Source organism: Longimicrobium sp. (genome assembly GCF_036399935.1).
GTDB lineage: Bacteria > Gemmatimonadota > Gemmatimonadetes > Longimicrobiales > Longimicrobiaceae > Longimicrobium.
On record NZ_DASWMD010000083.1, the window covers coordinates 115187 to 172857 of the forward strand.

At 71.1% G+C, this 57671-nt stretch carries 43 protein-coding genes (1 of these 43 cut by a window edge); 25 read left to right on the plus strand and 18 right to left on the minus strand.

The window, feature by feature from the left end; genetic code table 11:
• On the plus strand, nt 1–184 hold the 3' portion of the coding sequence (locus VGB24_RS24960; protein WP_331075653.1) for a PAS domain-containing sensor histidine kinase. Its footprint begins 2408 nt before the window's first position; 184 of the gene's 2592 nt are visible here — the last part of the coding sequence; its start codon lies beyond the left edge, outside the window; it ends in the stop codon at nt 182–184.
• Nucleotides 185–371: 187 nt separating this feature from the next.
• On the opposite strand, the gene VGB24_RS24965 is transcribed toward VGB24_RS24960, so the two are convergent.
• Both VGB24_RS24965 and VGB24_RS24970 read right to left on the minus strand, forming a co-directional pair.
• Nucleotides 372–782: a DUF5615 family PIN-like protein gene (locus VGB24_RS24965; RefSeq protein WP_331075654.1), complete on the minus strand. Its 411-nt coding sequence runs from the start codon at nt 780–782 to the stop codon at nt 372–374.
• Nucleotides 761–1465, minus strand: a complete 705-nt coding sequence (locus VGB24_RS24970) for a hypothetical protein (RefSeq protein ID WP_331075655.1) — start codon at nt 1463–1465, stop codon at nt 761–763. Before VGB24_RS24970 ends, VGB24_RS24965 begins: the two co-directional genes overlap by 22 nt.
• A 272-nt stretch (nt 1466–1737) precedes the next feature.
• Here VGB24_RS24970 and VGB24_RS24975 point away from each other — a divergent pair, with 272 nt between their 5' ends.
• Both VGB24_RS24975 and VGB24_RS24980 read left to right on the plus strand, forming a co-directional pair.
• Entirely contained in the window at nt 1738–3081 is a 1344-nt protein-coding gene (locus tag VGB24_RS24975) for an HD domain-containing protein (RefSeq protein ID WP_331075656.1), read from the plus strand.
• Nucleotides 3078–4208, plus strand: coding sequence for a sensor histidine kinase (locus tag VGB24_RS24980; protein WP_331075657.1), 1131 nt, complete (start codon nt 3078–3080; stop codon nt 4206–4208). The genes VGB24_RS24975 and VGB24_RS24980 overlap by 4 nt, the downstream gene beginning before the upstream one ends.
• A 323-nt stretch (nt 4209–4531) precedes the next feature.
• On the opposite strand, the gene VGB24_RS24985 is transcribed toward VGB24_RS24980, so the two are convergent.
• The 3 genes from VGB24_RS24985 to VGB24_RS24995 are packed head-to-tail and all read right to left on the minus strand — an operon-like array spanning nt 4532 to nt 7716.
• The gene (locus VGB24_RS24985; protein WP_331075658.1) at nt 4532–4915 is read right to left on the minus strand and encodes a response regulator; all 384 of its coding nucleotides are present in this window, start codon (nt 4913–4915) and stop codon (nt 4532–4534) included.
• Nucleotides 4912–5889, minus strand: a complete 978-nt coding sequence (locus VGB24_RS24990; protein ID WP_331075659.1) for a HAMP domain-containing sensor histidine kinase — start codon at nt 5887–5889, stop codon at nt 4912–4914. The genes VGB24_RS24985 and VGB24_RS24990 overlap by 4 nt, the downstream gene beginning before the upstream one ends.
• Before the next feature lie 39 nt (nt 5890–5928).
• Entirely contained in the window at nt 5929–7716 is a 1788-nt protein-coding gene (locus VGB24_RS24995) for an ABC transporter ATP-binding protein (RefSeq protein ID WP_331075660.1), read from the minus strand.
• A gap of 119 nt (nt 7717–7835) precedes the next feature.
• Here VGB24_RS24995 and VGB24_RS25000 point away from each other — a divergent pair, with 119 nt between their 5' ends.
• From VGB24_RS25000 to VGB24_RS25025, 6 genes are all read left to right on the plus strand, one after another.
• On the plus strand, nt 7836–8729 hold the full coding sequence (locus VGB24_RS25000) for a hypothetical protein (protein ID WP_331075661.1): 894 nt from the start codon (nt 7836–7838) through the stop codon (nt 8727–8729).
• Between the two features lie 174 nt (nt 8730–8903).
• A complete protein-coding gene (locus VGB24_RS25005; RefSeq protein WP_331075662.1) occupies nt 8904–9677 on the plus strand; it encodes a Rad52/Rad22 family DNA repair protein in 774 nt (257 codons plus the stop codon).
• Between the two features lie 646 nt (nt 9678–10323).
• Nucleotides 10324–11505, plus strand: coding sequence for a hypothetical protein (locus VGB24_RS25010; protein WP_331075663.1), 1182 nt, complete (start codon nt 10324–10326; stop codon nt 11503–11505).
• Nucleotides 11506–11559: 54 nt separating this feature from the next.
• Nucleotides 11560–11820 carry a hypothetical protein gene (locus VGB24_RS25015; protein ID WP_331075664.1) on the plus strand — a complete coding sequence of 87 codons (261 nt, stop codon included), beginning with the start codon at nt 11560–11562 and terminating at the stop codon, nt 11818–11820.
• Nucleotides 11821–11976: 156 nt separating this feature from the next.
• Nucleotides 11977–13380, plus strand: coding sequence for a dihydrolipoyl dehydrogenase (lpdA, locus tag VGB24_RS25020; RefSeq protein WP_331075665.1), 1404 nt, complete (start codon nt 11977–11979; stop codon nt 13378–13380).
• 191 nt (nt 13381–13571) lie between these two features.
• A complete protein-coding gene (locus VGB24_RS25025; RefSeq protein ID WP_331075666.1) occupies nt 13572–14816 on the plus strand; it encodes a hypothetical protein in 1245 nt (414 codons plus the stop codon).
• A 72-nt stretch (nt 14817–14888) separates the two neighbouring features.
• On the opposite strand, the gene mscL is transcribed toward VGB24_RS25025, so the two are convergent.
• From mscL to VGB24_RS25040, 3 genes are all read right to left on the minus strand, one after another.
• Nucleotides 14889–15326, minus strand: coding sequence for a large conductance mechanosensitive channel protein MscL (gene mscL / locus VGB24_RS25030; protein WP_331075667.1), 438 nt, complete (start codon nt 15324–15326; stop codon nt 14889–14891).
• A gap of 154 nt (nt 15327–15480) precedes the next feature.
• Nucleotides 15481–15993, minus strand: a complete 513-nt coding sequence (locus VGB24_RS25035) for a DinB family protein (protein WP_331075668.1) — start codon at nt 15991–15993, stop codon at nt 15481–15483.
• Nucleotides 15994–16098: 105 nt separating this feature from the next.
• Nucleotides 16099–16827, minus strand: a complete 729-nt coding sequence (locus tag VGB24_RS25040; RefSeq protein WP_331075669.1) for an arylesterase — start codon at nt 16825–16827, stop codon at nt 16099–16101.
• Here VGB24_RS25040 and VGB24_RS25045 point away from each other — a divergent pair.
• From VGB24_RS25045 to VGB24_RS25065, 5 genes are all read left to right on the plus strand, one after another.
• Complete coding sequence (locus tag VGB24_RS25045) at nt 16820–17497, plus strand: ABC transporter ATP-binding protein (protein ID WP_331075670.1); 678 nt, start codon at nt 16820–16822, stop codon at nt 17495–17497. The two genes, VGB24_RS25040 and VGB24_RS25045, sit on opposite strands and share 8 nt — an antisense overlap.
• A complete protein-coding gene (locus VGB24_RS25050) occupies nt 17494–20130 on the plus strand; it encodes an ABC transporter permease (protein ID WP_331075671.1) in 2637 nt (878 codons plus the stop codon). The genes VGB24_RS25045 and VGB24_RS25050 overlap by 4 nt, the downstream gene beginning before the upstream one ends.
• Before the next feature lie 42 nt (nt 20131–20172).
• Nucleotides 20173–20949 carry an SDR family NAD(P)-dependent oxidoreductase gene (locus VGB24_RS25055; protein WP_331075672.1) on the plus strand — a complete coding sequence of 259 codons (777 nt, stop codon included), beginning with the start codon at nt 20173–20175 and terminating at the stop codon, nt 20947–20949.
• Between the two features lie 310 nt (nt 20950–21259).
• Nucleotides 21260–21580: a type II toxin-antitoxin system RelE/ParE family toxin gene (locus VGB24_RS25060; protein ID WP_331075673.1), complete on the plus strand. Its 321-nt coding sequence runs from the start codon at nt 21260–21262 to the stop codon at nt 21578–21580.
• On the plus strand, nt 21577–21924 hold the full coding sequence (locus VGB24_RS25065; protein WP_331075674.1) for a helix-turn-helix transcriptional regulator: 348 nt from the start codon (nt 21577–21579) through the stop codon (nt 21922–21924). The genes VGB24_RS25060 and VGB24_RS25065 overlap by 4 nt, the downstream gene beginning before the upstream one ends.
• 15 nt (nt 21925–21939) lie before the next feature.
• On the opposite strand, the gene VGB24_RS25070 is transcribed toward VGB24_RS25065, so the two are convergent.
• Nucleotides 21940–22857 carry a hypothetical protein gene (locus VGB24_RS25070; RefSeq protein ID WP_331075675.1) on the minus strand — a complete coding sequence of 306 codons (918 nt, stop codon included), beginning with the start codon at nt 22855–22857 and terminating at the stop codon, nt 21940–21942.
• A gap of 373 nt (nt 22858–23230) precedes the next feature.
• Here VGB24_RS25070 and VGB24_RS25075 point away from each other — a divergent pair, with 373 nt between their 5' ends.
• Nucleotides 23231–26116 (plus strand): 2-oxoglutarate dehydrogenase E1 component, encoded by a 2886-nt coding sequence (locus tag VGB24_RS25075; protein ID WP_331075676.1) that lies wholly within the window; start codon nt 23231–23233, stop codon nt 26114–26116.
• Between the two features lie 41 nt (nt 26117–26157).
• On the plus strand, nt 26158–27459 hold the full coding sequence (gene odhB / locus VGB24_RS25080; protein WP_331075677.1) for a 2-oxoglutarate dehydrogenase complex dihydrolipoyllysine-residue succinyltransferase: 1302 nt from the start codon (nt 26158–26160) through the stop codon (nt 27457–27459).
• 130 nt (nt 27460–27589) lie between these two features.
• Here the strand turns inward: odhB and VGB24_RS25085 are convergent, their stop codons facing one another.
• Entirely contained in the window at nt 27590–28687 is a 1098-nt protein-coding gene (locus VGB24_RS25085; protein WP_331075678.1) for an aromatic ring-hydroxylating dioxygenase subunit alpha, read from the minus strand.
• A gap of 446 nt (nt 28688–29133) precedes the next feature.
• Between VGB24_RS25085 and VGB24_RS25090 the strand changes: the two genes are divergently transcribed.
• The 7 genes from VGB24_RS25090 (at nt 29134) to VGB24_RS25120 (ending at nt 39156) form a co-directional block, all read left to right on the plus strand.
• Nucleotides 29134–30510: an APC family permease gene (locus tag VGB24_RS25090; RefSeq protein WP_331075679.1), complete on the plus strand. Its 1377-nt coding sequence runs from the start codon at nt 29134–29136 to the stop codon at nt 30508–30510.
• On the plus strand, nt 30507–31001 hold the full coding sequence (locus VGB24_RS25095; RefSeq protein ID WP_331075680.1) for a PH domain-containing protein: 495 nt from the start codon (nt 30507–30509) through the stop codon (nt 30999–31001). The genes VGB24_RS25090 and VGB24_RS25095 overlap by 4 nt, the downstream gene beginning before the upstream one ends.
• Nucleotides 30991–32625, plus strand: coding sequence for a PH domain-containing protein (locus VGB24_RS25100; RefSeq protein ID WP_331075681.1), 1635 nt, complete (start codon nt 30991–30993; stop codon nt 32623–32625). The genes VGB24_RS25095 and VGB24_RS25100 overlap by 11 nt, the downstream gene beginning before the upstream one ends.
• Nucleotides 32626–32961: 336 nt before the next feature.
• Nucleotides 32962–34221, plus strand: coding sequence for a winged helix-turn-helix domain-containing protein (locus tag VGB24_RS25105; RefSeq protein WP_331075682.1), 1260 nt, complete (start codon nt 32962–32964; stop codon nt 34219–34221).
• Nucleotides 34222–34345: 124 nt separating this feature from the next.
• A complete protein-coding gene (locus tag VGB24_RS25110) occupies nt 34346–35875 on the plus strand; it encodes a serine/threonine-protein kinase (protein WP_331075683.1) in 1530 nt (509 codons plus the stop codon).
• 39 nt (nt 35876–35914) lie between these two features.
• Complete coding sequence (locus tag VGB24_RS25115) at nt 35915–36304, plus strand: DUF4259 domain-containing protein (RefSeq protein WP_331075684.1); 390 nt, start codon at nt 35915–35917, stop codon at nt 36302–36304.
• Between the two features lie 755 nt (nt 36305–37059).
• Nucleotides 37060–39156: a M20/M25/M40 family metallo-hydrolase gene (locus tag VGB24_RS25120; RefSeq protein ID WP_331075685.1), complete on the plus strand. Its 2097-nt coding sequence runs from the start codon at nt 37060–37062 to the stop codon at nt 39154–39156.
• A 110-nt stretch (nt 39157–39266) separates the two neighbouring features.
• Here VGB24_RS25120 and VGB24_RS25125 read toward each other — a convergent pair whose 3' ends face one another.
• Nucleotides 39267–39986, minus strand: a complete 720-nt coding sequence (locus tag VGB24_RS25125; RefSeq protein WP_331075686.1) for a glycerophosphodiester phosphodiesterase — start codon at nt 39984–39986, stop codon at nt 39267–39269.
• A gap of 304 nt (nt 39987–40290) precedes the next feature.
• On the opposite strand from VGB24_RS25125, the gene VGB24_RS25130 reads away from it, so the two are divergent.
• Entirely contained in the window at nt 40291–40512 is a 222-nt protein-coding gene (locus tag VGB24_RS25130; protein WP_331075687.1) for a hypothetical protein, read from the plus strand.
• 52 nt (nt 40513–40564) lie between these two features.
• Here the strand turns inward: VGB24_RS25130 and VGB24_RS25135 are convergent, their stop codons facing one another.
• Nucleotides 40565–41884, minus strand: a complete 1320-nt coding sequence (locus VGB24_RS25135; protein ID WP_331075688.1) for a hypothetical protein — start codon at nt 41882–41884, stop codon at nt 40565–40567.
• 487 nt (nt 41885–42371) lie between these two features.
• Between VGB24_RS25135 and VGB24_RS25140 the strand changes: the two genes are divergently transcribed.
• On the plus strand, nt 42372–43691 hold the full coding sequence (locus VGB24_RS25140; RefSeq protein ID WP_331075689.1) for an APC family permease: 1320 nt from the start codon (nt 42372–42374) through the stop codon (nt 43689–43691).
• 684 nt (nt 43692–44375) lie between these two features.
• Here VGB24_RS25140 and VGB24_RS25145 read toward each other — a convergent pair.
• The 6 genes from VGB24_RS25145 to VGB24_RS25170 form a co-directional block, all read right to left on the minus strand.
• Nucleotides 44376–49373, minus strand: coding sequence for a translocation/assembly module TamB (locus VGB24_RS25145; protein WP_331075690.1), 4998 nt, complete (start codon nt 49371–49373; stop codon nt 44376–44378).
• Nucleotides 49370–51592: a BamA/OMP85 family outer membrane protein gene (locus tag VGB24_RS25150; RefSeq protein ID WP_331075691.1), complete on the minus strand. Its 2223-nt coding sequence runs from the start codon at nt 51590–51592 to the stop codon at nt 49370–49372. The genes VGB24_RS25145 and VGB24_RS25150 overlap by 4 nt, the downstream gene beginning before the upstream one ends.
• A 200-nt stretch (nt 51593–51792) precedes the next feature.
• Nucleotides 51793–54480: a PBP1A family penicillin-binding protein gene (locus VGB24_RS25155; protein WP_331075692.1), complete on the minus strand. Its 2688-nt coding sequence runs from the start codon at nt 54478–54480 to the stop codon at nt 51793–51795.
• 244 nt (nt 54481–54724) lie between these two features.
• A complete protein-coding gene (locus VGB24_RS25160) occupies nt 54725–55306 on the minus strand; it encodes an RES family NAD+ phosphorylase (RefSeq protein WP_331075693.1) in 582 nt (193 codons plus the stop codon).
• Between the two features lie 41 nt (nt 55307–55347).
• Entirely contained in the window at nt 55348–55815 is a 468-nt protein-coding gene (locus VGB24_RS25165) for an antitoxin Xre/MbcA/ParS toxin-binding domain-containing protein (RefSeq protein WP_331075694.1), read from the minus strand.
• Between the two features lie 548 nt (nt 55816–56363).
• Entirely contained in the window at nt 56364–57515 is a 1152-nt protein-coding gene (locus tag VGB24_RS25170; RefSeq protein ID WP_331075695.1) for a saccharopine dehydrogenase family protein, read from the minus strand.
• Between the last annotated feature and the right edge of the window lie 156 nt (nt 57516–57671).

Consider the following 57671-nt stretch of genomic DNA (forward strand, 5'->3'; position numbering starts at 1 on the left):
GGGGTGGACGCCCGACGCGGTGCGCCGCCAGTTCGAAATCGTGCGTGACGAGGTGGACACGCTGATCCGGCGCGACATCGCGCAGCGCACCGATGCCGACATCGGCGCGGCGCTGGGGATCGTGAAACGCCTGCTGGACGAGGCGGAGCGCGTGACCCTCACCCGCTTCGGCGGGAGCGGATGAATCCGCCGCCAGCGCCGGATGCCAAGCCTGCCGAAGCCCGCCTGTCATCCCGACGGAGCGGCCCCTCCGAACCTGCCCGCGCGCCGCGCCCGGCAGCGACGGAGGGATCCGCCACACAGCAGCCGAAGGGCACCGACAGCCGAGGCGTGCACCTCTCCAATGAGCGGGTGAACCGCCGCAAGCGGCGTCACCGGATGTGGCGGTTCTCCAGGCGCACGACGCCCCGTTCGCGGATCAGGAAGACGAACGGCCGGTCGCGCCCACGGGTGATCCGCTTGATCTCCGGCCAATTGTGGATCAGCGCCCGCGCGATGGAGCAGAAATCGTCGAGGCTGTCCTTCAGAAAGAAGGCGCCCGTCCCGAACTGCTCGATCAGCGCACGCTCCGGGGCGCGGCGCAGGCTGCGGCGGTCGCGGCTGACCAGGAACCACCCGTTCTCGCCCACGTACCTCAGCACCTCGGGATCCAGCACCCCGTCCCGCCCGAACTCGTCGTACACGTGGGTGGTCCGCTCCCCCATGTGCGTGCGCATGGCGGTGGCAAGCCGCTGCGGCATGTTCTCGTCGAAGAGAAACGTCAGGCCGCCCGGCTCTGCCATTCGCGGAACCGGAGAGCCGCCTGCACGTGTTCGGGTTCGATGTCGTACGTCCACGCGACGCGATTCACGGCGCCCGCGCCAAAGGCCGGAAGCTCGGCATCGTAGGCCGCGGCCAGCGAGCGCGCCCGGATTCCCACCTGCTCCACCACGGGCGCGCCGAAGGCCTTCATGGGGTCGACCACGATGCCGCCCGCCTTTCCCATCGGCCACCATCGCCGCGCGACGTCGTTCACGTCGAACTCGATCTGCTCCAGGTACGGCTTCACCAGCTGCGGCATGGCGTGCTGCCCGTGGCCCACCAGCTGGACCAGCGATTCCGAGCCGTCCTCCTCGCGCAGCGACCCGTACAGGCTGCCCGGGTCCACGTACAGGTGACGCAGCGCGAACGGGTGGTCGGTCGAGAACATCCGCGCCGCCACCCGGGCCGCCTCCTTGATCTGGCTCCAGGAGACGCCCGCCCGCTCGAAGGCGCGGATGTACAGCAGCTCGATGAGCTCCACGAAGGTGATCGCCCTCTGGCCGTCGATCCGCGGCAGCTCGGTCCTGATCAGCGGCGGATGTGCCCTGTGCTGGTCGTTGCGGGTGCGCGAGTACCCCCATGCCCAGCGGCTCACCGTGTCGGGGCGCTCGTTGAGCAGGGACGCCGCCTCGGTGGGCGTGTAGATTCCGGTTCCGATCTGCATGGGCGCCTCCCGCGTTCAGGACGACCCGCCTTTCCTATAACTGGACAGGCGGTCAGGGCCACAAGCCTAAGTGTATTCTCCACTCTGCGCAAGGGTTTTCCTCCGCAAAGCTCGGATTCTGTTCACGCCACAAGTGGACGTTTGCGTACCACCTGTGGCGGGTCGGGTATCCCCGCTCGCTTCAGTCCGCGAGCGCGACGTGGCCGGGTGTGCGCGCCGGGGCCGCGGCGCCTTGACACCCCGCCCCGCCCGCCGGTACACTCCCGCCCCTCATGCATTCCCGCACCGATCCCTCGCGCGAGTTCGAGGTCGTTCGCGACCCGCTCTGGAACACCATCCGGCTGGACGCCACGGCCGTCCGGATCATCGACACGCCCCAGTTCCAGCGGCTGCGCCACATCCGGCAGCTGGGCCTGGCGTACCTGGTGTATCCCGGCGCCGTGCACACGCGGTTCGACCACGCGCTGGGCGTGTACCACCTGGCCCGGACGGCGCTGACCTTTCTGGGCGACCGGGGCGAGCTGGGCCAGGTGGACCCGGTGGACTGCCGCCTGGCGCCGTACGCGGCGCTGCTTCACGACGTGGGGCACTACCCGTTCTCCCACGCGCTGGAGGAGCTGGGCGAAGAGCTGGTGAGCAGCGACCACGAGGAGCTGGCGGAGCGCTTCCTGTGCGCCGAGCCCATCCGCGGCACGCTCGAGGCGCTGGCCCCCGATGCGCCGGCCCGCATCGCCGCGATGATCCGCGGCCGGTCGGCGTCGCCGCTGCAGGGGCTGGTGTCGGGCAGCCTGGACCTGGACAAGATCGAATACCTTCGGCGCGACGCGCGCTTCTGCGGCGTGCCGTACGGTGAGGTGGACGTCGACCGGCTGCTGCACGCCATCGCCATCCTCCCCGATCCCCACACCGGGCGCGCCGAGGTGGGCATCCACGAAAAAGGGCTGTCCGCGCTGGAGTCGCTGCTCTTCTCCAAGTACCAGATGTTCCGCAACGTCTACTGGCACCACGCCGTGCGCTCGGCCACGGCGCTGTACAAGCGGCTGGTGCACGATGCGCTGCGGGGCGGCGTGATCGGGGCCGAGGAGCTGGTGGGCCAGTCCGACGAGCGGCTGATGACCATATTGGAGCTGCGCGCGGCGGAGATGGACGACCCCGCGGCGCGGCGGGTGGCGGACCGGTGGATCCCCGCCGTGCGCCGCCGCCGGCTTCCCAAGCGCGCGCTGGAGGTGCCGGCGGAGGCGCTGCGGGGGATGCCGGGGGACGCGTGGGTGGCGTCCGACGGGGAGCTGCGGGGCGCGCTGGAGGCCCGCCTGGCGGGCGAGCTGGGGCTGGACGAGGGATGCGTGCTGGTGGACTATCCCGAAAAGCCGCGGATGCTGGGGCTGGACCTGTTGCTGCTTCGCCGCTCCGGCGCGGTGCAGCGCCTGACGGAAAGCGGCCGCGCGGGGCTCATAGGCCTGCCGCAGGTGTCGCACGACCTTTACCTGAGCGCCCGGGCCTTTCGCGTGTTCACCATGGAGCGCAGGGAGATTGCCCCCGACCGCCTGATGCCGCTGCTGTCGATGGATGCCGAAGCCGCGCGTGCCCGGCTGGCCCACCCGGAGCCGCTGCTGTGACGGAGGGACAGGCCCACGCGCTGGCGCGCGGTGGCGGCGAGCACCTGCTGATCGCCGAGGACGATGCGTCCGCCGCGCGCGTGCTGCGGATGATCCTGGAGCAGGCGGGATACCGGGTGAGCGTGGCGGCCGACGGCGATACGGCCATCCGCTTTTTGGACGAGCAGGGCGCCCCCGACATGCTGCTGCTGGACTGGATGCTGCCGGGGGTGTCGGGGCTGGAGATCTGCCACTACGCCCGGCAGCGGTGGGATGCGCTGCGCCTGCCCGTGCTGATGGTGACGGCCAAGACGGACCCAGAAAGCGTGTACGCGGCCTTCGACGCGGGCGCCAGCGACTACGTGACCAAGCCCTTCCGCGGGGCGGAGCTGCGCGCCCGCATCCAGTCGCACCTGCGCACGCGGCGGCTGTGGGAAGAGCGGCAGCACATGGAGGAGCACCTGGCCGAGCGCGACAAGCTGTTCACGCTCGGGCTGCTGTCGGGAAGCGTGGCGCACGACCTGAACAACCCGCTGGCGGTGATCAGCGCACACGCGCAGCTCCTTCAGCGCCGCGCGACGGACCCGCAGATGGCCGACCAGCTACGCGAGATCGTGGACGCGGTGGATCGCTGCACCCACATCGTGGGCGACATGCTGAACTTCGCGCGGCGGCACCCGGCGGAGCGCTACCCGGTGGACGTGGGCTCGGTGGTGACGGCGACGCTGGGCATGCGCGAAAAGAAGCTGCGGACGACGGGCGTCGAGCTGCAGGTGGACGTTCCGGGTGATTTGCCAGCGGTCAGCGGCGACCGGCACCAGCTTCAGCAGGTGTTCCTGAACGTGGTGGTGAACGCCGAGCAGGCGCTGGCGGAGAGCGGGCGCACGCTGCGCGTCACCGCCCGCGCCGATCATCAGGCGGACCCCGCGGTGGTGCTGGAGTTCTGGAACGACGGGCCGCCGATCCCGGCCGATCAGCTTCCGCGCATCTTCGATCCCCTGTTCACCACCAAGCCGGGGGACGAGGGTACCGGGCTGGGCCTCTTCATCTGCCGCCGCATCGTTCGCGAGCACGGCGGGCGCCTGGACGTCAGCAGCGGCGCCGAAGGCACGGCCTTCACGGTGCGACTCCCGGCACTGCAGGAGTAGGCGGGTTCCGGCGGACGACGCACGCCGCACCTGACGACGCGCGACGGCTGGGGGGAAGAGACAGGACGGCGCATCCGCGGCCATGAGCGGCATCCGCGCTGTGTGGCGGATCCCTCAGTCGCTGCTGTGCGTGATGTGCGGGCAAGGTTCTCCGGGGCCGCTCCATCGGGATGACAGGCGCGCTTCGGCAGGTGAGGGGCACGTGAAGGTGAAGCCCCGGGCGGGACGCGACAGCGGCCCGAGCCGGGGCTTTCCGCGTTTCCAGGCGCGGGTTCACCCGCCCCTGGGCACGCGGAGGCACATCGAAGTGGAGGGAGGGGAGATCAGGCCGCGGGGGACGCGGTCATGAAGCCGGGCAGGTCGCGCACCAGGCGCTGGGTGTCGACGGGCTTCACCAGGTAGGCGGCGCAGCCCGCGGCCAGGCACGCCTGCCGGTCCGCATCCTCGTCGCGGCCCGTGAGCGCGACGACGGGGATGGCGGCCGTCACGGAATCGGCCTTGAGGCGGCGGACCACGTCCAGCCCCGACATGTCAGGGAGCCCCATGTCCAGCAGCACCAGGCCGGGCGCGTGCTCGCCGGCCATGCGCAGCGCCTCGCCACCCGTCCCCGCGCCCATCACCCGGTACCCCGCGTCTTCCAGCAGGATGGTGAAGGCGGTGCGGATGGCTTCGCTGTCTTCGACCAGAAGAATGCTCCGCTCGCTCACCCGGCCGCGCCCCCCGCGCCGCGGGGTGCTTCGCCCTCCGCCGGAACCGCCTCGGTGGAGGGAAGGGTGAAGAAGAACCGGCTCCCCTCGCCCAGCGTGCTTTCTACCCAGATGCGGCCACCGTGCAGTTCCACGAAGCGGCGGGCGATGGAAAGGCCCAGCCCGGTGCCGTGATGGATGCGGGCGCGCGACGAATCCACCTGCGCGAACTCGCGGAAGATCAGCTCGTGGTGCTCGGGCTCGATGCCGATGCCATTGTCCGCCACCTCGATCTGCAGCCACCCCGGCTGCCCCGGCGCCGCGCGGGCCTGCACCTTCACCCACCCGCCCTCGGGGGTGAACTTGATGGCGTTGCCCATCAGGTTGCGCAGCACGTGCGCCACCTTGTCGCGGTCGGCCCACACGGGGGGCAGGCTCTCGCCCAGCTCCACGCTGAACGTGAGGTTCTTGCGGTCCAGCAGCGACTCGTTCATCCGCCGCACCTCGGCCACCATCTCCCGCAGCCCGAACTCGCCGGGGCGGATGTCGATGGTGGTGGCGGTGGAGCGCGCGTAGGTGAGGATCTCCTCGATCATCGCCAGCAGCTGCCGGCACGAGCCGATCATCGACTCGATGGCGTCGCGCTGCCGGGCGGAGATCTCCCCCAGCAGCCCGTCGCGCAGGATTTCGCCGTAGGTGACGATGGCGGTGAGGGGCGTGCGCAGCTCGTGCGAAACGTTGGTCAGGAACTGCGACTTGGCGACGTCCAGGTTGCGCAGCTCCAGCACGCTGCGCTCCAGCTCCTCAACCCGCGCCTCCATCTCCACTTCCGCGCTGGCGCCGTTGATGCCGTTGGCGCGCACCTGCACGACGATGGCGCCCGCGGGTTTTTCCGGGGGCGGCTCCACGACGCGAAACCCCTCGCGGGCCAGCACCTCGCGCAGACGCTGCGCGGTGCCGGGATCGCCCTGAAGGTGAACGTGAAGGTGTTCCATGCCGATCGGCGCGGGTGGGAACTGATGCTGAGCCCGAATCTAGACCCCGCCTGACGCGGCTGCAAGGAGATCGTCGCCTTCCACCTGCGCCTCCAGCATCTGGCGCCTCTGCAGGGCGGCGTACAGCCCCCCGGCGCGCAGCAGCTCGGCGTGGGTGCCGCGCTCCGCCAGCCGGCCGTCGTCCAGCACCAGGATCAGGTCGGCGTCCATCACCGCGGCCACGCGGTGGCTAACGATCACGCTCGTCCGCCCCGCGAAAACCTGCTTCAGGCCGTCCAGGATCTCGTGCTCGGTGTGCGTGTCCACCGCCGAGAGCGCGTCGTCCAGCACCAGGATGGGCGCATCGCGGGCCACGGCCCGGGCCAGCGCGGCGCGCTGCTTCTGCCCGCCCGACAGGTTGATCCCGCGCTCGCCCAGCACTGTCGAGTATCCGCCGGGAAACTCGGACACCGTCTCGTCCAGCCGGGCCACGGCCGCCGCCGCGCGCACACGGGCCAGGCGGCTGGCCGGGTCCGCGTCGTCGAAGCCCAGCGCCAGGTTCTCCTCGATGCTGGCCGAGAACAGAAAGGTGTCCTGCGGCACCAGCGCCACCACCCGCCGCAGCCGTGCCAGTGGCCAGCGGTCCGCCGGTACGCCGTCCACCGTCACCGTGCCGGCGGTGGGGTCGAAGAGGCGCGCCAGCAGCGACACCAGCGTGGACTTGCCCGAGCCGGTGGGCCCCACCACGGCCACGGTGGAGCCCGCCGGAACGTGGAAGCTGATGTCGCGAAGCACGTCGCGGTCGGCGCCGGGATAGCGGAACGACACGCCGCGGAACTCGATCTCGCCACGCACCGGGTCCGGCGCGGCGGCGTCGGGGGCGTCGCGCACCCGCGGCTCGGCCTCGAGAACTTCAGAGACCCGGGCCATGGAGGCGGCGCCGCGCTGGAACAGGTTGGTCACCCAGCCCAGGGCGATCATGGGCCAGGCGAGCTGCCCCAGGTACAGCACGAAGAGCACGAAGTCGCCGATGGTGATGCGCCCGGCCAGGATGGCGCGCCCACCCACCAGCAGCGCGACGGCCATCGCCAGCCCCGCGAGCAGCCCCAGGCTGGGGTAGAACAGCCCCGAGGTGCGGGCCAGCTCCACGTTGCGGCGCATCGCCTCGGCCGAGAGCTCGCGGAAGCGCGCGGACTGGGGCGCCTCCTGCCCGTACGCCTTGACGATGCGCTGCCCGGCCAGGTTCTCCTGCGCCATGGTGGAAAGCAGGCCGATCTGCTCCTGGATGCGGGTGAAGCGGTCGTGGATGATCCGCCCGAAGCCCACGGTCACCGGGGGCAGCAGGAGCATGGGGACCAGCGAGATGAAGGTCATCCACGGGTCGATCCACGCCATCCGTACCACCGCGATCACCCCGAAGACGAGGGTGTTGACCAGGTACATGTACGCCGGACCCGCGACCATCCGCACGGCCTGGATGTCGTTGGTCGCGCGCGACATGATCTCGCCGGTGGGGTGCCGGGCGTAGAACGAGGCGTCCAGCGTCAGCAGGTGCGCGAAGAAGTCGTCGCGCAGGTCGGCCTCCACGCGGCGGCTGGTGCCGTTGAGGATCTCGCGCATCCAGAAGCGTCCCAGCCCCGTCAGCAGGGCCAGCCCCACCGAGATGGCGGCCCATCGCGCCACGGTGTTGCGGGTGGCGCCCGGCTCGCTGAGCGCGTCGACGCCGTGCTTGATGGCCTCCAGGCTGAGCGCGGCCACGCCGTTGGCGCCCACGACGGCCAGCAGCCCCAGCGCGATGGAAAGGCGGTAGCGCCGGAGGTAGGGAACGAGTGCCTTGAGCGCCTTCATGGACCTTCGGGTACGGGCGTTGCCCTTGTAACCCGGCAATCGGGGGGCTGACGCGGGGCCTGAGCTTAGGGTCGCCCTGGCCGAAACACAAGCAACGACGCTGACGAAGGAGCCGTTCCATGACTCGCAAGACACTCGCTGCCGCCCTGCTGCTGGCGCTGCCGCTGTCCTCCCTGTTGGTCGCCTGCGGCCCGGGAGAGGACACCTCCGAGCGCGCCGTACTGGAGCGCCGCGCGCTGGAGCGCGACCTGAGCCTGGCCGCCATCACTCCCGACACCACCATCGAGGTGCGGGGCGAGGACGGCCCGCCGGTGGACTCGCTGGCCGCGCCGCGGCCCCTGTCGTTCGCGGCGCCCGCCCCCGCGCCGCAGCCGGCCCCGGCCGGCCAGCCCGCGCCGGCCGCCGAGCGCACTCGGCCCCAGCGCAGCGCGAAAGCCCCGGCGGAGCGAGGGTCCTCGGGCCCCAGCTACGTGACGCGCACGGCGCCCAGCGGCAGCACCTTCAGCGTGAGCTTCAACCAGCAGGTGAGCACGCGGACGATGGGCGTGGGCGACACCTTCACCGCCACCCTCTCCGAGTCGCTGACGGACAGCGAGGGACGCACGGTGATCCCCGCGGGCGCCACGGTGCGCGGCCGTGTGACGCGGGCGCGCCCGTCGGGCAACGTGACGCGCGGGACGGACCTGGCGGTGACCTTCACCTCCGTCCGCCACAACGGGCAGACGTACCCCATCGACGTGACGGTGGTGGGCGAGCCCAGCGTGCAGCGGCGCAGCCGGCAGAGCGCGGGGCGCAAGGCGGCGACCATCGGCGGCGGTGCGGTGGTGGGCGGCGTGGCGGGCCGGGTGCTGGGCGGCGACCGGCGGAGCACCGTACGTGGCGCCGTGGTCGGCGCGGCGGCGGGAACGGCGGTGGCCATCGGCGGCCAGGACATCGACGCGGTGATCCCTGCCGGCTCCTCGGCCACGGTGCGGCTGGATGCGCCGGTGCGTGTGCGGCGCGAGCAGCGGTAACCGCGGTCACCAAGGTAACTACGGTTACGAAGGAGTCGCGGGGCAGACGCAGGTGCGGTCTGCCCCGCGTTCGTCTTCGCCCCTCCCGATCTTGACTACCGAAGAAAACCCGAATATATTACGTGGCAGGATGAGCGGGTCCGGCCGCGCAGTGGCGGCCGGTGCTACGAGAGCGTGGAGGATAACCCGATGGTGGAGATCGACTTCAAGGCGCTTCAGGACTTCTTCGAGCCCGACGCCATCGAGTGGCGGGTGCAGACCGCGGGCGAAAAGAACGGCCGCGTGTGGGCCATCTGCGTGCCCTACGTCACCAACCGCGCCATCCAGGCCCGGCTGGACGACGTGGTGGGGCCGGAGAACTGGCGCAACGAGTTCGCCCCCGGTCCCGACGGCGGTGTGGTCTGCGGCCTGTCCGTGCGAGTGGGCGGGGAGTGGGTCACCAAGTACGACGGCGCCGAGAACACCGACGTCGAGGGCGTGAAGGGCGGCCTTTCCGGCGCCATGAAGCGCGCCGCCGTGCAGTGGGGCATCGGGCGCTACCTGTACACGCTCGACGAGACCTTCGCCCGTGTGCACGAGGGCGGCCGGTTCCGCGGCAAGACGCGCGACGGCTCGTCGTTCCGCTGGGACCCGCCCGAGCTTCCCGTGGAGGTGCTTCCCGCCACCACCCGTGCCCCCGCGCGCGCCGCGGCCCAGCCGGCGCCGGCACCCGCGGGCGAGCACGAGGCCATGCTGGAGTTCGTGCGCACCGTGGGCCCGCGCGTGGGCGACACCGCCGAGATCCGCATGAACCGCAAGGCGCGCAACCTCAAGGAGTTCGTCCGCGAGAACTGGGCGGCCATCAAGGAGCAGCCGCGCATCGCCCGCGCCGTGGTCGAGGCCATCGAGGCCGCCACGGGCACGCCGTTCCGGCAGGGTACGCTTACGGAGCAGCGGCAGGCGGCGTAAGACGGTCGGGCGGAAGTAGGGAAACATCAAAATACAGGACGGAGCGCTTCGGAGAGGGCCGTGCACTCCCCGGCTGCCCTCTCCCCCCGGCCCCCTCTCCCGCAAGCGGGCCGCAAGCGGAAGAGGGGGAGAACGGCACCACCTTCCGGGCGCGCCCATGGCGGGTAAACCCGCGGCTGTAACAGCGGAAAGCCCCGACACGAGCCGCTGGCGCGTCCCGTTCGGGGCTTCACCTGCACGCACGCCGCACCTGCCGAAGCGCGCGATGTCATCCCGAGGAGCGGCCACGGGAACCCGCCCTTACGCCCGTACTCCGCAGCGACCGAGGGATCCGCCACACACTCCTGAGCGCGCCACACGGTCCTCCCCCCACGAGGACAGGCCACGCACCCACCCCAGGGGCGGGTGCACCCGCGTAGCGTAGTTTCCGCCGCGGCATTCCGCTTGCCTCTTCCCGCCATCGCCAGCAAACACGCGGATCTTTTTCGGAAAGTCGACTCGGCCGTCTGCCGGGGGGCTCACCCGTGCCCTCCGTTTCGACGATCCCCGCTCGACAGGCGATGACGGTTCTTTCGTCCCGCCGCTCCGGCCCGCTCCCATCTCCCTGCCACACGGTGGATCCCCCGGGATCCACCGACCGGACACCATGCCCGACGCCATCCCCGCAGACCAGATCGTTCCTGCTCCGGCGCCCGCTCCCGGCGCGCCGCCGCCCGATGACGCGAACGGCGAGGACGATGGCGTGAGCGGCCGGTGGCGCGAGATGGCGCAGGCCGCGGCCGGCGAGGTGCGCGAGCGGCTGGCCCACGTGCAGTTTCCCCGGCTGTCGCCCGGCGACCGCGAGCGGATCGCGCGGCGGCTTCGCGAGGCGGTGGAGGCCGCCCTACGCGTTCCCGAGGGCCGGCCCGACGAGCTGGCGGGGGAGATCCGTACGCTGCGCGAGGCGAATCCGGACGTGTCGGCGACGGACCTGGCGTGGCGGCGCACCCGCGAGCGTGCCCGCCGCGCCGCCGCGGCGGGCGCCGCGACCACCGTTCCCGCCCTGGTCCCAGGCGTCGGCACCGCGCTGGCCGCGCTGGGGATGGTGGCCGACTGGCACTTCGTCGCCGAGCAGCAGCGCGACCTGGTGCTGGAGATCGCCGCGTTGTACGGCGTGGAGCTGGCGGACCCCACCAGCGAGGTGCGCGGGCTGTTCCTGGCGTCGACCGGGCTGGCGCTGGGCGCGGCCCGCGCCGGTGACGCCGCGGCCAGGGCGGCGTCGGCGCAGGTGGCGCGGCGGTGGATGAGCCGCCTGGTGCCCGGCCTGGGCGCGGCGGTGGCCGGCGGACTGAACTACGTGAGCACCCTGGCGGTCGGGCGTACCGCCATCGCCCGCTTCTCGCACGAGGCCGGGGTGGAGGTGCGCGGCCTGTCTCCCGCCGCCATGAACCCCGCGCTTCCCCGCCTGCGGCAGGCCACCGTGACGGCCATCCAGGCTGCGGCGCTGGGCGACGGCGCCGTCCCCGTCTACACCCGCGAGCAGCGCGAAATCCTGGAGCACCTTTCCCAGGCCGAGCGCGAAGAGCTGCTGGACATGGCCGTGCTGGGCGCCGCCGACGAAGGCGTGTCGTCCGAAGAAGAAGCGGTGCTGGCGCACATCGCAGGCGAGCTGGGTTTCGGCCCGGCGGAGCTGGACGAGGCGCTGCGGGGCGCGCGGGATGGCGTGCAGTCCGTCCGCGGGCGCTTCAGCCGGCTGGTCGGCCGCGCCGGGCGCGGCGGCGCGGAGACGGCCCGCCACCTGTGGTCCCGCGCGCGGCGCCTTTCCAGCCGCGGAGACAACGCCTCTTGAGACTAATTCCCACTTCCTTCGGGCGCTTCGCGGGGCTAAGTCGGGGCGCAGCAGGTGGCCTACACCGTCGGGAAGCCGGGTACGCCGGGCGCGCGGCTGGCGGTGACGAACGTGCGCACGGGCCAGCGCAGAATCCTCTCGGCCGAGAGCGAGTCCGCCGGCGCCCCGTCGTGGTCGCCGAACGGCCGGTACATCGCCTACACCTCCACCGTCGCGGGCGAGGCCGACATCCGCGTGGTTCGCGTGGATGGCGGCGGCGCGGCCACCATCGTTCGGGCCCCCGGCGCAGACTGGCTGCCCCGCTGGATCCGCTGACTGGAGGACACGCGTCTGGCTTCTGCCGTTCCGCACTCACGCACTCACGCACTCACGCACTCGTCCCTCCCGTTGCTCCCTCGCGCCACACTCCGTACTTTGGTCCCCCCGTCGCTCGCGCGGCGGACTGCGACCACTCGCAACCTGAGGTGAGCGTTGGCGGACAACAGCTTCGACATCGTGGTGATCGGCGCCGGGCCGGGCGGATACGTAGCCGCCATCAAGGCCGCGCAGCTGGGATACAAGACGGCGTGCGTCGAGGAGACGTTCCTTGGCGGGGTGTGCCTGAACATCGGCTGCATTCCCACCAAGGCCCTGCTGGAAAGCGCGGCCATGATCCAGCACCTGGCCCACGCCAAGGAATTCGGCGTCAACGTGGGCGAGATCAAAACCGACATGGCACAGGCCGTCAAGCGCTCGCGCCAGGTCTCGGACCGGCTGACCAAGGGCGTGGCCGGCCTGTTCAAGAAGAACAAGGTCACGCACATCCCCGGGCGCGGCCGCCTGGCCGGCAAGGGCCAGGTGGAGGTCACGGCCAAGGACGGCGGCAAGCAGACCGTCAGCGCCAAGCACGTGATCATCGCCACCGGCAGCAAGCCGCGCGACCTACCGTTCCTGAAGATCGACCACGACCGCGTCTGGGACAGCACCGACGCCATGATGGCCCAGGAGCCGCCCAAGACGCTGGCCGTGGTGGGCGCGGGCGCCATCGGCTGCGAGTTCGCCGACGTGTACGCCGCCTTCGGCACTCAGGTCACCATCATCGAGATGGCCGACCGCGTGCTGCCGCTGGAAGACCGCGACTGCTCGGCCGTGGTGGAAAAGAGCTACAAGAAGCGGGGGATGAACATCCTCACCAGCGTGTCGCTGCAGAAGGCCGAGATCGGCACGAACGGCGTGACGCTGACGATCACCGACGCCAAGGGCGGCTCGCAGACGCTGGAGGCCGAGCGGGTGCTTTCCGCCATCGGCCGGGTGCCGCTGGTGGACGACCTGGGGCTGGAGACGGCGGGAGTGAAGCTGACGGACCGCGGCTTCATCGCCGTCGACCGGCAGATGCGCACCAACGTCGAGGGCATCTACGCCATCGGCGACGTGGCCGGGCCGCCGCTGCTGGCGCACAAGGGCTCGCACGAGGGCGTCGCCTGCATCGAGGGCATCCACGGCGATCCGCACGCGGGGATCGACTACAACAACATCCCCAACTGCACCTACTGCCACCCCGAGGTCGCCTCCGTCGGGCTGACGGAGGAGCAGGCACGCGAGAAGGGGCTCGACATCCAGGTGGGCAAGTTCCCCTGGATCGCCAACGGCCGCGCGCTAACCGCGGGTGAGACCGACGGCTTCATCAAGGTGATCCGCGACACCCGGTACAGCGAGATCGTGGGTGCGCACATCGTGGGGCCGCACGCCACCGAGCTGATCGCCGAGTTCGTGGTGGGCCGGCACCTGGAGAGCACCGTCGAGGAGATGGACCGGGCGATGCACCCGCACCCCACCCTCTCCGAAGCCGTCGCCGAAGCGGCCCTCGCCGCCCTCGGCCACGCGCTGCACATCTAGCGCACGCGCTGCACCGATGAAGACGCCGAGGCCGGCTCCGGGATCACTCCGGAGCCGGCCTCGACTTTTGATGGGCCTGCCAGTCGACGTCATTAACTACGGCAGCAGTCGGGCGCGGAATACTCTTGTCTTTCCGGCCCGTAAACGTAAATTGTGACGCTTTCGCACCCACCTCTCTGCATCAGGTCTCAATGAAAAACTCCATCAGAGCTCTCGCGCTGCTCCTCGCCTCGCTCAACCCGTTGTCGCTCGCCGCAAGCATTCCACAAACATCGACCAGCCCAGCAACGCTGCTGGCAACTAGGAGCGTCACCAACCCGCCGAACGAGTACTGGGCGATTTGGTTGGTCCGTGGGGCTGTCGTCGTTGTGGGTGACTGGTTGGTTGGAAAGGTCGTTGACGCGGGGATGGACCGGCTCGGAGTGAAGCGCGTTGTCGAGAACGGGCTGCGCAATGCGTTTGGAATTGCCGAGGACCGTAACGTCCCTCCCGAAATCAGGGACGAGATGCGCAGGATCGCTGGGGAACTCCGACAATACCATGCTCTGCTCGCACGCAACGAACTCAATGATCGACAAGTCCGTGCCCAGCTCAACCAGCTTCACCGCGATTTTGCCGCTCATGTTCGGGAGACAGATCGTCGGCTCGCCGCGGTAGAAAGCCGCATCGCCCGGCTTGAGCAGCAGCAACGCGAGCAGTACCGGATGATCGTGGATCTGCAGCGTAGAGTCACGGTAACCGAGGGACGTATAGTCAGCCTTGAAGGTCGAGTCGACCGAATTGAACGCAATGTCGATTCACTCAACGCAGCGGTATTCGTCGATCCGAATCGTTTCCTGCGGCACGATGCGTATCTCTTAGGCGCTCTCCTGTACGCGAATTCACCGGCACTGGGCGATGAAGCGGCGATCGGTGGAGAGCTCGGAGGGCAATACAACTTCAATCAGTATCTAGGCGTATTTGGCGGCCTCGCCTACATGCCTTTATCAGCAGCGGATGTTGACAGCATGCCCGCAGGCTCTGCGGTCACATGGGACAACCTCAACCTCCACTTGGGCGCGGTTGCCAGCCTCCTCGATCCCCGCAGCCCAGTGAGCTTTCAGGTGGGTGCTGGCGGCGGAATCGCAAGCAGCAGGCTGTTGTTCTATGACGCCGGAGTGGAGCGGACAACCGAGAACGCGGAGGAACTCGGGCGAAGCTCGAACGTCTACATGCTTGTGAAGGGCGAGATTGGCGTGGCACCCCCCGCATACACCTTCGAACCAGTTGCGACAGTGGGTTACATCACGTTCCTCGAGGATGTCGCCTACAGTAGCCCGGAAGTCACAAGCAATGTCGGAAGGAGCGTTTGGTTTGTAAGCCTTGGACTACGTATGCGTCACATTGTCCGCGGCGGGCCCAGACGCGATGTCCTCAGCGGCAGGAGCGGCAACTAAGCCGCCGTGACGAGCGAGGTGTTGATAGCGCGGTTCACTATCGACGGCAGACTCGCTCATCGTTGCTGATTATCAGGCCAGTGCCAAGTCCGACGTGCAGTTCGGGCAGCGGATGGCGGCCAAGTGAATCTTGGAGTAGCAGAAGGCGCACTGCTTCTCGGGGATCGCGGGCGGCGCTTCGGGGGGGCGGGTGCGCTGGTAGGCCTTGATGATCAGGAAGACGGCGAAGGCGGTGATCAGGAACGCGATCACGTTGTTGATGAACAGGCCGTAGCTGATGATCGGCGCGCCAGCCTCCACCGCCGCCGCGCGGGTCGGGTAGGTGCCACGGCCCAGGTGCAGGTACAGTTCCGAGAAGTCGACGCCGCCGAGCAGCAGTCCAATGGGCGGCATCAGCACGTCGTTGACGAACGACTGCACCACGCCGGTGAACGCCGCGCCGATCACGATGCCGACCGCGAGGTCCAGCACGTTGCCGCGGGTGATGAACTTCCGGAAATCGTTGATCATTCTGGGGTAGGGCTCGGGTGAGTGGGTTGCGCGCGGAGGATGGGTTTCCACTGCAGCTTGTGACAAGCATCCTGATCGGACCGTGAATCCAACAAGAAGCCGCGCGGCGAACGCTCGCCGCGCGGCTTCTTTTCATCGGCCCCGAGCGACGGTGTTACTGCTCGTCGGCGGTGGGGCCGTAGATGGAGGGCACCGGCACGTCCAGCAGGCGCAGGTACACGCTCAGCTGGCCGCGGTGGTGGATCATGTGGCTGAGGCAGAAGCTGCGCAGCACCGCCAGCCGCGGCATCGACAGGATCACGTGGTCGCCCGCGCGGAGAGTCCAGGGAGCCCCGAACGTGGACTCGTCCGCGTTCTGCAGCGCCTGGCGCGCCTCGGCCGCGTTGTCGTCGAAGCGGCGCATGAGATCCGCGTGCGTGGCGAGCGGCTCGGTGCGCGGGGACCCGGCCACATCCAACTCGTTCTGCCTGATCGTGGTCGTAATCCAGAACGGCATCTGGGTCAGGTGCGTGGCCAGCTGCCCCAGGCTGAACGACTTCGCGTGCGGCTTCCAGTCCAGGTGCTGCTCGGGCACGCGCTCCAGCACGCGGCGCGTGGTCTCCAGCTCGTGGTCCACGTCGCCCAGCGCGAGCTGCTTCAGCGACGGGGCGGATGCGGTATCGGTCATCGACGGATCGGGCGGTGAGGGTTGGTTCGGATCGAGCGAACGCCGTCAGCCATCCAACCTGCCGAGCGCGTCCCCCGCTGACAAGACCCGCATCCGCCCGCCCCCTCAGCCGCCGCGCTGCCCCGTGCCGGCGTCGCGCAGCACGGGCTCCAGCGCCTTCCACACCGTCTGGGCGAGAATCCCGTGTCCCTGCGCGTTGGGATGGATGGCGTCGGCGATGTTCAGGTCGCGCTCCGTGGCCACGCCCTCCAGCAGGAAGGGGACGAGCGGAACGTCGTTCTCCTCGGCCAGGTCGGGATACACGCGGTTGAAGCGATCCACGTAGGTGCGCCCCAGGTTGGGTGCCGCCAGCATCCCCACGAGCACGATGCGCGTGTTGGGCTTTGCGGCACGCACGGTGTCGATGATCCCCTGGATGTTGGAGCGCAGCTCGGCGACGGGGAGGCCGTTGAGCATGTCGTTGGCGCCCGTCTCGATCACCAGCACGTCGAACGGCTGCTTGAGGAGCCAGCCACGGACGCGCTGCAGGGCCCCGGCGCTGCGCTCGCCGCTGAGCCCCGCGTTCACCACCTCGAACGGCAGCCCGGCGGAGTCGATCTTCTGCTGGATCAGCGCGGGATACGCCTGCTCGCGCTCCAGCCCGTAGCCGTCGGTAAGGCTGGTGCCCAGGAACATCACCACGCGCCGGTCGGCCGCCACGTCGTCCTCCGCGGAGCCGGCGGGGTTGGACGAACTTTCGGCGGAGCCGTTGCTTTCGGGCGCGCCGCACCCGACAATCAGGGCCGCCAGGGCCACCACCGGCCCGGCACGGCGCAGGGAAGACAGAATGCTCATCGCTGACAATCTCCAGAAAACGTACCGCAGCGGCGGACATCCGCTGGCGGCGCTCAAGAACGTAAGCTTCACCGTGGATCCCGGCGAAACGGTGGCCATCGTGGGTCCATCCGGCAGCGGAAAGACCACGCTGCTGGGGCTGCTGGCCGGGCTGGACCGCCCCAGCGCCGGCCGCGTGCTGCTGGACGGCACCGACCTGGGCGCCCTGACCGAGGACGCGCGCGCCCGGCTGCGGCGCGAAAAGATCGGCTTCGTCTTCCAGTCGTTCCAGCTGATCGCCACGCTCACCGCCCGCGAGAACGTCGCCATTCCCCTGGACCTGGCGGGCGAGGGCGGCGGCGCCGCGCGCGCCGACGAGCTGCTGGAGCGCGTGGGGCTGGCCGGGCGCGGGCACCACTATCCGGCGCAGCTTTCAGGCGGCGAGCAGCAGCGCGTGGCCCTGGCCCGCGCCTTCATACACCGTCCCAGCATCCTGTTCGCCGACGAGCCCACGGGCAACCTCGATGCCGCCACGGGCGAACGCATCATCCAGCTGATCCTGGAGCTGAACCGGGAGCGCGGCACCACTGTCGTCCTGGTGACGCACGACCCCGCGCTGGCCGGGCGGATGGGACGCGTGGTGCGTCTGGCCGACGGCGCCGTGGTGAGCGACGAGCGGAGCGGCGCGTGAAGGCCCTCCGCCCGCAGGCCATCCGCCCGCTGTTCGCGCTGGCGTGGCGGGAAAGCCGCTTCGCCCGGCGGCGCCTGCTGCTCTTCCTGTCCTCCATCACGCTGGGCGTTGCCGCGCTCGTCGCGACGCAGTCGTTCGCCGCCAACCTGCTGGCCGGTGTCCGCGACCAGGCCCGTGCCCTCGTCGGCGCGGACGTCAGCCTGAGCAGCAACCGCGCGCTCGGCCCCAGGACGGAGGCCTTGCTGGATTCGCTGCGCCGCGCCCGGGTGCCCGTGGCGCGGGTGACCGCGTTCGCGTCGATGGCGCTCGTCGAACGTACGGGCGCCGCGCGGCTGGCGCAGGTGCGCGCGGTGGAGCCGGGCTATCCCTACTACGGCGAGATCGTCACCGCGCCGGCGGACCGCTACCCCCAGCTGCAGTCCGGCCGCAACGTGCTGGTGGACCCCGCCATGCTCACCGCGCTCGACGCCCGCGTGGGTGACGAGCTGCGGCTGGGCGAATCCACCTTCACCATCATCGGCACGCTGGAAAAGGTGCCGGGCGCCGTGGGCGTGGGCGCGCTCTTCGCCCCGCGCGTCTACATCCCCGCCCGCTACCTGGCGGAAACGAAGCTGGTGCAGACGGGAAGCCGGGTGGACTACGAGGCGTACGTGCGCCTTCCCGATCCGGCCGCGGCGGACCCGCTCGTCGAGGGCCATCGCCCCATCTTCCGCGCCGAGCGGGTGAGCGCCAACACGGCCAGCGAGCAGCAGGCCGACATGGCCGAGGCGCTGGGCAACCTGGGCTCGTTCCTGGCGCTGATCGGCACCTTTGCGCTGCTGCTGGGCGGCATCGGCGTGGCGAGCGCGATGGGGGCGTACATGGCGCAGAAGCGCGACACGGTGGCCACGCTGCGCTGCCTGGGCGCCACGGCGCCGCAGGTGATCGTCATCTACCTGCTGCAGGCGGGGGCGATGGGGCTGATCGGCGCGGCGGCGGGCACGGCGATCGGCGTGTCGGTGCAGTGGGTGCTGCCGCGCCTCCTGGCCGACCTGCTCCCCGTGGACGTGGAGACCGCCGTCAGCCTGCCCGCGGTGGCGATGGGCATCGGCATCGGCGTGTGGGTGGCGGTGGCGTTCGCGCTGCTGCCGCTGCTGGGGACGCGACGGATCTCGCCCCTGGAGGCCATCCGCCGCCGCGTGGAAGCGGAGCCGACGAGACGCAGGCGGGATTGGTGGACGTTCGGGGGATGGCTGCTCCTGGCGGCCAGCATCGTCGCGCTCGTGCTCTTCCAGGCCCAGGACGTCCGCACGGGGCTGGGCTTCGCGGCGGGGATCGCCCTCACCCTGGCGGCGCTGTGGGCGAGCGCCTGGGGGATGACGAAGCTGGCCCGCCGGGCGCCGACCCGCGCGCTTCCCTATCCAGTCCGCCAGGGCGTGGCGAACCTGTACCGCCCGGGGAACCAGACGGCCGTCGTCGTCCTGGCGCTGGGGTTCGGCGTGTGGCTGCTGGCGACGGTGTACCTGGTCCAGCGCAACCTGCTCGCGCCGCTCGCAATCAACGCGGAGAGCCAGGGCAACCTGCTGCTGTTCGACATCCAGGCAGACCAGGAGCAGGGCGTCACGGCCGAGCTGGGGCGATCGGGAACTCGGGTGATGCAGCGCGCGCCCATCGTGCCCATGCGCATCCACGCCATCAACGGCGTCCCCGCCTCGCGCCTGGCGCCGGACGATCCCGACGCGGATGCCGAGGGTGCGCCGGAGCAGCGGCGTCCGCGCGGGGGCGAGCGCCGCGCCTCGCCGGACGGCGACCGGCCGGAGCGCTGGGCGGTGCGGCGCGAGTACCGGTCGACCTTTCGCGACGAGCTGATCCGCTCGGAAACGGTGATGGAGGGGCGCTGGTGGAATCCCGGCGGCGGGGGCGCGGACCGCAACGGCGTGGCGGAGGTGTCGATGGACATCGCCGTGGCCGAGGACCTGAAGCTCGAACTGGGCGACACCATCACCTGGGACGTGCAGGGCGTGCGCATCCCCACGCGCGTCACCTCCATCCGCGAGGTGGACTGGGGGCGGCTGGAGCCCAACTTCTTCGCCGTCTTTCCCACGGCGGTGCTGCAGGGCGCCCCGCACACCTGGGTGATGCTGGCGCGCGCGCCGTCATCGGGTGCACGTTCGGCCGTGCAGCGCGACGTGGTGCGGCGGTTCAGCAACGTGGCCGTGCTGGACCTTACGTCCATCCAGGCGGCCATCGACGAGGTGCTGGGGCGCGTGGCGGCCGTCATCCGCTTCCTGGCGGGCTTCAGCGTGGCGACGGGGTTCATCGTGCTGCTGGGCGCGGTGCTGGCGGGCCGGCTTCAGCGCATCCGCGAAAGCGTGCTGCTCCGAACGCTGGGCGCCACGCGCCGGCAGATCGCCGGAGTGCTGCTGGCGGAGTACCTTGCCCTGGGGCTGCTGGCCAGCGCCGCGGGAACGGTGCTGGCGATCGGCGCGGGGTGGGCGCTCGCGCGGTGGCTGTTCGAGACGGACTTCGCCGTCCCCGTGCTGCCGCTGCTCTGGCTGTCGCTGGGGGTGACGGCCATCTCGGCGACGGTGGGCATGCTCGCCAGCCGCGAGGTGTTCCGCCACACGCCGCTGGAGGCGTTGCGCGAGGAGTGACGGCTGATGTTCAACAACCCTGAATCGTGAGATGCTGATCCGATGAAGCTTTCCGGAACCGTCCTGATCACCGGCGCCAGCGCGGGCATCGGCCAGGCGTGCGCGCGCGCGTTCGCGGCCGCCGGCGCGCGGCTGATCCTGACCGCTCGGCGCTTCGAGCGGATCGAGCGCCTGGCCGCCGAGCTGCGCGAGGAGCACGGCACCGAGTGCCACCTGCTGGAGCTGGACGTGCGCGACCGCGAGTCCGTCTTCGCTGCGGTCGGCGGCCTGCCCGCGGAGTGGGCGGAAATTGGCGTGCTGGTGAACAACGCCGGCCTGGGGCGCGGCGTCGACAAGCTGCATGCGGGCGATCCGGACGGCTGGGACGAGATGGTGGACACCAACGTCAAGGGCCTGCTGTACGTTTCGCGCGCCGTGACGCCGGGGATGGTGCAGCGCGGGCGGGGGCACGTGATCAACCTGGGGTCGGTGGCCGGTCACGAGGTGTATCCCGGCGGCGCCGTCTACTGCGCCACCAAGCACGCCGTGGGGGCGATCACGAAAGGGATGCGGATGGACCTGCTGGGGACGGGCGTCCGCGTGAGCACGGTAGACCCGGGGATGGTGGAGACGGAGTTCAGCGTGGTGCGCTTCGGGGGCGACGCGGAGCGCGCGGCGAACGTGTATCGCGACATGACGCCGCTGACCGCCGCTGACATCGCGGACACGGTGGTGTGGGTGGCGACGCGCCCGCCGCACGTGAACATCGACGAGATCATCATCAAGCCCACCGACCAGGCCAGCGCCACGCTCGTGCACCGGCCCGGCGCAAAGGCCTGAACGACGCACCCGCAGGCAGAGATGACCCCGTTTCACGCAGAGGTCGCAGAGGGAAAAGAGAGGACGCAGAGGGTTGGGTGCCTCCTCGTCCTACTCTCCTCGATGTGAACGGAGTGTGCAACACACTTGACCGTCGCTACAGGCGCGCTTAAACTGGACGCATCCGAACGCCGGTAGGCCGGCACACAATGAATGGCCCCTCTCCACACACTGATGCCGGAGAGGGGCCATTCGCGTTGTCCAAACCCGGCAAAATCCTTGACTCTCCGCCACCCATACAATATATCATATGGGCACGGGAACATTCAGGTTGAAGAAGGAGCCTGACGTTCAAAGCTTCATCGGCGGGTTGGCCCCCGTGCCTCGACGGCAGGTGGCCCGAGACCTGGAGAAGCTGGCGTCGCGCGGGCTGAAGGCCCTCCCGCCTCTCACCGGGCCCGTCAAAGGGCCTGTGTGGGAACTGCGGTCCAAAGTTGAGGGAGTCGGCTTGTATCGTGTCTTCTACTATCGAGACGGCGAGGCTTCATTCCGACTCTTCTACGCGTACCAGAAGAAGGACGAGAAATTGCCCGACCACGTTCGAGCGGAAGTGATGAAGCGATATGAGCAGCTCACCGGGAGGAAGCTGTGAAGAACTTCTTCAAGCGTACCTCGAAGGAAACGCTTGGCGAGAACGCGCTTCTGCAGGAGATCGATGAAAGGCACTTCATCGCTGAGCAGGTCTTTCATCGGCGCGAGCGCGCGGGGTGGTCACAGGAGGAGCTCGCTGCAGAATGCCGGATGACCCAGGCGCAAGTCGCGCTCGTCGAGGCCGGCCAGGCGAACCCGACACTGCGTTCCCTGGTGAAGCTCGCAAACGCACTTGGCTGTTCCGTATCTGAACTTTCGGCCTCCCCGGCGGACCCGAGCGGCGGCGACGAAGCTACGGAGCTACTGGTCCACGCCGACGAGGCGCATACCGTCGCATACCCGTGAGCCGCTGACGCGCAGTCAGCCGGTCGGGGCGGAGAGGAGCTTGGGAGCGGGGGCCATCAGGGTGCGCGGGTTGGCGTAGGCGCGCTCCTGCAGCTCGGGGATCGTCGCGCCGGATACCAGGAACTTGCCGGTGCCCTCCACGATGCGTCGTTTCAGCAACTCGGCTTGCTCGGGTGCCATCTCGCCGGCATCCAGCCGCTCGCGCACCAGGTCCAGCACCGGCAGGCTCTCGGCGGCCTGCCGGTATCGCTGCGCGGCGGGCAGCGCGCGGAAGAACACCACGCGGTCCCACACCGACACGATCAGCTCGCGCACCGCGGCAATCACGGGCGCGGCGCCCATCAGCTCGAACGTCTTGTCGCTCCCCGAGTCGCACCCCACCACGCTCAGCCCGTTCGGCTGCGCGCCGTGCAGCGTGGCGCAGGCCCCGTACAGCAGGTCCAGGCTGTCCAGCAGCGTCGCCAGCCGCGCGGGGGTGGAAAACCGCCGCGGCGCCTCGATCACCTGCACCACCAGCAGTGCCTGCCCGCCCGCCTCGTCCCCGCGCCGAAGCGCGTCCAGCACAGGAATCCCGCCCTGCCCCAGCAAGTCCGAGAATGCGGGCAGGTGCTGCGTGGCGAACCGCACCCGCTCCGCGAAAGAGAACGCCTCCTGCGCGCGGTTCTCCGCCGCGATCAGCAGCGACCAGGTGTCCGCCTGCTCCAGGGGCGTCACGCCCAGCGCCTCGGCCACCAGCCGCCCGGGACGGGTAAAGCGGTTGGCGCGCAGGCCGTAGTCGCGCAGCGCCCCCAGCAGGCGGGTCAGCAGCTCGCCGGGAACGGGCTCGCGCCGGTATCCCAGCCGCGCCACCTCCACCAGCGGCAGCTCCAGCCCGCTCTCGGACAACGCGCGGACCACCTGGTCTACTCCGTTGATCAGATCGGACTTGCGCATGGGCGAACCGCGTCGGGAAGGGAATGCAAGGGGAGCCCTGGGAACGTACCGGGCAGTGCGAGAGTGCGAAAGGGAAGTGCGTGAGTGCGTGAGTGCGTGAGTTAACGGGCCGCCACTCATCCTCCCGTTCCTCCTCCGTGTCCTCCGTGTGAGGCCCTTCCCCGTCCCTCTCGGTTTGCCCACTTCGTGTCCTCCGCGCCTCCGCGTGAGATGTGCCGTACGCGGCGCGCGCCGTGCGTACACCCCGGGCCACGCGCACGAGGTAGCGGGTTGCGGGGACGCGGCTTAAGTTGTCGGCGCTGCGCCCTCCGCCCCGAGCGGCGGAAGGGCTTACGGGCGCATCCGGCGGCGTGCGCCACCACGAGGGTGTACCATGGCAGATCTTCGCGAGTTCACAGGCCCCAACGCGGCCTACGTGCTCGAACAGTTCGAGCGTTTTCAGCGCGATCCCCAGTCCGTCGACGAGGGGCTGCGCGGCTGGTTTGCGTCCATCGATCCCGCCCAGCTGCGGGAGATCGAAGCGCCCACCCCGGCCGGGACCGCCCCGCAGGCGCCCGCCCAAGCCGATCTCGAAAAGGCGTTCGCCGCCCGCACCCTGGCCCGCTCCCTCCGGGCCCGCGGCCACACCGGCGCCCGGCTGAACCCGCTGGGCCCCGGCGCCGGCCCGGACCCCGTCCTGGACGCGTCCACGCACGGGCTGACGGACGACGACCTGGCGGCGCTCCCCGCGTCGGTGGTGTTCGGCCACCTGGCGGAGTCGCCCAACGCCCTGGCCGAAGTGCAGCGCCTGCGCGACACCTACGCCGGCACCATCGGGTGGGAGTTCCTTCACCTTCCCAACCCCGACGAGCGCACCTGGATCCGCGAGGCCATCGAGTCGCGCCGCTACACCCAGCCGCTGCCCGCCGAGCGCAAGCGCGCGCTGCTGGACCGGCTGTCGCAGGTGGAAGGATTCGAGAAGTTCCTTCATCGCGCCTTCTTCGGGCAGAAGCGCTTTTCCATCGAGGGAACCGACCTGATGGTTCCCATGCTGGACGAGATGGTTGCCGAGGCGGCGCGGGCAGGTGCCGGTGACGTGATGATCGGCATGGCGCACCGCGGCCGCCTGAACGTGCTTACGCACGTGCTGAACAAGCCGTACGCCATGATGCTGTCGGGCTTCGCGAGCGCGCAGGCCGCGCCCGCGCTGGACGCCTACCAGAACAGCGACGAGCCGTCGGGCGACGTGAAGTACCACATGGGGTGGACGGACGAGCGCCAGGTGGACGGCCGCACCGTTCGCGTGTCCCTGTCGCCCAATCCCAGCCACCTGGAGTTCGTGGACCCCATCGTGGTGGGGATGGCGCGCGCGGCCCAGGACGACACCTCGGCCCCGGGCGTGCCCGCCATCGACCATGGCCGCGCGGTGGCCGTGCTCATTCACGGCGACGCCGCGTTCCCCGGCCAGGGGGTGGTGCCCGAGACGCTGAACATGCAGTCGCTGCCCGGCTACACGGTGGGCGGCACCATCCACCTGATCGCCAACAACCAGGTGGGCTTCACCACCGACCCCCAGCAGGGCCGCAGCACCCGCTACGCCAGCGACCTGGCCAAGGGGTTCGAGATTCCCGTCGTGCACGTGAACGCCGACGACGCCGAGGCCTGCCTGGGCGTCGCCCGCTTCGCCCTCGCTTACCGCGCCCGCTGGGGCAAGGACATCGTCATCGACCTGGTGGGCTACCGCCGCTGGGGGCACAACGAGGGCGACGAGCCGCTGTTCACCCAGCCCGTGATGTACGGGGTGATAAAGGACCATCCCACCGCCCGCGAAGCGTTCGCCGCCCGCCTGGTGGAAGAGGGCGTGGTGACGCGCGAAGAGGCCGACGCCTCGCTGAAGCGGGTGCTCGACGAGCTTTCGGCCACGCTCGAGGCGCTGGGCGGGGATGCCGGGGCGCACGGGCACGACACCCCCTCGCCCAACGGGCGGCAGGGCGCGCGTGAGACGGCGGTGCCGCGCGACCGGCTGCTGGAATTGAACGCGGGGCTGGTGGGCCGGCCCGACGATTTCCAGGGCAACTCGCGCCTGGAAAAGGTGCTGCAGAAGCGCGCCGAGGCGGGGAGCGGCGAGCCGGTGATCGACTGGGGGCACGCCGAGGCGCTGGCGTTCGCGTCGCTGCTGGCCGAGGGCGTCGCCGTGCGCATGACGGGGCAGGACGTGGAGCGCGGCACCTTCAGCCATCGCCACGCGGTGCTGCGCGACGCGCGCACGGGCGAGCGGATGAACGTGTTCCACCTGCTGCCGCAGGCGCGCGCCTCGTTCGAGATCCACAACTCGCCGCTCTCGGAGATGGCGGTGGTGGGCTTCGAGTACGGCTACAGCGTGGGCTGCCCGCACTCGCTGGTGCTGTGGGAGGCGCAGTTCGGCGACTTCGTGAACGGCGCGCAGGTGATGATCGACCAGTACCTGGCCGCCTCGTACCAGAAGTGGCAGCAGCGGACGGGGCTGGTGCTGCTGCTGCCGCACGGCTACGAGGGGCAGGGGCCGGAGCACAGCAGCGCGCGGCTGGAGCGCTTCCTTCAATTGTGCGCCGAGAACAACATGCGGGTGGCCAACTGCACCACCTCGGCCAACTACTTCCACCTGCTGCGCAGGCAGGCGGCGCTGCTGGATTCCGAGCCGCGGCCGCTGGTGGTGATGAGCCCCAAGAGCCTGCTGCGCCACGCGCTGGCGTCGTCGACCATCGACCAGCTGGCGACGGGCACCTTTCAGCCCGTGATCCCCGACGCCTCGGCGGCGGACCGCGCCGACTCCGTCACCCGCCTGGTGCTGTGCTCGGGCAAGGTGTACGTGGACCTGGTCGGCGGCACCGACGACCAGCGCAAGGAGCGCGCGGCGGTGGCGGGCATCGAGCGCGTGGCCATCGCCCGCGTCGAGGAGCTGTATCCCTTCCCGGGGCACGAGCTCGCCGAGGTGGTGGCGGGCTATCCCCATCTCCAGGAAGTCGTCTGGGTGCAGGAAGAGCCGCGCAACATGGGCGCGTGGAACTACATGGCGCCGCGGCTGCAATCCATGCTGGGCGAGCTGCCGCTGCGCTACGAGGGGCGTCCCGACCGCGCCAGCCCGGCCGAGGGGTACATGCACCGCCACGTGGCCGAGCAGCACCGCCTGGTCTTCGCCGCCCTTTCCGGCGCGCCGGAGCTTGGAGACGGGGATGCGGCGATGGCGGACTCGGCGGCGGCTGGCGGGATGGCCGCGAGGTTCATCGGAAAGCGAAAGTAGGGGAAGGCTGATGGAGCTAACATCTGCTGCGGAGCGACAGCATGGCCGTTGAAATCCGGGTGCCGCCTCTGGGCGAGTCCGTCGTAGAGGCGACGGTGGGCCGGTGGACCAAGAAGGAAGGGGATCGCGTCGAAAAGGACGAGATCCTGGTGGAGTTGGAAACCGACAAGATCACCGTCGAGGTGGCGGCGCAGGCGGCCGGCGTCATCGAGAAGATCGTGAAGGCCGAGGGCGACACCGTGAGCGTCAACGAGCTGCTGGGCTCGCTGTCTGCCGCCGACGGCGCCACCCCGGCCGACGAAGCGGGCCAGACGGCGGCCGCGCGCTACGAGGAGAAGCCGCAGGCCGCGCAGCCTGAGCCCGAGGCTGCGGCTGCCCCCGCGGCCCAGGAGGGCGGATCGGCGGATGCGCAGACGTCCCCCGCGGTGCGCTCGCTGGTGGCCGAGCACGGCCTGAACGTGGCCGCAATCCGCGGCAGCGGCCCCAACGGCCGCGTCACCAAGGAAGACGTGCTGGCGTTCATCGAGCGCGGCCGGGCCAAGTCGGCGGAGCCCGCGGCGGCGGCTGCCGCGGCTCCGTCCGCGCCCGCGCCCGCGTCCGCTCCGAAGCCCGCGGCGCCCGCTCCCGCTGCGCAGACCGGGGCGCGTGCGGAGACGCGCGAGCGCATGTCGCGGCGGCGCAAGACGATCGCGCGGCGGCTGGTGGAAGCGCAGCAGACCACGGCCAGCCTCACCACCTTCAACGAGGTGGACCTCAAGGTGGTGATGGAGCTGCGCAAGGCGCGGCAGGACGAGTTCGTGAAGAAGCACGGGGTGAAGCTGGGCTTCATGTCGTTCTTCACCAAGGCCGCCATCGGCGCGCTGAAGCAGTTTCCGCGGCTGAACGCCGAGATCCAGGGCGAGGAGATCGTCCTGAAGCACCACTACGACATCGGCATTGCGGTGGGCGCCGAAGAGGGGCTCGTGGTCCCCGTGGTGCGCGACGCCGACAAGCTGGGCTTCGCCGAGATCGAGAAGCGCATCGGCGACCTGGGCCAGCGCGCGCGCGACGGCAAGCTGACGCTGGACGAGCTGCAGGGCGGCACGTTCACCATCACCAACGGCGGGACGTTCGGCTCCATGCTCTCCACCCCCATCCTGAACCCGCCACAGGTGGGCATCCTGGGGATGCACAACATCGTGGAGCGGCCCATGGTGGTGAACGGGCAGATCGAGATCCGCCCGATCATGTACGTGGCGCTCACGTACGACCACAGGATCGTGGACGGCAGCGAGGCGGTGCGGTTCCTGGTGGCCATCAAGCGCATGCTGGAGGACCCAATCTCGATGCTGCTGGAGGGGTGAACTGCAGTGCGTGAGTGCGTTAGAGTGCGTGAGTGCGGTAGTGAACGTCACTCCGCTTCGTGAGGGTGGAGAGAGCCTGTCCCCGTGGGGGCAGGCTCTCTTCATCAGTTCCACCGAGCTGGCCGCATCTTCATCCCCCTATGCCGTCGCCCGTCTCGCGCGCCAGGAGCGTATGGAAGTGGTGCGTGCCCACTTCGCGGCGCGGCGAGTAGCGGCCGCGGTGGTACAGGCGCGACCGTACGCCCTTCTGCACCGCTTCCACTACCTCCTCGTCCTCCATCTCCACGCGGTGCAGGCCGGCCCCGGCACCCGACTCGCGCCTGCTCTCGTCCCACACGTACGACAGGAACGAGACACGGGTGCGGTCGTGCCCCAGCGGCTGCACCAGGTTCACCGACAGCCCCCAGGGATAGAAGTTCAGCATCAGGTTGGGGAAGAGCCACCAGTAGTAGGCAGCCACCAGCGTGCCCTCGTCCGGGTGGCCGGGCGGAAGGGTGAACGCCTCGTCGCGATTCTTCGTGGTCCCCAGCTGCAGGTTGCACCAGTCGAAGGTTTCCGTGCGATAGGTGGCGTAATCCAGCGTTTCCGACAGCGACGCGTGGATGAACGGGATGTGGAATTCCTCCAGGTAGTTGTCTACGTACAGCGCCCAGTTGGCGCGGATCAGGTAGTCGCGCGAGGTGGACGGGTCGAAGTGGAACTCGTCCAGCGGCAGAAATCCGCAGCGCTCGCGCACCGGTCCCATCCACTCGTCGAAGCCGCACGCGGGCTCGATCCCGGTGAACGCCAGCGGTCCCCAGTGCCGCAGGGGCAGGCTCGGGAGATTGTCGGCCGGGGATGGAAAGTTCTCGACGCCGTCGAACTCGGGCATGTGCGTCATGGTGCCATCCAGCGCGAACCGCCGGCCGTGGTAGCGGCAGCGCAGGTGTCGCGCGTGCGTCTCGCCCTCGCAGACGACGGTGCCGCGGTGCGTGCAGACGTTGCTCAGGCAGCGTGTTTCGCCGTCCTCGCCCGCGGCCAGCACCAGCGGTTCGTCCAGGCACCCCTCCAGCAGGGTGAACGGCAGCAGGTGCCCGGGCGCCTTTACCCGCTCCGCCCCTCGCACCATCTGCCAGCTGCGCGCGAACACCCTCTCCTTCTGCACCTGGTACCAGGCCGGCGACGAGTACACCTCGGCGGGCAGTGTCTGCGCGCGGTGGATTTCGGGGTGGATGGTGAACGGCTGCATCGGCGGAGTGCGTTAGTGCGTCAGTGCGGATGGAGGAAAGTAGGGGATGGGGCGCGGCGGGCAAAGCTGCACGATTGTGCGGTGGCGGTTACGATCCCGTAGGCCGCCGGCTCTGCGGGGGCGAATGAACTCCGGGCATGCTGATCCTTCCGATGCTCTACGCATGGTGTGTGGCGGATCCCTCGGCCGCTGCCGACTGGGGCGCTGGGTAGAGCTCGCCGTGGCCGCTTCGTCGGGATGACAGGCGCGCTCCGGCAGATGAAGGCGCGTGCCGAAATCGTGCGGTCCGTGGCGGGTCGTGTTCGCCCCATCCCGCGGGCAAATCGGGGCCGCGAACGCGTGCGAAGATGAGGCTGGCGCTGGGGTATCGGGCGCGGCTACTATCGGGAGACTTCCCCATCCCGCCGACGCGATCGGGCCTCGCGTCATCATCACTCCAGAACCTTGTGACCCCCATCACCGCACCTTCCGCCGACGGTACGAACGCCCTGAGCCCAGCCGGCCAGAAGCGCGGCCTGCTGCGCGTTCTGGGGGTGACGTTCGGCCTGGCGGTGACCATCGGGAACACCATCGGCGCGGGAATCCTGCGCGCGCCGGGCGAGATCGCCGCGCAACTGCCCTCCACGGGGCTGTACCTGGCCGTGTGGGTGGCGGGCGGACTGTACGCGCTGCTGGGCGCGGTGACGCTGGCGGAGCTGGGCGCCATGCTGCCGCGCTCCGGCGGCATGTACGTCTTCGCGCGGCACGCGCTGGGCCGCTACGCCGGCTTCCTGGTGGGGTGGAACGACTGGGCGGCCACCTGCGGCAGCGCCGCGGCCGTCGCGGTGGTCATCGGCGAGTACGCCGGGGCGCTGCTGCCGGCCCTGCAGGGGCGCGCGGTGCCCGTGGCGATGGGGGTGACGGTGGCGTTCGCCGCGCTGCAATGGCGGGGCGTGAGGATGGCGGGCGCGGCGCAGACGGTGACGAGCGCGGCCAAGGCGCTGGTGCTGCTGGCCATCGTGGGCGCCTGCTTCCTGCTCCCCGCCACCCGTCCCCTCGCCGCCGCGGCACCGGCCGCCGTCCCCGCCGGGGGCGCGCTCCTCGTGGCGGTGATCGTGGCCATGCAGTCCGTGATCTACACGTACGATGGCTGGACGGGTGTCATCTACTTTTCCGGCGAGGTGCGCGATCCCGGGCGCGACATCCCGCGCGCCATGATCGGCGGCGTGCTTTCCATCACCGCCCTCTACCTGCTGCTGAACCTGGCGTACCTGTACGTGGTGCCCCTGCGCGCGCTGGCCGGCGAGCCGCTGGCGGCGGGCGCGGCGGCCCGGGCGGTGCTGGGCCCGGGGGGCGACACGGCCATTCGCGTGGTGCTGATCGTGGCACTGCTCAGCACCGTCAACGCACTGGTGCTGATGGCCCCGCGGGTGCTGTACGCCATGAGCGCCGACGGCCTGGTGCCCGGGGGCGCATCCACGGTCAACGAGGGCGGCACGCCGACGGGCGCGCTCGTCGCCAGCACCGCCGTTTCGCTGGCGTTCATCGCCACGGGAACCTTTTCCGCCATCATCGCCGTACTGTCGTTCTTCTTCGTGGCCAACTACGTCCTGGCCTTCGCCAGCGTGTTCGTCCTTCGCCGGCGAGAGCCCGGCATGCCGCGGCCGTATCGCGCCTGGCGCCATCCGTGGACCACCGGGCTGGCGATGCTCGGCTCGCTGGCCTTCCTGGCGGGGATGGCCGCGGGCGATCCGCGCACCAGCCTGTACGCGCTGGGGCTGCTGGCCGCCAGCTATCCCGCGTACCGCGCCCTGACCGCCCTGATCCCCGGACCCGACCGATGACCGTTCTGGACGAAGCCCCCGCCCCCGTGGCGGACGCGCCCGCGCAGCTGCTGCACCCCCGCGTGGTCGCCCTGTGGCGCATCGGCGCGCTGCTGTGGTGGGCGTTCCTCACCGCCGCCGCGGTCGTGGCGACGTTCATTTTCGAACAGTCGCCGTGGCTGGCCCTGCCGGTCGCCCTCGCCGGCGTGGTGTGGGTGATCGCCGTGCCCCCCTTCCAGTACCGCCACTTCCGGTACCGCATGAGCGCCGTGGACCTGCGCATCATGCACGGGTGGCTGTGGCGAAGCGTGAGCGTGGTGATGCACTCGCGCATCCAGCACGTCGACACGCACCAGGGGCCGGTGGAGCGCATGCTGGGGCTGGCGACGGTCGTGGCGTACACGGCGGGAAGCGTGGGCGCCCGGGTTTCCATCCCGGGCTTGGCCGCCTCCGAGGCGGACGTGCTGCGGGAGCGCCTCGCGGCCGTCAGCGGGACGGACGATGGCGTCTGACACCGCCGCGCTGGCCGGGGCGGACGCACGGCGGCTTCACCCGCTGACGTTCGGGTTTGCCTCGTTCAAGATCGCCCGCAACATGCTCTGGCCCGCCCTGGCCGGCGGGTTCAGCATCGGCGGGCAGTTCGGCGGGTTCGTCCCGGTGTTCGTGGGCGTGCTGGCCGTCCCGGCGCTGATCGGCGCGGCGCTCACCTACGTGCGCTACCGCTGGCTGCTGACGGGTGACGAGCTGCTGCTGCGCTCGGGCGTGCTGAACCGGCAGGACCGGGCGATCCCGCTGGCCCGCGTGCAGAACGTGGAGGTGCGCCAGAGCCTGGTGCAGCGCGTCTTCGGCGTGGCGGAGCTGCGGGTGGAGACGGCCGGTGCGGGCGCGGAGGCCGAGGCCGTGCTCTCCGTCCTTTCGCTGGCCGACGCGCAGTCCGTACGCGCCGAGCTGCTCGCGCGCCGCCGTGGTGTGCGCCCGGCCCCATCGGCCGAAGCGGACGGAATCCCCGCTGTGATAGACGAGGAGATGGCGGAGGCGCCGCCCCTGGCCCGTCTCTCCACCCGGGACGTGCTGGCCGCGGGCGCCACGGCCAACGAGGCGGGCGTGAACGCGGCCGCCATGGCGGGTCTTCTGCAGTTCGCCGACGACCTGCCGTCGCCGTTCCTGGACGACGCGGTAGACCGCATCATCCTGGAGGTGGGCGGCGGATTCGGGGTCATCGCCGCCCTCGTGCTGGCGGCGATGCTGGTGTTCGGCTGGCTGATCTCCATCGTGGGCGCCGTCGTCCGCTATCACGGGTTCACCCTGTGGCGGGTGGGTGACGAGCTGCGCAAGCGCTACGGCCTGCTGACGGTGCACGAAGCCAGCATTCCGCTGAAGCGCGTGCAGGCGGTACGCGTGGAGGAGTCCATCGTGCGGCGCGCCTTCGGCCTGGCCTCGCTGATGATCGAGACGGCGGGCGGCGCGCCCGGGCAGCGGGGCGGGGCGGAGGCGTTCGTCCCCATCGCCCCGCGCGACGCGGTGGGGCCGCTGGTGGGCGGAATCTTCGGCGGGATGGACCTGGACGGGGTGCGGTTTCAGCCCGTGCACCCGCGGGCGCAGCGGAGGATCGTTCTGCGCTACCTGCGGACCCTGCTGGTCCTGTGGGTGCCGTTCTGGGCCGCGCGGTGGCTGCAGGTGGAGCCCATGGGTTCGCTGGCGCCCTGGATCGCCCTCTTGCTGCCGCTGCCGTGGATCGCCGCGCGCCTGCAGTACCGCAGCCGGGGATGGGCGCTGGCGGCGGGGTACGCGGTGGCGCGCAGCGGCGTGCTCCGGCGGGTGACGTGGATCGTGCCGGACGCCAAGCTGCAGACGCTCCACCTGTCCGCGTCGCCTTTTCAGCGGCGGCTGGGGCTCTCGACGCTGGTGCTGGACACCGCGGCGGGTGGGCGCGCCGCGGCCGTGATCGACCTCGGCGAGGAAACCGCGCGGGCGCTGCTGGAAACGCTCTCGGAGCGGATGGCGGCCCGGCCGGTCCGCGCGCCGACGCCCCCGCCGAACGAACCGCCCGCACTCGTGCAAGAAGCAGGGACGCACGCAGGCGTCTTGGTAGAGGAAGGTCTGGATGCCTCGGCACCCACGCGGACGGGCGAGTGAGTCAGGCGGAGAGGAGCGGCCCCGACGTTTCCTGCCGAGGTTGGGGTGCGCTCCGAGGGAGGCCGGCGCATGCCGCGGCCGCCCTCTCCCCCGGCCCCTCTCCCGCAAGCGGGAGAGGGGAGAATTCGATCGCGCTCCGATAGGGGCCGGCGCATCGGGCATTCGCGGCGCGAGGGACGGCTTGCAGCCTCCGGTTGATTGTGAGGCTCTCCGCTGTTGTTGCGGGGAATTCACCCGCTCTTGGGCACCCAACTTTGCCTGTTCGGCACCATCAATCGCTAGCGCGGGGACCGTCTTCTACATCACCTCAAATCCGAACGTGACCCGCCACTGCGCGTGACCGATATCCGCCTCTCCCAATCCGCCGCGCGGGCGCTGATGCTGGCCGCGCAGGGGCTGGACCGGCGTCCGCGGCGCCGCGCCACCAAGGCCGGCGTCCTCGACGCCATCCGCCGCATGGGCGCGCTGCAGATCGACACCATCAGCGTCGTGGCGCGCAGCCCGTACCTCGTATTGTGGTCGCGCCTGGGTGACTATCGCCCCGAGTGGCTGGATTTACTGCTCGCCGAGGGAAAGCTCTTCGAATACTGGGCGCACGAGGCCTGCTTCCTCCCCATCGAAGACTATCCCCTGTTCCGCCACCGCATGCTCGATCCTTCGTGGGCAGGGTGGCGAGGGTCGCACGCGCTGATGGAGCGGCACCCGGAGAGCGCCGCGCGGCTCCTGGCACTGGTGCGGGAGCGCGGGCCGGTGCGGTCCAGCGACTTCGAGCGGCTGGAGAAAGGCGGCACCTGGTGGGACTGGAAGCCCGAGAAGCGGATGCTGGAAAGCCTCTTCACCGCGGGCGAGCTGATGATCCGCCGGCGCGACCGGTTCCAGCGCATCTACGACCTTCGCGAGCGCGTGCTGCCGGCGTGGAGCGACGACCAGCTGCCCCCGGCCGACGCCGTCGATCGCGCGCTCGCGCTCAGGGCGGTCCGCGCGATGGGCATCGCGAAGGCCAGGTGGGTGGCCGATTATTATCGAACGAGCAAGACGGCGACGAAGCTGCTCCCGGCGCGCCTGGCCCGATCTGGAGAGCTTCACGAGGTGGCGGTGGAGGGATGGAAGGAGCCCGGCTACGTGCACCCCGACCACCTGCCGGCCGCGCGCGCCGCGGAGGAGGGGCGCCTGAAGCCCACGCTCACCACCCTGCTCTCGCCGTTCGATCCGCTGGTGTGGGACCGGGCGCGCGCCAGCGAACTGTTCGGCTTCGACTACCGATTGGAGTGCTACACGCCGGCTCCCCGGCGCGTCTACGGCTACTACGTGCTCCCCATCCTGCGGCGCGGCCGGCTGATCGGGCGGCTGGACGCCAAGGCGCACCGGAAGGAGGGGATCTTTGCGGTGCGGGCACTGTACCTGGAACCGGGCGTGCGCCTGACCGGCCGCGCCACCGCCGACGTGGCGAACGCCATCCAGGAATGCGCCGCGTGGCACGGAACGCCGAACGTGTCCATCACCCGTTCGGACCCGCCACAAGCCGGACGTATGATCAGCGCGCTGCTTTCGGCCGGGACCATCAGCACAGTGCCGGACGGCATCGAATCGGAGTAGATTGGTCGTGCTGCCGCAATCGGCCCTGTGGCTCAACGCCGAAACCGATCCGCTGCACCTCTCGTAAGTCATTCTCACGCACGCAATTCGCAGGGCGTCGGCGGGCACCTTCACCACCGGGCGGATGTACGGAATCGCGGGGCTGCTGACCGGCCGCACGCTGTGCGGGCGCTATCGCATCGAGGCGGTCGTGGGGCGCGGCGGCATGGGAGCCGTGTACCGGGCCCTCGACGAGCGCCTGGGCCGCGCCGTGGCCGTAAAGGTGATCGGGATCGTGGCGCACGAGCCGGCGGAGCACGCGCGCCTGCAGGCCCGCTTCCTTCGCGAGGCGCGCGCCGCCGCCGCGCTTCACCACCCCAACGTGGTGGCCATCCACGACTTCGGCGCCGACGAGGAGCTGGGGCTGGACTTCCTGGTGATGGAGCTGCTTCACGGCGAAGACCTGGCCATGCGCCTGGCGCGCAGCGGCCCGCCGCCTACGCACGTGTCGCTTTCCATCCTGCGCCAGGCCGCCCGCGGGCTCGCCGCCGGCCACCGCGCCGGCATGGTGCACCGCGACGTAAAGCCCGGCAACCTCTTCCTCCTGGCGGGCGACCACCCCGACGACCTGCACGTTCGCGTGCTGGACTTTGGCATTGCGCAGGTGGCGGGAGACGAGGGCGCGACGGCGGCGCAGCTGACCGAGTACGGACGCGCGCCGTTCTCCCCCGCGTACGCCTCGCCGGAGCAGATGCGCGGCGAAGACCGCATCACCCCCGCGTCGGACGTGTTCAGCCTGGGGGCGGTGGGCTACCACCTGCTCACCGGCCTGCGCCCGTTTACCGCCACGGATGCGGGTCGGATGGCGATGGAGGCGGCCGAGTCCGTGCGCATGCTGCCGGAGCGCGCGCCGCACCTGCCGCGGCCGCTGGTGGAGACGCTGCAGCGGGCCATGGCGCCGAACCCGGCGCAGCGCTTTCGCGACGCGACCGAGTTCGCCGAAGCCCTCTCCACTGGCGCGCCGCCACTGTCATCGGACGCCCCGGCGCACCCGGCCACCACCCCACCCGCCGTGCGGCCGCCACGGGCGTCCTTCGCAGCCGCCGTCTCCGTGGAACCGTCGCCCGACGACGAGACCCGGATGCAGACGCCGCCACCCGTACAGGGGCACGCGTCCATTCCCGCGCCGGCGATGTACGCGCCGCCGGCGCCGCCGCACGCGTATCCATCCGCCGCGCCACCCGCCGCGTACGCACCGGCTGCCTCGCCGCCAGCCGCGTACCCGCCGCCCCGCCCGGGGGTGATGCGCCGGTTCGCGCGGGGGCTGTGGCAGTTCATCATCACCTGCACGGCGCTGGCGCTGTTCGTGGGCGCGTGGGCCCTGGCGAGCATGGGCGTGGAAGCGGAGGACACGCGCTTCGTCTACGCGGGTGCCGCGGCTGCCATCCTGTTCACGCCGCTGGCGGTCCACCGGCTGAGCGGGCGGCGGGGACGCCTGGGGGTGGGCGTCGCGGCCTGCATGCTCGCGACCGGCGGGGCGGTCTACTACGTGGGGATGGACAGCGACCCGGCGATCACCCTGGCAGCCGTCTTCGGCGTGCAGGTGGTCGCGAGCTTCGTCACCTCGCGCCTCACCCGCCGGCGCCGGCCGGACGCGTACTACCCGGGAGCCTGACCGGTCCCGGTCCACACGAATCACCACGGGGAGACACGGATGGGAGCGTGGGGCGCGGGGAGCTTCGACAACGACGACGCGGTGGACTGGCTGGCCGACCTGGAGCACGCACGCGACCTGACGCCGATCGACGCCGCGTTGGCCGCCGTTACGGGCGAAGGCGAGCCCGGGGAGTCGGATGCGTCGGTGGCCATCGCCGCCGCGGAGGTGGTCGCCGCGATCGACGGCCGCCCGCTGGCGGACCTTCCGGGCGAGATCGTCGACTGGCTGGCGTCCGCCTGCCCACGGCCGGATCCCGCGCTCACCGAGCGCTCCCGCGCCGCCGTGCAGCGCATCCGCTCCTCGTCCGGGCTGAAGGTGCTGTGGGGAGAAGGCGAGCCCGCCGAGTGGTACGGGCACATCGAAGACCTGCTCCGGCGGCTCGGGTAGACGGAAAGGGGAGGCGGGGAAGCGGGCATCGGTGCACGCCGCGGCGCCCCCCATCCCCAGCCCTTCCCCCGCAAACTGCGCGGGGGAAGGGAGCCAGCCCGGCGCGTCGCCGTAACCCATTGCAGCGCCATGCGTTGTCATCCTGGGGCCCAGGCGCGGCAGCGGGTACCGGAGCAGAGGCCGCAACGTCGGGGCGCTTCGAACTGGGCCGGCGCATGCCGCGGCTGCCCTCTCCCCCGGCCCCTCTCCCGCAAGCGGGAGAGGGGAGAATTCGCTCGCGCTTCGGACGGCTCGCGCGCACACCACGCCGCTAGCAGTCCGCGAAGGCGGACTTTGGGTCGTCGTTTGCCGCGACTTCAGTCGCCCCAGCAGGGCCGAGGCCTCGGCTGTCGTGCCCGCTGCCGCGCCCGCGCGTTATCCTCCAATGCGTGATGTTGAAGCCCCGAACGGGACGCGCCAGCGGCCCGTGTCGGGGCTTACCGCTTTTCCAGCCGCGGGTTCACGCGCCCGTGGTGGGATGCGCACCGCGGCTGTCGGTGCGCTTCGATCAATGTGTGGCGGATCCCTCGGTCGCTGCCATCGACAACGCACGTGCAGGTTTTGCGTGGCCGCTCCGTCGGCATGACAGGTGCGCTCCGGCAGGTCTCGGCAGGTAATGGCGAGCGCCCCGAGCGCGGCGCACCGCTTTCCGATCCCCTCCGCCGCGAATACCTTCCGCTCGTCCCCTCGGCAGACTCCCCGCACCCCGGCGCACCGTGTTCCGACGCATCGCCCCGCTCGCCGCCGTGCTGATCCCGGCGGCGCTCGCCGCCCAGCAGCCCATGCCCGGCTACTCGCCGCCGTCCGCCGAGCGTGAGCGCGCCGCCGAGGCCGCAGCCGTGCGCGCCCCCACGCCCGAGCGCGCCCATGCCCACGCGCGCGTGCTGAGCGCCGAGCCGCACGTGGCGGGCACCCCGGCGCAGGCCCGCTCGCGCGACTACGTGATCCAGCAGATGCGCGCGATGGGGCTGCAGACGGAGGTGCGCGAGTACCGCGTCTGGCTGCCGCACGCCACCGCCGTCCGCGCCTGGCGCGTTTCGCCCGATCCCATGGAGCTGGAGCTGGCGGAGCCGGCCGTACCGGGCGACAGCACGTCGGGAATGCCGCCGTACCCTACGGTGAACGGCTACAGCGCGGCCGGCGACGTGTCGGCCGAGGTGGTGTACGTGAACTACGGGCTGATCGAGGACTACGCGCGGCTGGACTCGCTGGGGGTCAGCGTGCGCGGCAAGATCGCCATCGCGCGCTACGGCAGGAGCTACCGCGGCATCAAGGCGCGCGAAGCCGAGCGGAACGGGGCCGTGGGGCTGATCATCTACAGCGATCCGCGCGACGACGGCTACGTGGTGGACGACGTGTATCCCGAAGGCCCCATGCGTCCCGCCGACGCCGTGCAGCGTGGCAGCGTGATGAACGGCAACGGCGACCCCTCCACGCCGGGCTGGGCCAGCGTCGAGGGCGCGCGCCGCCTGCCCGCGGGCGAGATGTCCGTCCCGCGCATTCCCGTGGTTCCCATGGCGTACGGTGACGCGGCCGAGCTGCTGCGGGGCGTCCGCGGCCCCGACGTGCCGCAGGAGTGGCAGGGCGGGCTCCCGTTCCGCTATCACCTGGGCCCCGGCCCCGTCATTGCGCGCCTTCGGGTGGAGACGGACGCGGAAACGGCGGGGTTCAAGGAGATCTGGAACACCTTCGGGATCATCCGCGGATCGGAGTTCCCCGACGAGATCGTGATGATCGGCGCGCACCGCGACGCCTGGGGCCCCGGCGCGGCCGACAACGTCAGCGGCACGGTGAGCGTCCTGGAGGCGGCGCGCGCCCTGATCGAGCAGGCCGCCAGCGGCAACCGCCCGCGCCGGACGCTGATGTTCGCCACCTGGGACGCCGAGGAGTGGGGGCTGATCGGCAGCACCGAGTACGTGGAGCAGGACAGCGCGCGGCTGATGCGCGGCGCGGTGGCGTACCTGAACCAGGACGCGTCGGCGCTGGGGCCGGACTTCGGCGGCGGCGGCTCGCCCTCGCTGCGGGCCACGCTGCGCGACGTGGCGCGCGTGGTGCCGGACCCGGCCGGGCGGGGGAGCGTGTACGAGGCGTGGCGGCGGCGCTCGGCGGTGTCGGATTCCATGGAGCCGTCGATGGGCGACCCGGGGGGCGGATCGGACTTCGCCGGCTTCTACAACCACTTGGGCATTCCGCACGCGGACTGGGGCTTCGGCGGCCGATACGGCGTGTACCACTCCCAGTACGACTCGTACGAGTGGATGCGGCGCTTTGGCGACCCCGAGTGGAAGAGCCATGCGGCCGCCGCGCAGGTGGGCGCGGCGATGATGCTGCGCCTGGCCAACGCCGACGTGCTGCCGTACGACTACGCCGAGTTCGCGCGCACCATGCGCGGCTATCTGCCCATGATGGATGCGGCCATCCGCAAGCAGGGATGGGAGATGTCGACGGACCCCCTGCGCGCGTCCATCGACCGGATGCACGCGGCCGCCACGGAGTTCGCCGCCGCGCGCGACGCGGCGCTCGCCGGACGGGCGCCGGGACGCGCCACGCTGCAGCGCACCAACGCGGCGCTGATGGGCGTGGAGCGTGCGCTCACCCGGCCGGAGGGGCTTCGCACGCGGCCCTGGTTCCGGGCACTGATCTACGCCGCGGACGAGAACAACGGATACTCGAACGTGGTGTTCCCGTCCGTGTCCGAAGCCGTCCGCGCGAGCGACCGCGCGCTCACCGAACGCGAAGTGGCCGATCTGGCCTCGCGGTTCGATGCCGCGACGGCTGCGCTCGTGGAAGCCCGACGCGCGCTCACGAACTGAGTAACTGCAGTTTCACGCAGAGGTCGCAGAGAGAACAGAGAGGACGCAGAGGGGCTTGCATGGCCCTCTGCGTCCTCTCCCTTTTCTCTGCGCCCTCTGCGTGATGCTTTTTAGTTGCTCTTCCGGTGCTCCTCTGCCAGGACCGCGACGCCCAGCTCCGGGCGATTCGTAATTACCGCATCCACCCCCGCGCGCACCAGCTCGCGGATCCGTTCGGGATCGTCCACCGTCCACACCACCACTCCGAGCCCGGCCTCCCGCAACTCCCCGAGCAGCGCCGGCGTGGCGATGGAGTGATGCGGGCAGACGCCGTGCACGCCGAGATCCTGGACCCTCCGCCGAACCACGTCGTCCCAGCGCTCCGTGAGGAAGTAGCGGAGGGCGTGCGGCGCCACCCGCCCAAGCTCCGCGATCACCTCGGGGACGAAGGAGGAGAACACGGTCCGCCCCATCACGCCCGCGGCCTCCATCGCCGCCACGGACGCCGCCTCCGCCCCCGGCGACTTGATTTCGACGTTCACCCACGCCCCGCTCTCCGCCGCCCAGGCCGCCGCCTCCTCCAGCCGCGGCACCGGCTCGCCGCCCGCGCGCGCCTCGGCGATGGCCGGCCACGACAGCGCCGCGACGACGCCCGTGCGGCCGGTGGTGCGGTCCAGCGACAGGTCGTGGATGACCACGGGGGCTCCGTCCGCCGCCGGCTGAACGTCGAGCTCCACGCCGTCCGCCCCCTGCGCCATCGCCAGGCGAAAGCCGCGCATGGTGTTCTCCGGCACCTGGAAGGGGGCGCCGCGGTGCCCGAGCACCAGCGGGCGATTGGGATGCAGGGGCATCGAGGGACGGGTGAGAGGTGATCCGGCTGCGTTCATCCCAAACCTACACGCGTGGACGAGCCGAAATCAAAGGGTGGACAAAGCGGCCACCGCGTGAGACATGTGCACACGGAGAAGCCCTTTACTCCCGCTCACCTATCGCCATCCCCACGTTCCCGCACCCGAGCCGCCATCGCGCATCACCTGGCTTACATCCGGCCGCCGTACGGTAAAGTGTACGAAGTAAACGAGATTCGATACCTTGGGAGGCGGGCGGGCGGCGCGCCCACCCTGACACACCACCTCTCCCAAGGAGATGCAGCCCATGATTCGCACCCCGAAGGCATTCCTGATTGCCGCGGCCCTGCTGGTGGCCGTCGCCGCGTGCAGCCGCACGGACGGCGTAACCGCGCCGGAGCGTGCGCGCCTGGACGTGCAGGCCGCCCCGGCCGACTCGACGACGACGCAGAGCAGCCCGACTTCGCCAACGGAGCCGACGCCGCCCGATACCACCGGCTACGGCGGGTCGCTGGGCTCGGGCACCTGAGCCACGCGCGCGGCGGGCGGAGGGCGCGAGCGCTCCGCCCGTTCGTGCGCCCTCACGGCAGCGGCACCTCGAGCAGCGCCTCCACCAGGTCGTCGTGAAGCTGGTCGGCGCTGGTCGGCTCGGCGCCGGGCTCCGGCTCCACCGGCGGCGGGATGGGCGGCAGGGCGGCGCCTCGCCGGCGGCGCGCCTTGAGGTTGCGGGCGCGGTTCAGCAGGTCTTCCGCCGCCAGCCGCTCCTGCGCCTCGTGCCGGCGCGTGGCGACGCGCAGGGCCAGGCTGGCCGACATCTCCATGCGCGTTCCCTCGCGCAGCGAGTAGGCCCCGTGCGCCAGGCTGATCATGGCCTCGGCCACGCGCTCGGTGTCGGCGCGGTTCTCGACGATGCGCCACACCTCCTTCCACGCCGCCTCGTACCCCTCGGCGTCGCCCAGCCCCGCGGCGCTGCGGGCGATGTTGGCCAGCACCACCATCCGCTCCGGCGGGCGGGGCACGTGCCGCAGCACCGCCCGGAACATCTCCAGCGCGCGCCCGTAGTGCCGCTGCAGCATCCAGAACCAGGCGACGTCGTGCGCCAGGGCGGGGAGGCGCGGGTGCCGCCGGCCGTAGCTGCGGAAAGCCGCGCGGGCGTACATCTCGGCCTGGTCGCGGTCGCCGCCGTTGGCCGCGATGCAGAACAGGTCGTGCAGGGCAAAGGGGCGCACCGACCACACGCCGTAGCGGCGGGCGGCCCGCAGGGCGCGCAGCAGCCGGGCCCGGGCGGAGGGCGCGTCGCCGCGCTGCATGTGAAGGTTGGCCAGCCCCAGGTGGGCCAGGCCGTAGTACTTCCAGTCGCGGTTGCGCCGGGCCAGCGCCAGCGCCCGGCGGAACCACGTTTCGGCGCGGCGGTAGTCGGCGCCCCGGCGGGCCACCATCCCCACCAGGTACGCGGGCCCCGCCAGCTCCGGCGCGGCAAGCGCCGACCGCTGCGCGAACGCTAGCGCCGTCCGCGGCCATCCCTGGTCGCTGGCCCACCGCGACAGCGACTCGCACGCCTCCGACAGCTCCGCCGGGCGCGGCGCCCCGGGGGCGTCCAGCACGCGGGCCATCAGGTCCAGCATGGTGCGCACCGACGACTCGGGGTCCGTTTCCTCGGCGATGCGCTCCAGCCGCAGCTCGATGGCGTTGGGGTTGAACAGGTCGCGCCGCACCTCGGCGGGGGTTCCCGCCCACAGGTCCACGTCGCGAAGGCACTGCCAGAGCAGCACCCCCAGCTCGCTGTGAACCTCGTCCAGGACCAGGAAGCCCTCGAACGGCTCGTCCATCATCAGCAGCCCCGGCGGGATCACCCAGGGCCGCGAGTTGCGGTGGGAGCGTTTCGATCTGCGTTTCTTCATCAGGCTCTCCGGCGGGGCTGGGAGGTCTCACGGCACGGCTGAAAATACACGTTAATGGCCCGCCCGCCCGCGTGCCAGTGGACGGAGTGAACAACTCCGAGCGCTGGCGCGGAAGGCGCGAGTCCCGGCGCCCTCCCGCGGACGGATCGGCGGAAAAGCTTGCGAGGGGCCGAGCATTCCCTGGTACACCTGAACCAAGTAAACAGCGTCTTTGGCGCAAGTGACGCACCGTTGCCGACGCGGACCGCACGGCAGCGGTGATTTTCGCAGGAAATGAGGCGCAGGGATCGTGGCCCGAGGGGCGCGGTGCCGTAGAGAATCGACTCACGCAGAGCAGCAGAGCAGCAGAGGGCGCTCGACAACTCCCCTGCTTCTCTGCTGCTCCGCGTGCCATTTTCTTCTTCTCTCTCTTGCGCCCACTCCCCGGGCGCGCCAAGGTTCCGGCTTCCGCGCCGCACGGAAGCGTCTTTCACCAGACCCATCATCCATGCACGACGAAACCACCACCCGCTCGGACTCGAGCCTCGTTCGCGCGCTGGGGGTCTGGGGCCTGGCGGCCAGCATCGTGAACGTCACCATCGGCGGCGGCATCTTTCGCCTGCCCGCCAGCGCGGCGTCGCAGCTGGGCGGCGCCGCGCCCCTGGCGTACGTGGTGTGCGCCGTGGCGATGGGGCTGATCGTGCTGTGCTTCGCCCAGGCGGGGAGCCGGGTGGCGCTCACGGGCGGGCCGTACGCCTACGTCGAGGTGGCGTTCGGTCCCCTGCCGGGCTTTCTGGCGGGGGTGCTGCTCTGGGTGGTCGGCACCTTCGCCCTGGCGGCGGTTTCCACCATCTTCGCCGATTCGCTGGGCGCGCTGATCCCCGCGCTGGCGGGCGGCGCGGCGCGGGTGGTCGTGCTGCTGGTGATCTTTGCCGCGCTGGCGGCGGTGAACGTCCGCGGCGTCAAGCAGGGCACCACGCTCAACTCGGTCGCGACGGTCGCCAAGCTCCTGCCCCTGGTGCTGCTGCTCGTCGTCGGCGCCTTCGCCATTCGCGCGCCCAACCTGGCGTGGGAGGGCGCGCCCGCGGCCGGCGACCTGGCCCGCAGCTCCATCGTGCTGATCTTCGCCTTTGCCGGCATCGAGAGTGCGCTGGTGCCCAGCGGCGAGGTGAAGAACGTGGCGCGCACCATTCCGCGCGCCATCGGGCTGGCGATGGTCACCATCACCGCCATGTACATCGGTCTTCACCTGGTGGCGCAGGGGGTGCTGGGCGCCGCGCTGGCGACGTCGGGCACCCCGCTGGCCGACGCGGCGGCGGTGGCGCTGGGGCCCTGGGGGCGCACGCTGATCCTGGTGGGCGCCGTGGTGTCGATGTTCGGCTACGTGAGCGGGATGACGCTGGCCGTGCCGCGCGCCCTCTTCGCGTTGGGCCGCGACGGGTTCCTTCCCCGCCAGCTGGCGGCGGTGCACCCGCGCTTCCACACGCCCCACGTGGCCATTCTGGTGCAGAGCGTAATCGTGCTGGCGCTGGCCATCTCGGGCAGGTTCGAGCAGCTGGCCATTCTCGCCAACCTCTCGACCCTGCTGCTGTACGCGGCCTGTGCGCTGGCGGCATGGGAGCTCAGGCGCCGCAACGTGCAGGCGGGCGGCATCCCCTTCCGGGTGCCCGCCGCGGGGGTGGTGCCCTTCCTGGCGCTGGCGGTCATCGCGTGGCTGCTGACTTCTATCAAGCGTGACGAGTGGATGGTCGTGGGCGGGGTGATCCTCGTCGCGGTGGTGATCTTCTATGTGACGGCCGGCACGCGCAGGGCTCGAACGACGGGGTGATCGCGCCCCGCACCGGCCGAAGCGCACCTGTCATCCCGAGGAGCGGCCACGCCGGCATTCCCGAAGCCGCACGATGTCATCCCGATGGAGCGCCCAAGCGGCACCGGTCCGTGCCCCGGACGATGCAGCGACTGAGGGATCTGCCACACACTTCGCGAGGCGCCCCGCAACTGCGGACCCATCGGCACCCTGGCTCCCCCTCGTTCGGCCGTCGGCTGCCCGCGCCTGCCCTCGCGACTGCCACCGCCTTGGTGCCGACCCCTGCACCGGCGACTGAAGTCGCTGCAACAACGACCCGAAGTCCGCCTGCGCGGACTGGCTGGCCTCGTTGTGGGGGAGGTCAGTGTGGCGCGTCCCGGCTTCGCGTGGAGGGCCCCGCGTACGGGACGGGCCGGTGCAACGGTGGCGGGTGTGTGGCGGATCCCTCAGTCGCTGCGGGCTGCGGTGCGCGGGAGGGTTCGCCGGGGCCGCTCCATCGGGATGACATCGTGGGGTGACGGCGGGTGAGGTGCGCGTGCAGGTGAAGCCCCGAGCGGGACGCGACAGCGGCCCGAGTCGGGGCTTTCCGCTGTTCCAGCCGCGGGTTCACCCGCCCCTGGAACCTCGGACTGGCCTACTCCCCGCGGCAAAACAGGGCGCCGCGGCATCTCTGCCGGGGCGCCCTGCTGATCATCCATCCTCCGCCTACGGAGGGCCCGTGCCCGGAGGCCGCGGGGGCGGCTCGCCCGTGGGAGTGGAGAGCTCGCCCGGGCGCGGCACGTCCGGCGGCGGGGTGTCCACCTCGGCCGAGTCGGCGGCGGTGTCCGGCGGCCGGCCGTACTCCCACCGGCGGCGCCCCTCCAGCGTGATCTGGCGGCTGCGGCGGTCCAGGTTCAGCAGCAGCGGATCGCGCCGCACCGGCTCCCACGCGCCGCGGATCGTCCAACTGCGCGTGGCCTGGTACTCCCCCGAAATCCCCAGCTTGGGCGCGTTCAGCAGGTCCACCAGCTCGAACACCGCAAAGAAGTCCTCGAAGAGCTCCTTGCCCGCCTCTACCGACGCATACGCGAAGATGTCGCTGCCGATGTTGCCGAAACTCGCCCCGAAGCCCACGCCGGTGGGCCGCGACCGCAGGCGGAAGTAGTCGAAGATCCCGAGCTCGGTGAACACCTGTTCGATCTCCGACGTCAGCAGGCCGCCCAGCACCTGCTCCAGGATGATCCCCTGGGTGAACTGCTGCGGGATGGCGGCCAGGTCGGCGCTGCGGCGTCCGAAGAGCAGCAGCGTCAGCAGCTCCGACTCCGGGAGCGGCGGGCGCGTGTTGCTGGTCAGGTCGATGGTGGGCGACTGCAGCGTGCCGCCCAGGTGCACCAGCACGGCGATGTCGGCACTGCCGGGCTCGCCCCCGCGCACCTCGTGGCTGGCGGTGATGTCCAGCCGCGGGTTCAGCTCGGGGGTGCCGGAAAACTGCACCGTTCCCTCCACGATCTCGAACTCGCGCTCGATGGGCCCGATCTGCAGCGTGTACGTGCCCCGCCGCGTCTGCAGGTCGCCGTAGATGCGCGGCAGGTCGGCGGCCGCGTACACCTGCAGGTCGCCGGTGATCTGGATGCGCGTCTGCGGGTTCTGCAGCCACACCGACTCGCCGATCACCACCTCCACGTTGTTCGGCACCAGGGCGCCCATCATCCCCGCCGCGCTGGCCACCATCGACGCCACGGTGTCGGCCCCCAGCTCCCCGACGTCCACGTCGACGATGTCGGCCTCGGCCTGCTCGCCGAACTCGGGGATGTAGATGGTGCCGTCCTCGATCTCCACCCGCCCCGTCAGCTCGGCCCCGGGATAGCGGCCCGCGATGCGCAGGCTGGCGTTGGCCTGCAGCTGGGCCACGTCCTCGTTGTCGATCACCTGGAAGTTGTTGGTGACCACCGCCAGGTCCACGAAGGGCGAGGTGGGGTCGTCCAGCCGGATGACGCCGGAGATCCGCCCGATGCCCGCGCTTCCCGTGTGCGCGACGGCGCTGTCGACCGTGATGGTTTCGCCGGCCATGCGGATGGCCGCGCCCATCCGCTCCCAGCGCACCCCCAGCGGCACGATGGTCACCGCGGCGTTGGCCAGCGTGGCCTGGCCGCTCAGCTCCACGTCGTTCAGCGTGCCGCCCACCGTGACGCGCGCGTTCGCCTGCCCCTGGCCCTCCTTCAGCATGGTGGGCACCGCGGCCGCCACCAGCTGCATGGGCAGCGAGTCGGCGGTGATCGTGGCCGCCAAGGGGTCGTCGCGAAGCAGCTCGAAGCCGGGGACCAGCCCGCCCAGCGTGAGCGTCATGGGCACCGTGGCGTCGGCGTCCAGGATGGTGCGCCCGGCGAGGCGGACGGTGGCGTCCAGCCGCATGGACCGCCCCGCGTACTCGCCGGTGACGGCCAGCGTGTCGGTCCGCAGCCCGCCGTAGGTGAGCCCCTCGACCATGGCGTCCAGCAGCAGGCGCGGGTTCTCCACCGGGCCCACGATGGAGGCGTTCAGCGCCAGGGTGCCGGCCACCTCGGGAAGGGTGGGGACGATCTGCCGCAGCTCGGCCATGTCGATGCCGGCGCCACGCACCACCAGGTTGGCCTGCCCCGAGGTGGGAAGCACCCCGTTGGCCTCGATGAACCCGGTCGCGGCGCCGGTGCGCTCCAGCCGCAGGTTCTCCACCAGGTAGCCGCCGTTCACCAGCGCCAGCCGCGCCTGAGGGACCGCAAGCGACCACTGCACGTCGCGCAGGCGCAGGTTCATGTCGCGCAGCACCACGCCGGTGACCGACAGCCCGTCCAGCTCCAGCGTCCCCGAGGCGTGAAGGTCCGTCTGCGCGTCGCGGCGCAGGTCCACCCCGAACGAGGCCGCGTCGGGCGACAGGTTGGCCTGCAGCTCGATGGACTGGTAGGTGCTGGCCCCCACTCCCAGCCCCTGCGCGTTCAGCGCCACGTTCCCCGTCCACACGGTGGCGCCGCGGGCCAGCCGCACCTCGGCCGCCAGCTGGCTGGCGGTGTACGTATTCCACCTCAGGCCGCTGCCGCGCGCGTTGGCGGCCACCTCGGGATACTTCAGGGTGCCGGCCACGAAGCCCGTGGCCTGCAGCGACCCGGCGATGGCGGGCTCGAAGCGCCCCGGCGGCGGCAGGATGGCGGCGAGCACGCCCAGGTTCGGCGCGTCCACGGTGAACCGCAGGACCTCGCGCGTGGGCGAGGTCAATCCCAGCTGCCCCGACGCGTCCACCCGCGCGCCGCGCACGGCGAGGGAGAGCGTCTGCACCGTCAGGACGCCGTCGGCGGCGGCGATGCGGGCCACGCCGCGCTCCAGCGGCAGGCCGCCCACGGTGGAGCCCGGCTCGGCGTCGAAGGCGATGCGCCCGGCGAAGGTCTCGGGGGTGAGTCCCCGCCCGTCCACGTCCAGCGTTCCCGTCAGCCGCGTCGCGGGGAGCATGGCCATCCCGGGGAGCCCGCTGACGTCCAGGTTCCGCACCCGGCCGGTGACCGCGTAGACGGGCACGTCGCCCGGGGCGTAGGTGCCTCGCACGGTCAGCTGCCCCTGCGCGCCCGTCAGGTCCACGTCGAACCGGTAGGGCGCCCGCCCGCCTCCGGAGACCGCGATGGGGCCGGAGACGGGGCCCGGAAGCAGCCCGGGGCGTCCCATCAGCACGCCGATGCGGAAGTTGTCCACCCGCCCGGCCACGTCGAACTGGGGCGAGCCGGTGCCCCCCGGCCGGCGCATGGTGCCGGCCAGGGTGAAGCTCCCCGCCGCCTGCCGCATGTCCACCGCGAAGCGCAGGTCCTCCGTGGTCCCCCGCGCCGAGAAGGTGCCGGAGAGCGGCCCCTCCAGGGGCGTGGCCGAGGCCAGCACGGCGCCCGCGCGGAACGCCTCCAGCCGGCCCTCCACGTCGAACCGCATCGGCTGCCCCAGCGTCAGCGAGCCGGCCATCTCGATGCCGCCCGCGTCGCCCTGCAGGTTCACGTCGAAGCGAACGTCGTCGCCGCTGCCGGAAACGGCGATGGGGCCGGCCAGCGTGGCGCGGCGGAAGGGAAGGGCGGGGAACAATTCCGTCAGCGTGGCCAAGGCCAGCGGCTGGGCCCGGGCGCGCAGCTCGTAGCTCATCACCTCGCCCATCCGCACCCGGCCGGAAAGCCCGCCCAGCACCGTCTCCGGCGCGTCGCCCACGGCGTAGGCCAGCGTGCCGCCCTCGATCGTCAGGTTCTGCATGGAGCCCGACACCGTGGCGCCGCCCGTGATCACCCCGCGCAGCAGCGCGTTCGGCTTGTCGGAGAACGCCGCCAGGTGCTCCACGCGCAGCGGCGCCGCGTCCACCCGCAGCCCCCGGAAGCGGATGGGGTCTTCGCCGGGGACGTAGGTCACCAGCCCGTTGGCGGTGATCACCGACGGCACGGCGTCCGGCGCGTTCCGGGGCGTCACGTTGGCCGCCAGGTTGATCCGGAGCGGCCCCCCCGTTCCCGCGCCGATGGCGTCGGGGCTGTTGATCTCGCCCTGCACCACGCCCAGCAGGGGCAGCTCCTCGGCGTAGCCCAGCGCTTCCAGGTCCGCCAGCCGCAGCGGGTTGAGCGAGATGCGGGTGTCGGTGAACACCGGCTCCGCGTCCGGCCCCGTGAGCACGGTGAGCGCGCCGGACGCGCGCGAGCCCAGCACGGCCACGCGCGCGTCGGACACGCGCCACAGCGTGCGGCCGCGCTCCTGCGAGCGAGCCACCAGGGCGAACTCGGCGATGCCGCTGGCGGGGACGGGAAAGCCCATCCCCTGCAGGTCGGCGAAGGCCAGGGGGTGGGCGCGGACGTTCAGGTCGAAGGTGGGTCCTCCCTCGGCGAACCGCACCCGCCCCTCGCCGTCGAACGACGAGCGCGGGGTGCGCAGGGCGTCGATGTCGAAGCGCAGCAGCCCGTCGGGGTCGGATTCCAGCCATCCCGCGAACTGCACGATGCGGGTGTCGGGATTGCGCACGTTGGCGGTGAACGACGAGATCTCCGTCCGCCAGCCGCCGCCCCCGCCCACGCGCACCAGCGGGAGCGTGGCGTCGAGGTCCGTCAGCCAGTGGATGGTGTACGGCCGCCCGCCGATGCTCGTGCGCTCCGGCTGCTTGAGCGAGGCGAAGCGCGCGCTGGGGGCGGTGGCCGGGGCCACGTAGGGCCGCGCGATGCGGGCGCGGCCGTCGGTGATGCGCAGGCCGCGGAAGTGGAGGACGCGGGCCTTCTCCTGGTCCTGTCCGGGAACGGCCACCTCCTTGCCGCCCACCTCCACCTTCATGATGTCGGTGTAGTTCCACTCCCCGTTCGCGCGCTGCAGCAGGCGCATGTACGGCCGGTCGATGGCCACCTGGTCCACCACGATGGGCCCGTCCTGGGCCTGCATGGTGCCGGCGATCAGCCGCCCCCGGGCCACGGGCGCGGTGATGACGGTGTCGCCCGCCTGGTCCAGGAACACCACCTGGCGCAGGAGGATGCGGAGCGAGCCGTCGTCCTCCACCTCTTCCAGCTCGAACGCCTCTTCGGGAAGGCCCAGGCGCACGCGCACCTGCTCCTCGACCACCCGCGTCCGCTGCCGGCCGATGTACCACCACAGGGTGGCGGCGGTCACGGCGAAGCCGGCCAGGGTGCCCAGCAGCAGCAGGGCGACGCGGCCCAGCCGGCGGCGGCGGCGGTGGGGGCGGTGGGGGGTGGTCACAGGGCGTTCCCCAGCGACACCTGCAGCACCAGCCGGTTCAGCCAGCTGCCCTCCCGCGGCAGCCGGAACTCGCGCAGCAGCGGCATCTCGATCAGGTCGCCGCTTTCGGTGATGCCGTAGAGCGGGCCGGGCTCCGGCTGGTACGGGTTGTACGCCACGTCCAGGCGGAACGGCCCCACCGGCGTGGCGAAGCGCCCGCCCACGCCGGGGGTGATGCGGATGCCCGGCCGCGAAATCAGCGTGTCGCGCGTGTCCCACACCTGCCCGGCGTCGAGGAAGGCGGCGCCGCGCACGTTGAAGCCGGTGAAGATGGGGATGGGAAAGCTGACCTCGGTGGTGGCCAGCACGGTGCGCGTGCCCCCGGTGGACGAGCGGACGGTGTCGACCACGAAGCCCTGGTCGCCCCGGCGCTGGGGGCGCGCCACGTAGACCGTGGGCCCCAGCTCGTTGAAGCGGAAGCCGCGCACCCCCGTGGGGCCGCCGCCGTAGAACCGCTGCTCGGGGGGGATGTACCCCGTTTCGTCGTTCAGCAGGCCGGTGAAGAAGGTGCCGCCCATCAGGCGCAGCGAAAGCACCACGTCTTCGCGAAGCTCGCGGTGGATGATGCCGTCGGCCATCAGCCGCAGGTACTCGTCCTCGGAGCCCAGCAGGGGCGAGGCGAAGTCCACCGTGGTGCGGAACTGGTGCCCGCCCGAGGCGAACGGGTCCAGCCGCACGCGGTTCTGCGTCAGCCCCAGCTGCACCGAGTTGCTCCAGCGGCTTCGCTGCACCGCCTGGATGTCTTCGCGCTCGCAGACCTCGAAGGCGATGCAGAAGAAGTAGTCGCTGGCCTGGGTGCGCCCGCGCTGCACGTCCAGCGTCAGCGAGGCCAGGGTCTGCGGAAGAACCTGCCGCACCACGCCCACTTCCGCGCCCTTGGCGCTGCGGACGTACAGGTCCAGCTCCGACACCTGCTCGGCGAACAGCCCCGCCACCAGGCTGGTCTGCGTGGCCAGCAGCCGGGGCTGAACGAAGTTGGCGGCCAGCCGGTAGTTCAGCGCGTCGGCGATCAGCGAGTCGGTGTCGGTGGTGCGCTTGTCGGGGTTGAAGGCCGGGCACAGCGAGCGCTCCAGGCCGTTCACCGGGTCGGCCACGCCCACCTTGGCGATCAGCCCGTTCACCTCCAGCCGCCGCGCGCCGCCCAGGAAGTTGCGGTCCAGGTTGCGCCCCTGCGCCCGCAGGCAGTCCAGGGTGCCGTAGCCCAGGGCGATGTCGGCGGCGTAGCGCGGCGCCTCGATCACGCGCACCAGCACGGTGCTGCCGATGCTGTCGGCGTCCAGCTCCAGGCTGTCGGGCGTCACCTGCAGCCGCTCGGGGGCCACCTCCACCGCGGCGAAGCTCACCAGCTCCAGGTCGAACAGGCTCCGCTGGCTGCGCGCCAGGTCCGTCCCGCGCAGGCGCGCGCCCCGGCGGATGGCAAGCTGCTGCCGCACGGTGCCGGGGTCCAGCCGGTACAGCCCGACGATGTGGATGCTGTCCACCGTCACCACCGGCCCCGGCGCGGCGGCCAGCTCCACCCGGGCCACGTCGGCGATGGTGTCGATCTCGTAGTTGCGCAGCACCTGGGCGTACGCGTAGCCGCGGTTCAGCAGCCAGTTGCGGACGGTGTCGACCGAGGCCAGGAAGTCGTTGCGGCGGAAGGGCTCGCCCTCCTTCAGCGGAAGGCGGGTGCCCAGCGCATTGGCGCCGTCGACGTGGTCGATGCCGGTGACGGCCAGCCCGGTGAGGGTCACCAGGTCGCCCGCCTCCACGCGAAAGGTGACGTTCACCCCGTCTTCCGGCGCCTCGTCGACCACGGGCACCACGCGGGTGCCGTAGTAGCCGAAGTCTCGGTGCACCAGCTGGATGCGCGCCACGTCGCGGCTCAGGACGGCCAGGTCCAGGTGGTAGTCGTCCTTGCCGAAGCTGCCGATGCAGAAGGGAAGGATGCCCAGCGCGCTGCACCGCGACACGCGTGTGGTGATCACGCTGCGCAGCGAATCCTCGGGCACCACCAGCTCGCCCTCGAACGTCACCGAACGCACGTCCTCGCCCTCGTACTGCGCGAACTGCGGCAGCGGCCCCGTCGCCGCCCGGTTGGCGGCGCACGCGGCGGCCCCGAGCAGCGCGCACAGGACGGCGGCCGTCCGCAACCAGGCGTGCGGACGGCGCAAAAGCGCGAACGGCGGGAAAACGGACATCAAGTGTCGGATGGACGGTGCACACGCGCCGGCGCGCCGCGTGCCTGGAAGCGTGCGCCGCGGCCCTGACCAGCTTTTTCGGAACTTTCTCGCCCGCGCCTGAATCTACGCGCGTGGGACGGAGGGGCAACGCGGTGGCCGCGCCCCCGCCGCGACGCCCCTGGACGGACGGGCACCGCAAGCGAAGGAAGCGGAAGCATTCACCGTGCCACGTCCCGCCGCGGGGAAGGCGCTGCCCCGCCGGTGGAATCCCCGGGCGGAACGGCGGCTGGAGGCGCAGGCGGCTCCTCCGCCGCGGGGTCCGGGATGAACAGCGTGTCCCTGGGCGCGGACGGGGCGATGTCCTCGATGCGGATCGTGTCGCGCGGCTCGTCCTCCGGCACGGGAAGCGTTTCGGGAACGGGCGCGGCGGGCGCCTCCGCCGATTCGGGGCGGGGTGTGTCCTCCCGGGTGGGCGGCCGCGTGCCCGCGTCTCGATCCACCTCGTCCTCGGCGCCGACGGCGCGGCGGGCGCGGGCACGGACGTCGTCCCACGCCTCGCGCGCCCACTCGCCCGCGGAGGTGCGCACGGACTCGCCCACGCGCTCCCACCATCCCGCGTCCTCGCGCCGCCGCCCGCGCGGGCAGATGCCGGCGGGCACGTGCCTGCGCAGGAAGAACTCCTCGTACGTGGCGCCCCGCGCCCGGCACCCGGGGGCGATCACCCGGTCGCCCGACACGGCCACGGTGCGCCGCACCACGCCCCCCGGAGCCTTCCACGGCTCCGGCGTTCCGCGCTGCGCCACGCGCACGATGCGCCCCCACACCGGCGCGGCCAGCGTGCCGCCCGATCCCTGGCGGATGATGGTGCGCGGCCGGTCGAACCCGAACCACACGGCGGCGACGAGGTCGGGGGTGTAGCCCACGAACCAGGCGTCCGTCGCGTCGTTCGTGGTCCCCGTCTTTCCCGCGGCGGGGATGCCGGCGCCCAGCGCGGCGCGGGCGGCGCTCCCCGTTCCCCGGTCGATGGCGCCGCGCAGCATGGTGGTGACCACGAAGGCTACGCCGCGGTCCATCACCCGCCGCCGCTTGACCCGCGCCCGCCAGACCACCTTGCCGTCGCGGTCTTCCACGCGGGTGACGAAACGCGGCTCCACGCGATCTCCCAGCGTGGCGAAGGGCGTGTAGGCGCGCACGAGCTCCATCGGCCGGACCGCCGTGGCGCCGATGGCGACGGAGGGAAGCGGCGGGATGTCGCGGGTGATGCCCGCGCGCCGGGCCACCTGCTCCACGTCGTCCAGCCCCGCCTGCTCCGCCAGCTTGACGGCGATGGTGTTGATGGATTGACGCAGCGAGGTGCGGACGGTCACCATGCCCCGGTAGCGGCCGTCGAAGTTGCGCGGCGTCCACACCTCGCCCCCCGGCAGTTCGCGGCGCACGGTATCGTCCACCACCCGGTCCGTCGGGGTGACGCCCTCGGCGACGGCGGCGGCGTAGACGAACGGCTTGAACGCCGATCCCGGCTGCCGCAGCCCCTGCGTCATCCGGTCGAACGCCGACTCGTCGTACGAGCGCCCGCCCACCAGGGCCAGCACGTCGCCCGTCCGGGCGCTCATCACCATCGCGGCGCCCTGCAGGTACGGCGTCTCGGTAGAATCGCGGTACGCCGCCCGGCGCGGGCCGGTGAACCGCCCGAAGCGCCCGTTCTCGATCGCCCGCACCTGCGCCTCCACGTTCTGCTCCGCCGCGCGCTGGATGCGGGGATCCAGCGTGGTGTGAATGCGCAGGCCGCCCGCGTACAGCGCCGGGCCCAGCTCGGCCTCCAGCATCCGCCGCGCGTGCTCCACGAAGTAAGGAAAGCGCGTGCGGGGCCGGGCCTCGGGGCGCAGCCGCGCCAGCCGCACCTCGGCGTCCTTGGAGGCGCGCGCCTGGCCGGCGGTAATGCGGCCCTGCGCGGCCATCAGCGACAGCACCAGGTTCCGGCGCTGGACGGAGCGCGCCATGTTGCGCCGCGGGCTGTAGTGCGTGGGCGCCTTGGGCAGCCCCGCCAGCAGCGCCGCCTCCGACATCTTGAGCTGCGACGCGTGCTTGCCGAAGTAGATGCGGGCGGCGGACTCGATGCCGTACACGCCCTCGCCGAAGTAGATGTTGTTGAGGTACGTCTGGAGGATCTGCGCCTTGCTGTAGCGCTGCTCGATCTCGCGCGCGACGCGGATTTCCAGGACCTTGCGCTTTACGCTGCGGTCGGCGGCGGGAAGGCGGTCGGGAAACACGTTCCGCGCCACCTGCATGCTGATGGTGCTGGCGCCCTGGCTTCGCCCGCCGGGGATCAGGTTCTTGACGGACTGCGCGATGAACCGCGGCCAGTGCACGCCGCGGTGCTCGTAGAAGTTCTGGTCCTCCACGGCGACGAACGCCTGGGCCACGTAGGGCGGAAGGTCGTCCAGCGCCACCACCGCCCAGCGCGTGGGGGCTAGCTCGGCCAGCAGCTGGCCGCGCGCGTCGTACACCCGCGCGGCGCCGTCGGGCTGCAGCGCGGCCAGCTTGCCTACGTCGGGGCAGCCGCGGAAGCCGCAGCGCTGCCAGGTGAAGCCGGGAAGGAAGGCGACCAGGGCGATCAGGCCCAGGATCCACCGCCGGTGCACGGGATGCCGCAGCCCGCGTCCGCCGGCGCGGAAGCCGGCCTTGATGACCGCCCATCCGCCGAACAGCCCCGCCTGAAAGAACAGCGCGTCCCGCTCCAACTGCTCGCCCAGCCAACCCGCCGCCGCGGACGGCACCCGGGTGGGATTCGTGACCAGCAGCCGCACGCCGTTCGCCGTCCGCGCCAGCTTTTCGCGGACCCGGGGGAAGTACCCCTTGTGGTAGACGTTCTCGGGTTCGGGCGCGCCGCCGGCAGGATCGGGCATTCGCTTGGAGAGATGAGATCCGGGGGATGCTCAGGCCGTGGATCGCCGGCCTGCTCCGTCAGGGAGTATACCACGGGCGCCGGGGCCGGGCGAACCTCCGCGATCGATGGGACCTTGGAGTGGAGTCGATGAGTCCGCCACCGGATGCGGGAGCGGATGCATCCGCCGCAACAAAAGCGGAAAGCCTCCCAAACGGCCGGGAGGCTTCACGTCCAGGGATGCCGCAGATCGGTCCATGGTGCGATCATCCCTTCGCGACGCGCATCTTCAATTCCTCGGCGGCGGCGCGCACGACGGGATGGCCGAGGTGCAGCGGGTCCGGCGTGCCGTACCGGATCGCGAACCGGTCCACGCGGTTCATGTAGAGCACAGCGACGTGCCAGTGCCCACCAAATGCCGACCACCATCGGAAGCCAGGCACGCCGAAGTCGTCGTGCAGCGTTCGCGAGATGCGCTGGGTGATGGGCCTGTCCCGCGAACTCAGGTCGTCGGGGCGGATGCCGAACCGTATCAGCGTTTCCGGGTCGCCCAGGTCGGGCATCGCGTCGAAGATCAATTCGGGAATCCACGTTGGGACCACCGCGAGCGGGTGCTCCAGGCCGCCGGAGCGGCGCACCCGGCGCTTCAGGTGCCCGGGCCGGATCTCGCGCTTGCCCCGGAGCGGCTGCAGTACCTCCGCGAGGGCATGAGCGGGATCTTCGAGAGCAATGTAGAGGGTGGGAACGGTGGACAGATCGAAACGCCCGCCGGTCTGGGCTCCGGCGGGCAGCACGTACTGCGGAGTGAAGGGCTCACCCGGCGCGGCGGAGGCGTTCCACGGGAACACCCTCCAGAACGGGCCCTTGAACCCCGCGAGGGGAGCGCCCATCAGACAAAGGCGCCGTGTTCCGTTGCATTGACGGCCTGAAGCACCTCGGCCAGCGAGCCCTCGCGTAGCGCCTGGATGGGAGTACGCCCGGCTAAGGTGTGCTGCTCGCTCATCAGCCAATCGGGGATCACGTCAGGATCCAGGAACTCCGCGAGCTCCTGGACGACGACCGCGAGGTGCGACAGCAGTTGGCGGTTCTGCGGATTCGGCACGTCGGCGCCCTGTTTCCAGGCGATCAGCCGCGACCGGTGGACGCCGAGCAACTGCGCCATCTCCTGATCGCTCGAAAAGCCGCGGCGCGCCCGCAGGTAGTCAGCCATCGCAATCACCTGTTCTGCGCTCTTCTCGCGAATGTACCGCACCCGCTTGCGATTGAATTCGAGGACCGCCACGCCGCGCTCCGGCTGAAAATCACGCACGACCACCCGTGCTGTCCCGCCGGTCTCGTGAACGTCCGCGATGCTCATGAAGATCACCTCCGAAAAGGCTCCAGGCAAGGCCCATGTCGCGTGCGGGAGCGACGAAACACAAGCATTGATGAGGAATTATTTCAGCCTGTGTCGCATACTACGTACGACACATGCTCAATGTTCCCGCAGGTCCGCGTCGCCACAGGGCGAGAGGCCCGTCAGGCATGCACATGCCGTGGCGTTCCGGATGTGACGAGTCAGCGCTGCGCACCACGACGGCCGAAGCGGGATCGAATTCTCCCCTCTCCCGCTTGCGGGAGAGGGGCCGGGGGAGAGGGCAGCCGGGCGATGCGCCGGAGCAATCGAAGCGCATCCAGAGCTCGCCCGCGTCGCTTGGCCCGGAACCGAGCCCACGGTTCCGTCGTCGCTGCCGCGCCCAGGCTTATACGTGACGCAGGCCAGATCCCTTCGGCCCGCGAGGGGTGTGCTGCGGGTCGGGCCGGCGCGCTTGGGCCTCTGGATGACAGGTCCCAGTGGACGCGAAGAAGGCCCAGCAATTTGCCGGGCCTTCTTCAACGCACTCACGCACTCACGCACTTGCCGTTCTACCGAACCAGCCGGCTCTCCTGGATCACCACGCCGCGCTCCGCCAGCGCCGCGATGTACTCGCGCGCCGGCATCGCCTCGTCGGGGGTCCACACGCCCGGCTTGATCTTGCCCGCGGCCTGCAGGGCGCCGGTGATGGCCAGCGAGTAGCCCGTGGTGCGCATCATCGCCGTGATGCCGGTGTCGGCGTCGTACCGGTCCAGCAGGTCGAAGCGAAGCAGCACTTCGTCACCCTTGTCGGTGCCCTCCACCTCCACGCGCAGCGCCACCAGGTCCGGGCTCTCGCGGTAGTCCTTGCGCAGCGTGGGGCCTACGGTGGCGATGAACAGGTCGCGCGGCACCACCGGCACGCCCTTGACGTTCACCGGCTCCAGCCCGAACAGGCCGATGTCGCGCATCGCCTCCATCATCTTCGCGTGGCCGGGGTAGCGCAGCGTCTTGTACTCCATCGTGGGGATCTTCCCCTCGTACCGCTGCGCCATGGTCGACAGGCCGCCCGCCGTGTGGAAGGCCTCCAGCGTGCCCGCGCCGGGAAACTCGAGCTCCTCGATCTCGGAGAGCGCCTTCACCTGCATCTGCTTGCCGTCGCGGACGACCCACGAAAGCGTGGTGTAATAGTCCAGCACGCCCTCCAGGCTGTACACCACCTGGTAGTTCAGCGGCGGTTGCGGCTTCTGCGGCAGCCCGCCCACCTTGATGGTGACCTTGCGCACCACGTCCAGCTGCCGGATGCCGTGCTCGGCCAGGATGTTCACCATCCCCGGCGCCAGCCCGCAGTCGGGGATCACGCTCACGCCCGCCGCGGCCGCGCGGGGGGCCACGGCCTTCTGCTCGAGCACGATGTCGGTGTTGCCGCCTAGGTCGCAGAAGTGCGAGCCCGCCTCCACGGCCGCCACGCTCATCCCCAGGTTGAAGTAGTAGGGGAAGGCGCTCATGGTGGCCGACACCCCCTCCATCACCCGGCGAATTCCTGTGCGGTCGTTGGCGTCAACTGCAACAGGCGTCAGCCGCCCGCCGATGTACGGCTGCAGAAACGCGGGGAGGTTGTCGACGTTCAGGTCGGCAAGAACGACGTCGTGCTCCGTGTGGGCAAGGAGGTCGTAGGCACAGGCAGAGCCCTGAAGGCCCGCCCCCAGCACCAGCATCCGCATTTGCAGGCACTCCAGAGGTTGCAGGATGGGCCGGCGCCGGCCCGGGTTGGAGAAAGGCGCGCAAGATACTGCCGCGGCCGGGGGCGCGCAAAACCACCTGCGGCGGATACGGTGTGGTGCGTCCGCAAACGAATGGATCGCGAAACGAAAACCTTT

What these genes read in the sequence shown, in the direction of transcription:
- VGB24_RS25085 (WP_331075678.1), bottom strand. Translation starts at nt 28,687, where the DNA reads ATGCAGCCGTTCACCATCCACCCCGAAATCCACCGCGCGCAGACACTG.
- VGB24_RS25010 (WP_331075663.1), top strand. Translation starts at nt 10,324, where the DNA reads ATGCCCGACGCCATCCCCGCAGACCAGATCGTTCCTGCTCCGGCGCCC.
- VGB24_RS25045 (WP_331075670.1), top strand. Translation starts at nt 16,820, where the DNA reads ATGCTCATCGCTGACAATCTCCAGAAAACGTACCGCAGCGGCGGACAT.
- VGB24_RS25000 (WP_331075661.1), top strand. Translation starts at nt 7,836, where the DNA reads ATGACTCGCAAGACACTCGCTGCCGCCCTGCTGCTGGCGCTGCCGCTG.
- VGB24_RS24965 (WP_331075654.1), bottom strand. Translation starts at nt 782, where the DNA reads ATGGCAGAGCCGGGCGGCCTGACGTTTCTCTTCGACGAGAACATGCCG.
- VGB24_RS25095 (WP_331075680.1), top strand. Translation starts at nt 30,507, where the DNA reads ATGACCGTTCTGGACGAAGCCCCCGCCCCCGTGGCGGACGCGCCCGCG.
- VGB24_RS25115 (WP_331075684.1), top strand. Translation starts at nt 35,915, where the DNA reads ATGGGAGCGTGGGGCGCGGGGAGCTTCGACAACGACGACGCGGTGGAC.
- VGB24_RS25070 (WP_331075675.1), bottom strand. Translation starts at nt 22,857, where the DNA reads ATGCGCAAGTCCGATCTGATCAACGGAGTAGACCAGGTGGTCCGCGCG.
- VGB24_RS25075 (WP_331075676.1), top strand. Translation starts at nt 23,231, where the DNA reads ATGGCAGATCTTCGCGAGTTCACAGGCCCCAACGCGGCCTACGTGCTC.
- VGB24_RS25155 (WP_331075692.1), bottom strand. Translation starts at nt 54,480, where the DNA reads ATGCCCGATCCTGCCGGCGGCGCGCCCGAACCCGAGAACGTCTACCAC.
- VGB24_RS25150 (WP_331075691.1), bottom strand. Translation starts at nt 51,592, where the DNA reads ATGTCCGTTTTCCCGCCGTTCGCGCTTTTGCGCCGTCCGCACGCCTGG.
- VGB24_RS25110 (WP_331075683.1), top strand. Translation starts at nt 34,346, where the DNA reads ATGTACGGAATCGCGGGGCTGCTGACCGGCCGCACGCTGTGCGGGCGC.
- odhB (WP_331075677.1), top strand. Translation starts at nt 26,158, where the DNA reads ATGGCCGTTGAAATCCGGGTGCCGCCTCTGGGCGAGTCCGTCGTAGAG.
- VGB24_RS24970 (WP_331075655.1), bottom strand. Translation starts at nt 1,465, where the DNA reads ATGCAGATCGGAACCGGAATCTACACGCCCACCGAGGCGGCGTCCCTG.
- VGB24_RS24995 (WP_331075660.1), bottom strand. Translation starts at nt 7,716, where the DNA reads ATGAAGGCGCTCAAGGCACTCGTTCCCTACCTCCGGCGCTACCGCCTT.
- VGB24_RS25035 (WP_331075668.1), bottom strand. Translation starts at nt 15,993, where the DNA reads ATGACCGATACCGCATCCGCCCCGTCGCTGAAGCAGCTCGCGCTGGGC.
- VGB24_RS25170 (WP_331075695.1), bottom strand. Translation starts at nt 57,515, where the DNA reads ATGCGGATGCTGGTGCTGGGGGCGGGCCTTCAGGGCTCTGCCTGTGCC.
- VGB24_RS25135 (WP_331075688.1), bottom strand. Translation starts at nt 41,884, where the DNA reads ATGAAGAAACGCAGATCGAAACGCTCCCACCGCAACTCGCGGCCCTGG.
- VGB24_RS24975 (WP_331075656.1), top strand. Translation starts at nt 1,738, where the DNA reads ATGCATTCCCGCACCGATCCCTCGCGCGAGTTCGAGGTCGTTCGCGAC.
- VGB24_RS25125 (WP_331075686.1), bottom strand. Translation starts at nt 39,986, where the DNA reads ATGCCCCTGCATCCCAATCGCCCGCTGGTGCTCGGGCACCGCGGCGCC.
- VGB24_RS25140 (WP_331075689.1), top strand. Translation starts at nt 42,372, where the DNA reads ATGCACGACGAAACCACCACCCGCTCGGACTCGAGCCTCGTTCGCGCG.
- mscL (WP_331075667.1), bottom strand. Translation starts at nt 15,326, where the DNA reads ATGATCAACGATTTCCGGAAGTTCATCACCCGCGGCAACGTGCTGGAC.
- VGB24_RS25100 (WP_331075681.1), top strand. Translation starts at nt 30,991, where the DNA reads ATGGCGTCTGACACCGCCGCGCTGGCCGGGGCGGACGCACGGCGGCTT.
- VGB24_RS25055 (WP_331075672.1), top strand. Translation starts at nt 20,173, where the DNA reads ATGAAGCTTTCCGGAACCGTCCTGATCACCGGCGCCAGCGCGGGCATC.
- VGB24_RS25165 (WP_331075694.1), bottom strand. Translation starts at nt 55,815, where the DNA reads ATGAGCATCGCGGACGTTCACGAGACCGGCGGGACAGCACGGGTGGTC.
- VGB24_RS25040 (WP_331075669.1), bottom strand. Translation starts at nt 16,827, where the DNA reads ATGAGCATTCTGTCTTCCCTGCGCCGTGCCGGGCCGGTGGTGGCCCTG.
- VGB24_RS24990 (WP_331075659.1), bottom strand. Translation starts at nt 5,889, where the DNA reads ATGGAACACCTTCACGTTCACCTTCAGGGCGATCCCGGCACCGCGCAG.
- VGB24_RS25025 (WP_331075666.1), top strand. Translation starts at nt 13,572, where the DNA reads ATGAAAAACTCCATCAGAGCTCTCGCGCTGCTCCTCGCCTCGCTCAAC.
- VGB24_RS25130 (WP_331075687.1), top strand. Translation starts at nt 40,291, where the DNA reads ATGATTCGCACCCCGAAGGCATTCCTGATTGCCGCGGCCCTGCTGGTG.